This is a genomic window from Acinetobacter johnsonii ANC 3681 (assembly GCF_000368805.1).
GTDB lineage: Bacteria > Pseudomonadota > Gammaproteobacteria > Pseudomonadales > Moraxellaceae > Acinetobacter > Acinetobacter johnsonii.
This window is the reverse complement of sequence record NZ_KB849705.1, coordinates 287,078-344,748: the sequence shown is the minus strand read 5'-3', so window position 1 is coordinate 344,748 and position 57,671 is coordinate 287,078. Positions and strand designations below refer to the sequence as shown.

Genomic DNA, 57,671 nt, shown 5'->3' with positions numbered 1-57,671 from the left:
ATGAAACTAAAGGCTTTGGTTTCATTCAACAAGAATCTGGTCCAGATGTTTTTGCTCACTTTCGCGAAATCGCTAGTTCAGGCTTCAAAACATTGCATGAAGGCCAAAAAGTGTCATTCAGTATAGAGCAAGGTCAAAAAGGCCCAAATGCTGTAAATATTGTTGCTTTATAAGAAGCATTAAATATAAAAAAGCACTGAACAGTGCTTTTTTAATGACTAAAGATTATTAATTAAATATTTATTCCTTGTTGGGATATATGAAAAAAACTGGTGAAAATTGAAAAAACTTAATACCTTAATTGCTAAATCTTCAAATGGTACTGAAATTATAGTCTCGTTAATTCCTCTAAATAAAATGCAAAATACCCGTGATGGCTTGAAATCTATTGAAGTGGGTAAGCGTGTGTTGCTTCAGTCTGGAATCGAAGTGGATTTAAATTTAGATGGTAGAACATTTTATACCGCTTTAAATCAATTATTTAAATTTAACTATAAAGTTGCCTAACTAAATATTTGATTATATTGTTTTTAAATGAATTAATATTATAGGTATAGAAGAAATGTTAAAGAAAAATGTTACTGTCAAAGATCAATTCGGTACTGAATACTCTATTCAGGCAACTGTAGATAAAAACTCTTGCAGCACAATGTTGCATTCAAATTTAAGATATATCACTGTTGATGGCGAAGATATTCGTCCTGGTTTTGAAATGTTCTTCCAAAGTCTAAATAGCAGTAAAATTTTCAAGTTGATCTGAACGTTATTAGTTTTAATTTGGTCGTGATGACTAATACTACAATTATCTTAACCAACCCCAATGATTCCTCCTCAAATCTATTTAAATTATAGAACAGTTATTTTAGATAATTTGAAGAGGGCCATGTCGGGCAGAACACTTTTGTTAATAAGTAGTTTAATGACATCGCTAAAAAGTATTCCTAGCAAAAAATCTTTTGTGAATGGATAGGTTGAGTGATTTTTGTACTATAAATGGATTTTAGCTTAAGGTACTGAGTCTGGAAATATACAGTTACGTCCATTTGCTTTAGCAAGATATAATTGCTCGTCTGCTCTTCGTAGAACACTTGTTTTAAGCTCTTTCTTTTTCCAAGTCACTACTCCAAATGACATAGTAACTTCTTCAATCCTCTGAAACTTACAAGATTCAATGACTGTGCGTAGTCGATCAGCCATTTTCAAAGCCGAATCTAGTTTGATACTTGGTAATACGATTAATATTTCGTCTCCTCCCCAACGAATGAGAGTGTCCTTGCTCCGTAAATTTTTGGAGAGCTCACGCATCACTTGTTGTAAGACCTTATCTCCTAATGCATGACCATGAGTATCATTAATGGTTTTAAAGTAATCGATATCAGCCAATAACACGCAGCAAGAGTTATCTTCATTGCACATGTCTTTTTGAATGGTATCTAGAAGATGTTCACCATAGCGACGATTAAAAATGCTCGTCAAACTGTCGTAATTGGCCCACTCTTCAAGTTGACTCTTGATCTCGATATGATGATTAATATTTCTACCGATACTCACATTATGTGTAATTGTGCCATTACGGTCTTTTAGAGGGGATGAAACGAGCTCTAAGAAATGCTTTTCATATACGTGGTCTTTATTTTCAGTATCCTGATTTTTTACTCTCTGTAGTTCTATCAGCTTTTGATCATGTGGATATAATTTTGTGATAGGTTCATCTTTTAAATCTGCTAGGGTGTAGCCAGAGATTTCCTCTGCGGCATGATTCATAAATTTAATTCTAGCTTGATCATCCGTGATCACTATCGTATCGGGTGTTGTATTTATCGCTGCAACCAACATCGCTTGATATTTAAGACTTTCGTTTTTTTCCGTGATATCTCGTTGAACGGATACAAAATGGGTGATTTCACCTGTTTCAGTTTTAATCGGGGAGATGTTCCATTCTACAGCGTACGGTGTTTTATCTTTGCGATAATTAATCGTATTGTTATGGAAAAATAGTCCATTAGATATGCAATCTTTTAACTCCTGAATCACGGTTAGATCTGTCTCAGGCCCTTGTAAGATACGGGGCGATTGTCCAATTAACTCTTCTTCGCTATAACCTGTCATTTCACAAAATGCTGGATTGCAGAAAAGGATGTGTGGGCCATTATTCTCAAAGCAGGCATTTGTAATGACGATCGCATTAAATGATTGTTGAATGGCCATAGTCATTAAACTATTGAATTCAGTCGCTGTTAATTTTTTGTGTTCAGAATATTGAGGCATATTGGAGTGAATCACTATGTTTCTTTATTGTTTTCCCTGTTCTTATTAATATCATAAATTAGACTTTAAATTAATGAATAATGCTGGTTTATGATTTATACAATATAATCAACAACCTATAAAATCACTTATATTGTGACGTTTGTCATGTACTGGAAGATTCAATTATCGATGAATTTATGAACGCTCTAAAAGATATTAGGGCTATTGCTACGGATATAATAATAAATTCAAGATAGCAGAGTATTGTGATCAGAAAAGATGAGGTAGCACAAATATTCAACTAGAAATTTACAAAGGATGTAAGGAATACTTGAAGCGATGAAGGATGTTGTACTTAAAAGTACTTTAATCTACAAGATGTTGGAAATGATGGATAGGCAGGTAATTGATTTTTAAGGTTTAAGTAAGGCTTAGCCTGAATGAAAAGCTGAGCATTCTATTTTTCTTTACATTTTTCGTTTAAGCTGTTTTTAACAGCTCCGTTTTATAAAAATATTTAAAACTTAGGAAAAGCGATGAAGAATAACTATCCAAAACCTATAATAATCATGCATTGGATTACCTTTGCTTTAGTTGCACTGGTGTATCTGACTGCAGGTGATCCCACAATAACAGACTGGAAAGGTCAGATTCATGTTGTAGGTGGGATTTTAATATTTATTTTATTTTTCTTGAGATTGAGTTTTGTTTTTCTGTATAGAAAAAGTATTCCTAAAACTGAAATAATTAATTCTTACCAAATAGTGTTATTTAAAATGGTCAGATTTTTCCTTTACTTAAGCCTATGTATTGTTCCAATTGCGGGTTGGATGACATTATCGAGTTTTACTGATAATTTCCAAGTTTTATCGTTAAGTTTACCGCTTTTGAGCACTGTTTGGGGGAGTGACTATATTGCAGATGCGCATCAATTTTTAGGGAATCTTTTTATTGCACTCGTGGGTTTACATGCCTGTGCGGCATTGATTCACCACTTCATTTTCAAAGATAATGTCCTAAAAAGCATGCTTTTTAAAAAATGGTGTGATTTAGAGGTTATCTGATGGTTGCCTTTTAGATTCGTCTGGCATTTTATATTATGAGTATTTCATAGTCACAGAACACATGATAAAAGATGAGCCGAAAGTGTAGATGCAGTATACTGTGCTGGTCGAAAAAGTGATGAATTCATATGTATATTGGTCCGTATCAACTGTCAAATAATTTGATTGTGGCTCCTATGGCAGGCGTAACTGACCGTCCATTTAGGTCTCTGTGCAAATACTTTGGTGCAGGGCATGCTGTCAGTGAAATGATGACATCAGACCAAACGTTACGGATGAGCAAAAAAAGCTTATATCGTGCTAATTTTGATGGTGAATTGGCGCCTATTTCAGCACAAATTGCAGGATCAGATCCCAAAGAGTTAGCGGAAGCTGCACGATATCAGGTTTCAAATGGTGCTCAAATTGTGGACATCAATATGGGGTGCCCTGCCAAGAAAGTCTGTAATAAGCTGGCGGGTTCTGCACTTTTAAAAGACGAAGACTTAGTGGCTCGAATTTTGGATGAAGTTGTTGCTGCAGTTGATGTACCTGTAACACTTAAAACGCGTTTGGGTTTTTTGAATGGCCATGAAAATATCTTGCGTGTAGCGAAACGAGCGGAAGAGGCGGGTATTGCTGCGTTAGCATTGCATGGGCGGACCCGTGAAGACATGTATTTGAATACGGCTCGTTATGATTTGATTAAAGAAGTAAAACAGCTGATTCGTATACCAGTGGTTGCCAATGGGGATATTGATAGTCCAGAAAAAGCCAAATATGTACTCGATTATACTGGTGCAGATGCAATTATGATTGGTCGCGCTGCGCAAGGGCGTCCATGGATTTTTCGTGAAATCGCGCATTATCTGGAGACGGGTGAACATTTGGCTGCACCAAGTATTCAAGAAGTAAAAGAAGTTCTACTTGGACATCTTGCCGAACTGTATGCATTTTATGGGGAATATTCTGGCTGCCGAATTGCACGTAAACATATTGCTTGGTACACCAAAGGTTTACGTTCAAGTAATGAGTTTCGCCAGAACATGTACAAAGTGGAAAGTACAACTGAACAATTTAAAGTAGTCGCAGACTACTTTGACCAACTACTCATTCATGGTGAAACCATGAATGACGTACAAGTTGAACAGGTCAATTTATTGGAAACCAAATAAACAAAGCTCCACGTATGGAGCTTTGAGTGAATAATGAGACTTAATAACTGACTTGTTGCATTTCAACCAACAATTGGTTAATTAAGTCCGGTGCTTCCATGGCACGAATTTGCGAAACGTTCGTACCTGCCCAAAATGCGCCAAAACCTTGATCGCCTTGTTTGGTCGCTGCGGCATGTAATTGTTTCCCTAGATCATAACAGTAGGGATATGCAGCAACAGCAGGGCGGTTCGGTAGATCAATCTGGGTATGCCAGTGACCCAGTAAGCCGCGAGCTGGGCGACCTGAAATACTGGCACTTATCTGTGTGATGTGCTCATGGAAAAGTGCATGACGGTAGGCATCATTGGCATTCGACGTTTTGCATTGTACGAAAGCTGTTCCCAACTGTACCGCACTCGCGCCGAGGCTTAACATCTGCTGAGCCTGTGTACCATTCATAATGCCACCTGCTGCAATAATAGGGCACCGACAGTGCTGCGTCAGAAGTTGTACGAGGTCGATCGTACGTATTGCACTATCAAAATGTTCATTAAAAATCCCGCGGTGTCCACCTGCTTCTATGCCTTGAGCAATAATAAAATCAATCCCTGCTGCTTCAATGGCCCGTGCTTCCGCTAAGTTGGTTGCAGAAACCATGGTTAAAATGCCAGCGTCTTTTAGCGCCTGTATTTGGTGCGGATGCGGAACACCGAAGTGAAAACTGACGGCTTTAGGGCGAGTTTCAAGTACGACATTTAAAAAGTCATCATTGTCCAAAAAGCTAGGATAAATACAGTGCAGTTGCGTGGGTGGTTCTGCATCGTATTGTTCAAAATTAGGTCTTACAAAATCAATCCATGTTTGTGCGATAGCTGGATCAAGTTCGACACTTTGATGACAGAAAAAATTAACTTGAAAAGGTTGTTCGGTCAGTGCTTGGGTTTTTAAAATTTGGCTACGTGCGGTTTCTGCGGTGTTTGCACCTAATCCAAGTGAGCCTAGCCCGCCTTGATTTGAAACCTCCGCCGCAAGCTCTGGTGTAGAAACACCAGCCATCGGTGCAAGGAAGATAGGATGTTTAATTTCAAGACGTTCTAATAATAAAGACATGTACTTGCTCCTTTTACATATAGACACTTTGCCCAAGCACTGCAAAATTGGCAAATAATATTCAGTATTTTCTCGAAAAATATCTAAAGCAATCACGTTTATTTCTCGGTTTTTAGCGACAAGCCATGTCGTTGGGTATGTGTATTGGCAATGCTTTTAGTCTGAAATTTTTTATACTTTTATTTTAGATTTTACCGAGGACCGTCATGACCGATCGTATCCGTGAAAAGCTACAGATTTTAGCTGATGCAGCTAAATATGACGTGTCCTGTTCGTCCAGTGGTAGCAATCGTAAAAACAAAAAACAAGGTTTGGGAAATACAGGGAACGGTATCTGTCATAGTTATACAGAAGATGGTCGTTGTGTTTCATTACTTAAAATTCTATTTTCAAATGTCTGTATTTTTGATTGTTCCTACTGTGTTTCTAGACGCTCTAACGATGTCAAGCGAGCCGCTTTTACTGTACAAGAAGTGGTGGATTTAACCATCAACTTTTACCGCCGCAATTATATTGAAGGTTTATTTCTCAGTTCAGGTATTTTTAAATCAGCTGATTTCACTATGGAGCGAATGCTACAAGTGGTGAAAAAGTTACGCCTTGAAGAAAATTTTAATGGTTATATTCACCTAAAAACGATACCAGGTGCCTCCCAAGAAATTATTACCGAGGCGGGCTTATATGTAGACCGCATGAGTATTAACTTGGAAATGCCAACGGAAGTTGGTTTAAAACAGTTTGCACCTGAGAAATCACATGCAGAAGTACAAAAGGACTTAGGCATTGTACGCGATCGCTTAATTCAGTTGACGGATGAGCGGCGTGTGATTCAGCATGTACCGAAGTTTGTACCAGCGGGACAAACCACTCAGATGGTGGTGGGCGCACATCAAGAAACAGACAAAGATATTATTTTAATGGCAGATCATCATTACAAAGTGTATCAGCTCAAACGGGTGTATTTTTCAGGCTATATCCCAATCAATGAACAGGAAAAAATGCTTCCTGTTGTGGGTTCTGCTCCGCCATTATTAAGAGAAAATCGGCTGTACCAGTCGGATTGGCTCATGCGTTTCTATGGTTTTGATGCGCAGGAAATCGTGAATGATCAGCATCCGAATTTAGATTTGGACATCGACCCGAAGCTAAGTTGGGCATTACGTAACCCTGAGCATTTTCCTGTTGATATTCAACATGCAGATTATCGTATGATTTTACGTGTCCCGGGTATAGGTGTTCAATCGGCTAAAAAAATTGTGCAAGCTCGTCGTTTTGGGCAGATTCATATCGATCAACTAAAGCATATGGGCATTGCTTACAATCGGGCACAGTATTTTATTCGCTGTGCAGATACGCCAAAGTTTAAAAAAGAACAACAAGCGAACCAGATTCGGCAGCACATTTTGCAATCGGGGCAATCCAAATATCAAAAACAGCTTTCGCCTCAACTGGGCTTCGGTTTTTAGTATGTCGATATATCGCTTTGATCGAACCATGACTGGACTACTGAGTTGTGTATATAGAAGCTTTCAGTTTAAAGATTTTGACGTCAAGCTTTCATCTAACAATTCCCAAGCCAGCTTGTTTGATGAGTGTATTGAGGTTGCTTCAAATGACGAACACGCAGAGCGAGTTTGGCGCGGGTTAAAGCAAAAAATTACGGCTGAGAGTCTACGATCTTTTTATTATTGTTTTCTGTCTGAGCAGGAACAGGTACATCAACATCTTTTTAATTTCTGTAGCTATGTATTTAAAAATACACATGCGGTAGATCGTAACTATGCGCATGCGGATGTATTGGCTGTTTCGCAGTGGGCCAAACAAGTGGGCAGGGAAAAGCATCGTATGGAAGCTTTTGTCCGCTTTAAAAAATGTCAGGATGGATTGTTTTTAAGTCTGGTACAGCCGGATTTTAATGTTTTACCGCTGATAGAACGGCATTTTAGAAACCGATATCAAGATCAAAGATGGTTGATTTATGATGAAAAAAGGAATTTCGGAATTTATTATGATTTGACAGCTGTGCATCAGGTGAAGATGGATGTGAATCAAATTGATCATGCACACAAAGTCGGACACAGTCAGTCCTTTAGTGTTGAATTAGATGATGATGAGCTGCTGTATGACCAGTTATGGAAAGATTATTTTAAAAGTATCAACATCGAGGCAAGAGCAAATATCAAACTACATGTGCAATATGTTCCTAAACGCTACTGGCGTTATATGAATGAAAAAACAATCTAGCGAGATGTAAGTAAGGCGTTGACTCATCATTTTCTATGATGTTTTGGGCTGTTATGGGAAGGGGAATAGACGTTAAGCAATTCATGCTAATTAAAAAATAAGCTGTTGCACCTGTAGAATTGAACTTCAATCATTAGTAATAGTGCATCTGAGTAGTGCAGAGAAAAATGTGCAAGCTTAAAGTTGATGGTAAATGATGCTGTAAATAGTAAAAAGCCCATTCAATCCATGGACTTTTTACATTTTAAATAGGTAGTCTGCTATCGCTTTTCGTGTTGTTGACGTTAAACATGCACATTAAATAGGGAGCCAATCCAACTGGCAAACAGCATCGCAAAAATTCCCCATAGTGTCACACGAAATGCACCTGTCCACATAGAAGTCCCAGAAAAGTAGCTCGATAAAGCCCCTAAACCGAATAACGATAGTACCCCTGTGAGTGCAACTGACTGAGTCAGATAACCTTGAGGGCTTAAGAGAATGGCCAACATAGGAAACAGAGCACCTAGTGAAAAGGCTAGGGCAGAAGAACCCGCGGCTTCAAGCGGCTTGGCACTGGTATTTTCATGGATGCCTATTTCATCACGAGCATGTGCAGACAGTGCATCATGTGCGCTGAGTTGTACTGCGACTTCATGTGCCAGTTTGGGTTCTAGTCCACGTTGTATATAAATTTGGGTCAGTTCTTTAAGTTCTAAGTGCGGGTTCTTATCTAATTCTCGGGCTTCATGTTTTAAATCGGCTTCTTCAATATCCGATTGAGACTTCACCGAAATATACTCACCCGCAGCCATAGAGCTTGCACCTGAAATGAGCCCGGCAATACACGTGATGAGTAAGGTATGGCTGGTTGCACCACTGGCTGCCATCCCCATAATCAAACTGGTCACTGAAATGATGCCGTCATTGGCACCCAATACCGCTGCACGTAGCCAACCAGTACGATGAATTAAATGAGGTTCAACATGGTGAGAGTAGGACATGACGATAGATCATCCTCAAATTTTAAAGTTATGATTTATTTAATAATGCATGTTTCCTCTACTATAGCACAGCCCATAAAAAAGCCTCCGAGTGGGAGGCTTTTTTAAGCTTAGAAATATTATTGTGCTTTTTCTTTCACATCAGCAGCGCCTTGTTCTACTGCACCAGCAACATGAGCTGTTGCTTCTTTAGAGGCATTTTTAACATCTTCAGCAGCAGCTTCAGTTTTCGCAGCAGCTTCGTCAGCGGCAGCACCAATTTTTGCAGCTGCTTCATCCGCTGCTTTTTGAGTGTCAGATACTGCTTCACTAGTCGCGCTATTAATATCATGACCTGCTTGTTCAGCAGCATTTTCAAGGTGTTCACCTGTCGTTGCACCTGTTTCAGGTGCTTTTTCTTTTGAACAACCCACTAAAGCAACAACAGCAGCAAGACCTAAGGCAATAAGTAATTTATTCATTTTCATATCCTTTTCGTTTTATACCCAAAAGTAGGGGTTGGGCAAAATATAATCTACTTTGAGTGTAAAGCAGACTGCATTATTGTTAAAAAAATGTAATTTTTTATAAAAAACAGCGTGATAAAAAGGCTTATAAGCTGAGTTGCCTATAAGCCTATAGCAGGGAGGCGTCTGAAAGGATTACACGCCAGAACGAATAATGTAATCAAAAGCAGACAGAGATGCTTTCGCGCCTTCACCTGTAGCAATGATGATTTGCTTGTATGGCACAGTCGTACAGTCACCTGCGGCAAATACACCTTTGACATTGGTTTCGTTACGATCGTTAATCACAATCTCACCACGGTTTGAAAGCTCAACAGCAGTCTCTTTTAAGAAATCAGTGTTTGGTAATAAACCAATTTGCACAAAGATTCCTGCAAGCTCAACCGTATGTTCTACATCAGTTGCACGATCTTTATATTTCAATGCTGTCACTTGCTTACCATCACCGACTACTTCAGTCGATAGTGCATTCAGGATCACTGTGGTATTAGGCAAACTATGCAATTTGTCTTGCAACACTTGGTCCGCACGTAATTTGGTATCAAACTCAACCAAAGTCACATGTTCTACAATCCCAGCAAGATCAATCGCAGCTTCGACACCTGAGTTCCCCCCGCCAATTACTGCTACACGTTTGCCTTTAAACAGTGGACCATCACAGTGTGGGCAGTAGGCAACACCGCGGGTACGGTATTCTGCTTCGCCCGGCACATTCATTTCTCTCCAACGTGCACCTGTTGAAAGAATCACAGTTTTAGATTCAAGCTTCGCACCATTTTCTAAAGTGACTTCAACCAAGCCATTCGCGGTCTCATCTGCACCTTTGATGTTAGAAACACGCTGTAAGTTCATGATGTCCACACCATACTCACGTACATGTGCTTCCATTTCAGCAGCAAACTTAGGCCCTTGGGTCTTTTGAATCGAGGTATAGTTTTCAATGTCCATGGTGTCCATGACTTGACCACCCATCCGTTCAGCCACGATCCCTGTTTTAATACCTTTACGTGCTGCGTAGATGGCAGAAGTATTTCCCGCAGGGCCACCACCAATCACTAAAACATCAAAAGCATCTTTGGCATTGAGTTTTTCAGCTTCTTTGACTGCTGAATTGGTATCCAGTTTGGCAATAATTTCTTCCAAGGTCATACGGCCTTGACCGATATGGTTATTGTCTTGGAAGACCATCGGTACAGCCATGATTTTGCGTTCTTCAACTTCGTCTTGGAAGAATGCCCCATCAATCATAGTTGCTGTCGTGCCTGGATTGTAAATGGCAATCAGATTTAAGGCTTGCACCACGTCTGGACAGTTATGACAGCTTAAAGAGACAAATACGTCAAAGTCAGACTGAATACCCAAAGCTTTGATTGAAGCCAAAACTTCATCCGATACTTTGGGTGCATAACCAGAGGTTTGTAACAATGCCAAGATCAAAGAGGTAAACTCATGCCCCATTGGTAAACCAGCAAAGAAGACACGCGGTTGTTCACCGGCTTTTGCCACACCAAAGCTGGGTGCACGTGAGTTTTGACCATCAAAACGTGCAGTCACCAGTGGAGACAGTGCTGCAACTTCTTCAACCAATTCTTTGATTTTGTCTGATTTCTCAGAACCGTTCAAAGTCGCAACCAATTCAATCGGACCTTCTAGGCGTTCAAGAAGTGTTTTTAATTGAGCTAAAGTATTTTGATCTAACATTGTTAAGCTCTCCAAAGCAGTCTATAAAATTATTTGATAGAAGAATCATAGAGTAAATCTGAAAATAGATAAAACAGTTTGTTTTTATTTTTGTAATCGATTTTATAGATTTAAAGATATTTTCTTCAATCATTTCATAAAGCTATATGGGGGATTTAAATGATTTTTCAAGTGATTTGCAGTTTAAGCATTATAAATTAGGTATGATCAAGACAGTTAAAAAATAGGGAAGCAAGCGATGCAATTACAGCGCGGTATCTATCAGCATTATAAAGGGCAACTGTATCAAGTTTTACATGTAGCGACGCATAGTGAAACCGAAGAAAAACTGGTGGTTTATCAGTGTTTATATGGTGATTATTCGATTTGGGTACGTCCACTTGCCATGTTTACTGAAACGGTAATGCTAGAAGATGACCGTGAGGTTGAGCGCTTTAAACTGATTCAAGAAGTATAAACGAAGCTAAGTAAAGTAGAGGGGATTTGATTATGCGTGCAGAATTTTTGAGTAAAGTATCGGCCTTATATCAACGCTTTCAAGAACATGACAGTACGCAAGCAGATCGAATTGCGCGCTTTCGCAATATTGAGCCTGAGTCTGCACAATTTTTGGCGCAACTGGTTCATATTCAGCAGCCTCAGCAGATATTAGAAATAGGAACATCAACAGGTTACTCAACCTTATGGTTGGCTTATGCAGTGCAACAAGTAAATGCTCGATTAACCACTTTGGAAATTGATGCTGACAGAAGTCAACAAGCCGCTGCTCATCTTGCGGATTTCAATTTATCCAATGGCGTTGAGTTTTGGGTGGGTGATGCAGCTGAATATTTGAAGCAGTCGCAAGCCATCTTTGATTTTATATTGCTAGATGCTGAACGTGATGCTTATGTCGACTATTGGCCAGATTTGAAACGACTAATGTGTGTTTCACGCGGAGTTTTGGTGGTTGATAATGTTTTATCTCATGCTGATCAAGTCACGGACTTCATCGCGCGTATTCAGCAGGACGAGCAGTTTAACCTGTCTACATTAGCGATTGGTGCGGGCTTGTTGGTGGTGACGTGCGATCATGAAAAACAATCAGGATAAATCCTGATTGTTTGAGATTCAAAAATTAATGAATACTTAAGCGCGTAAAGTGCAAATCATATTCTAAATATTTATGAACAAAGGCTGTTTTATTATTACATCGAACTAAGTTGTTATAAATAAATTCAGGCACAGGGTGGTACAGCTCGCCTGAACCATCGGCATAGAAAATTTTTAAATAGCGTGTGGAAGCATTGTATTTCCAAGATGTTACCGCAATTGTCCCCATAAGCGACTCCCCATTATTTACATGGAATCACAGCAATGTGGCTGCTTAATTTAAACTTATGCCAAACTTAAAAAGTGAAGTATTACAGTTTTGTAAATAAAAAAAACCGTACATAAAGTACGGTTTTTTTAAGTGATCAATTAACGCATTTTCGCAAGGAAACGGCCTACTCGGGTAATGGCTTCACGTAGTTCATTTTCAGCAGGTAAGAACACTACGCGGAAATGATCTGGTGTTGGCCAGTTAAAGCCTGTGCCTTGAACCAGAAGTACTTTTTCCGCACGAAGTAGATCAAGCATCAGTTTTTCATCATCTTGAATTGGATAGATTTCTGGGTCCAATTTCGGGAAGCAATACATTGCACCTTCAGGCTTAACACACGATACGCCTGGAATGTCATTCAACATTTGCCAAGCAATATTACGCTGTTCGTATAAACGACCGCCTGGACGAATTAAATCATTGATTGACTGGTAGCCGCCTAAAGCAGTTTGAATGGCATACTGTGCTTGGTGGTTGGCACACAAACGCATAGAAGCGAGCATATCTAAACCTTCAATATAGTCGACTGCACGCGACTTATCGCCTGTGATGGCCATCCAGCCTGAACGGTAACCCGCAATACGGTATGCTTTAGATAAGCCATTGAAAGAGATACAGAGTTGGTCACCCGCTAATGCTGCTACAGAAACATGTTCAATACCGTCATAAACAATTTTGTCGTAAATTTCATCTGCAAACAAAATCAAATCATGCTTTTTAGCCAATGCGACGATTTGCTCAAGTACATGGCGTGGATAAACTGCACCTGTTGGGTTGTTTGGATTGATAATCACGATACCGCGGGTACGTGGTGTGATTTTACTCTCCATATCCGCAATATCGGGATACCAAAAGTTTTCTTCATCACATTTATAATGAATAGCTGTACCGCCTGAAAGATTTACCGCAGCCGTCCAAAGGGGGTAGTCAGGCATTGGCACGAGCATCTCGTCACCATCATCTAGCAAGCCTTGCATGGCCATCACGATCAATTCAGAGACACCATTTCCGATATACACGTCATTAACGTGCATATCTAAAATGCCTTTTTGCTGATAGTACTGACAGATGGCTTTACGCGCAGGGAAAATCCCTTTTGAGTCGGTATAGCCCACTGCATTTGGCAGGTTTAAAGCTACATCATTAATAATCTCTTGAGGAGCCTCAAAACCAAACGGTGCAGGGTTACCAATATTGAGTTTGATAATCTTATGGCCGGCTTCTTCCATTTCATTGGCCGCTCGTAACACTGGTCCACGGATGTCGTAGCATACATGCTCGAGCTTAGACGATTTTTTTATTTCGCGTGGGGTTTGGAGAGTGTTCGGCATTTTGATGTTCTCGGAAAGAGTGGAGGTCACTTTTGCATAACGGTATAAATAGCTTTTAAATGTTTCAGTTGTCACTAGATCGAGATCATGTTCATCTCTGAGTAAAGCAACAATTTTTTCATGCGTAAAACCCACCTGTTGATATTGTTTAATCACAGGTAGTAGATGTTTAAAAATAACGCTCTTTTTTTGCGACATTTTTTAATCCTGAGCAAGAATGTCAATAAGACTAACATTAAATTTGCTCACAAAAAAGCATTTAAGAAAATAAATTGCTTACCGTTTTTATTAATTGCTTTCTTTTTGCTTTTATTGGAATTATAGGTCTTTTGTAAATTGTGAACTAAACACTAGAAATTTTAAGTTGAATCACGTAAATATAGGATTATCCTATTTTAAATAGCAAGATAGAAAGGGACGTGATCATGGGAAAACTCAATAAAACAGACCGAGAATGGCAAAGAGAGTTATCACCTGACGAATTTCGCATTACGCGACAAAAGGGGACGGAACCAGCCTTTACGGGGAAATATTGGAATACTAAACAAGCCGGCACTTATGTATGCCGTTGCTGTGGTACGCCATTATTTAATTCTGAAAATAAATATGACAGTGGTTGCGGCTGGCCAAGTTTTTATAAGCCACTCAATACGACTGTGATAGAAGAGCAGCAAGATACAACACATGGCATGGTGCGTACAGAAATTGTATGTCATCACTGTGATGCTCATTTAGGCCATGTTTTTACAGATGGACCTGAGCCTACAGGTTTACGTTACTGTGTAAACTCGGCTTCATTAGAACTAGAAACACAAGAAAAAAGTGATGAGGATACTTATCCATGACCAACATTTATCAGTTTGAAGCGGAATTGTTAGATGGAAAAAATAAATCCTTTGCTGACTATGAGGGCGAAGTGCTGCTCATCGTCAATACGGCCAGTAAATGTGGTTTTACACCACAATTTGCTGGACTAGAAAAAATTTATGAGCAATATCATGCACAAGGGTTTGAGGTGTTAGGCTTCCCTTGTAATCAGTTTGGGGGGCAAGATCCGGGTAGCAATGAGCAAATAGGAACGTATTGTCAGAAAAACTATGGGGTGACTTTTCCCATGTTTTCCAAAGTTGATGTTAAAGGTCCTGAAGCCCACGCCATATTCCGGTATTTAACCAATAACAGCAAAGGGATTCTCGGCAGCGGCATTAAGTGGAATTTTACAAAATTCTTGATTGGTAAGGATGGCAAAGTAATTAATCGTTATGCGCCAACCACCAAGCCTGAAGCGATTCAGGCAGATATTGAAAAAGCATTACAACAATAATCTGTTGATGTGTTGTCAGTGATGAAAGAGCAAGGCGCTTCAGTTGAATTTTGGAGTGATCCGCGCATGCCTTATGTGGAAACACGTCGGGCATGTGCAAGTCGTGCTTGTTATAAAGCTCATAGTCATCCGACATTTTCAATTGGAGCAGTGGATCAAGGCAACAGTATTTTCACTAGCCACTTCGGTGGAACGCAACAAATAGACGCTGGTACTTTGGTATTGGTTCCTGCACATGTTGAACATGCGTGTAATCCTGTTCCAGATCAAGCTTGGAGCTACCAAATGATGCATTTAGATGCACGTTGGTTGAACCAGTTATTACAAGAAACTGCACATAAAGATGCTTATCAAGACATACCGCAGTTCAAACCCGTGCTGTATAAACAGCCTAAGATGTATCATGACTTCAGTTGTCTTAACAGTCAATTATTTGATACTGCACTGTCTTATTGGGAAAAAGAACAAACCTTAATCACAACACTTACTGAGCTTTTATTTCCATATATTCAGCTAGAATTTCTTGCTCCTCAACACTATGCACAGCAAGAGTTTAAGCAGCTTTTATCGATGATTCAGGATGCTGATGTGTTTTTATCATTAGAGCAAATGTCGCAAGAAGTCCAGTTGAGTCGGTATGCCATTATTCGGCTATTTAAATCGTCTTTAGGTATGACGCCGCACGCTTATCAATTGAATCATAAAATTAATGATGCACGTACCTTTTTAAAACAAGGTATGGATATAGCGCAACTGAGTTATACGCTGGGCTTTAGTGACCAAAGTCATTTTCATCGTGTTTTTAAAAATTTAACGGGCACTACGCCTAAGCTCTATCAAAAGCAACATCGCGCAATTTTATCCAAGAGTTGATCTTCATCCATCGTTAGGCTTGTCTCACTTTTAAAGAGAGATTAGTGATGGAGCTTTTTATTGTTATTGCTGTGACGCATTTTGTGGCTTTGCTTTCTCCTGGCCCTGATTTTTTCCTGATTCTGATGACGGCATTAAACAGTGGTCAAAGAAGGGCTCGATATACAGTTTTCGGTATAGTGGCTGGGAATGCTTTTATTCTAGCGCTGATTTTTACTTTACTGGGGTGGCTTGGGCATATTCATGCTTTTGTTCTGATGTTGCTACACGGATTAGGTGTTGCGTATTTGTTGTATTTGTCTATGCAGTGTTTCCGCTATAAGCATCATGAAAATGTTGAAGTTCAAGCGCATGACTCCACGCCTCATCAAAATAGAATTCTATGTTTTACTCAAGGTTTACAGTCAAGTTTGCTGAATCCTAAAAATATGATGTTCTATAGTAGTTTGATATTGCTGGTTTATGCAAAATTTGATTTTTATACTTTGCTTTTAATGAGTCTCTGGATGGTGGCTGTGGTTCTGATGTGGAATTTGCTGTTGCTTAAGTTATTGAGTTGGAAGCGCTGGAATCATTTTTTAACCCAACGACTCAACTGGCTTTATAAGATGTCAGGGTGCTGCTTTGCATTTTTTGCACTGGTTTTGCTATTAGATGGACTTGTAATATGAAAATCTTAAAGTAAAAGTCAATCAGTTGTCTGATGTCATAAGTTATAACAATGGAATAATTAATTCTCATTTAAATTTACAATTTAAATGAGAATTAAATCAGTTTGATTAAGACCAATTCTCATCTACTATCAGGCTCGAATTTTAGATTGATGAAAAAGGGTAGGAAATGGTTAAGCTGAAACCATTGGTGTTAATGATGGCATGTGTATCTGGGTACAGTATTTCACATGCTGCCGAAGCTCCAGTAGTCGTTGAATCTGACTCATCATCTCAGGAGAGTAATGTCACTGCTTTGGAAACAATCCGTATAGTTGCAAGTGCCGATGCTTCTGCAAATGGTTTAATGGAGGCTTTCGCTGGTGGACAGGTCGCGACTGGCGGGCGAGTAGGTGTCTTTGGTAACCAGAAAAATTTAGATAACCCATTTAGCTTAACTAGCTATACCAACCAATACATTCAAGAACGTCAAGCAAAGAGTGTTGGGGATGTTTTACAAGCTGATCCATCCGTTCGTTTAGCGAAAGGTTTTGGTAACTTTCAAGAAACTTATTTTATTCGTGGTTTCGTTTTGGCCTCTGATGATACAAGTTATAATGGCTTGTATGGGATTTTGCCGCGTCAATACATTCCTACAGAATTATTTGAGCGAGTTGAAGTTTTCAAAGGTGCTTCAGCATTTTTAAATGGTGCAATGCCGGGAGGTTCTGGTATTGGTGGTTCTGTTAACTTGGTGCCTAAACGCGCAGCCAATGAACCGCTTAAACGTGTAACAGCAGGTACAGATTTTAATGGTGGTTACTTATCGAGTGATGTATCCGAACGTTTTGGTGAAAATGATCAATATGGTGTACGTGTAAATACGGCATACCATGGCGGTGGTACAGAAGTTGATAAAGAAGATAATTCGCTTGGGTTGGCTTCGATTGCGCTTGATTATCGTGGTGATCAACTGCGTATATCAGGTGATTTAGGATACAACAACAACCGTCTTAAAGAAAACCGTCCAAGTTTGCGTTTGACCAATGCAGTAACTTCGGTTCCAAGTGCATCACAATATGCGGATTATCATGGACAATCATGGACATATTCTAATGAGGAGGATGTCTTTGGTAGTTATCGTGCAGAATATGACTTTAATGATGCAGTGACTGCATATGCTGCTTATGGTTTCCGTGTTAGTGAAGAAGCGGGCGTATATTCTAGTCAGCAACTCAGCAATACTGAAACGGGCGCTGCCTCTTTATCTGCCTCAACAATTTTACGAAAAGATAAAAACCATACGGGTGAAGTGGGTGTTAAAACCAAATTTAATACTGGTGCGTTAAGCCATAATGTCGTTTTGTCTGGTTCGATGTACCGAGCAGATAAGCGCTATAGTTATGGTTATGCTACAGGAGTGGCTGATAACTTCTATAACCCTATTTATACAAATGCCTCAAATATTAATCAATGGCGAGGTTCTAAAGGAACTTATCCGAAAGCGAATGTGGCGACTTTAAGAAGTGTAGCTTTAGGGGATAATATTTCCGCTTTAGATGATCGTTTGACCGTAATGCTAGGTGCACGTTATCAAGAAGTTGATCAAGATGTCTATTCTTATGGTACATATCTATATAATATCAATAAAGATAAAGTGACACCTGCATTAGGCATCAGTTATAAAATCACGCCTGAATTGGCGGTTTATGGCAACTATGTCGAAGCTTTGGTACAAGGTGATGGTCTGTTAGACAGCAGTACTGGTAACTATTATGTTGCTGATCCTTTTGTGTCAAAACAAAAAGAAATTGGTTTGAAATATGAAAATGGTGCAATTGGTGGTGGTTTAAATTACTTCAACACTGAGCGTCGTAAAGCTGCTGTAAATACAGCAGGTTCAGCTCAACTCACTGATGCGAAAAATATTCATCAGGGTATTGAATTTAATGCCTATGGTCAATTAACCGATGCAGTTCGTATCTTAGGTGGTGCTACATGGATTGATACAGAGCAAAAAGAAACGTATCAAGGTTTGTTTGATGGCAACCAAGTGATTGGTGTGCCGGAGTTTCAGGCGAATGTTGAAGCAGATTGGAAATTACCTGTACCACAAGATGTTTCAATTAATGGTCGTGTCGTTTATACAGGTACTCAGTACGCAAATAATGCGAATACATTAAAATTAAACGATTGGACGCGTGTAGATGTGGGGGCGAATTATAAAACCCAGATCAATCAAGTTCCAACAGTGATTAATTTTGGTATTACCAACTTATTTGATAAAGAGTATTGGGCTTCAGCAAGTACCAATGATTATACTTACTTAACACTGGCACAACCTCGAACATTTACTTTAAGTGCATCATTTGATTTTTAATAGAATGAAAAAAAAAGAAAGCCTCCTTTATAGGAGGTTTTCTTATTTAGATGAGCTGATTTATAAAATCGCTTTTAAGCGTTTAATCACCTGCTCACACTGTGCAAGATCTGCAACTAGCGCAAGACGCACATGGTTTTCGCCTGGGTTACCTTGCTCAGTATCGCGTGACAAATAACGTCCAGGAAGTACTTTGACATGTGCTTTTTCCATGAGCATTTTTGCAAAAGTTTCGTCATTATCTACTTTTAACCAGTAGTAAAAGCCTGCATCTGGTTTTTGTAGGGGCAGTATATGGCCTAATTCCTTTTGAAATAAATCAAATTTTGCACGATATTGCACACGGTTTTCTTCAACATGCGCTTCGTCATCCCATGCTGCAATCGAAGCCAATTGGTGCTGTACAGGCATCGCCGCACCATGATACGTACGGTATTGTAAATAAGGTTTGAGCAATGCTGCATCACCCGAGACAAAGCCAGAGCGCATACCCGGTAAGTTTGAGCGCTTAGACAGTGAGTGGAATACGACACAGTTTTTGTAGTCATCTCGGCCTATTTCAGCACAAACTTCGAGTAGGCCCACAGGTGCAGTATCAAACCAAAGCTCTGAATAGCATTCATCCGATGCAATCACAAAACCATATTGGTCTGACAGTGCGATTAATTTTTTGAATTGTTCTTTTGATAACACCGCACCAGTTGGGTTTCCCGGTGTACAGACAAATAACAAGGCTGTTTTCTCCCAGACTTCAGCAGGCACAGCATCAAAGTCACCGAGATAACCATTTTCTTCGGTGCAATTTACAAAGTACGGTTTTGCTCCAGCAAGTAAAGCGGCACCTTCATAAATTTGGTAGAACGGGTTAGGCATAACCACATAAGGCGCATCTTCACGATTTACCAATGCCTGCACAAAAGAGAAAATTGCTTCACGTGTGCCCGAAACAGGCAATATATTGTTTTCTGCACTAATCTGATTGAGTTGAAAACGACGGGTTAGCCAGTTTGCAATACTGGTGCGTAATTCGGGTATACCTTTACTGTTTGGGTAGGTCGATAAATGCTGAAAATTAGAGATAATGGCTTGTTTCACAAACTCGGGTGCAGGATGCTTAGGCTCACCAATCGAGAGTGGAATGAGGGGTAAGTCTGCGGGAGTAATATCCTGAAATAGTTTATTCAACTTTTCAAAAGGATAAGGGTGTAAAAGGGATAAACTCGAGTTCATGAAACAAAATACCAGTGTGTATTGTTAATGTTGACCACAGACCTGACTAGAGGCTTCATCTAAGGCTGATTTTAGTTGTGCAGCAAAAGTTTCAGCTTCAGTTTCAGTCATGGGTTGACCATCTTTTTTGGTGACAAAGAAAATATCTTCGGCACGCTCACCTAGGGTGGCAATTTTAGCAGAGTGAATATCTAATCCTTGCATCATAAACAGCCCGCCTACTTTGGCAAGTAAGCCGGGATGGTCGAGTGTTGCAATTTCGACCATGTTTTGTTGCAGTGCTTCATTCAACGTAATATCAACGGTGTTTTCAATGTCGAAATGGCGCAGCTGACGTGGGATGCGACGTTGCATGAGCCCAGGGTATTTATCTGAATTGGCTAATGCATCTTTTAACGCTGACAGCACTTTGGCTTCACGTTCAGGGTCGGTTAGCAGCGTACCAAAACGGTCAAGAACGACATAAGTGTCTAAGCTAAATGCTTTGGTTGCCGTAATAATACGCGCATCTTGTACGTCCAAATTCATACGATCGAGAATAGCAACCGTTGTTGCAAACAGGTTGGGCTGATCTTGGGTGTAAATAAAGATTTGTACTGCATCTTGAGCAAATTTACGCTGTGCACGCATCAAAACAAGCGGTTCAGGGTTGTCACCGTGCTGTAAAATAGCACGTGTGTGCCAAGCAATTTCATCAGCAGATTCTTTGAGGAAATATTCATCCCCCAGTTCTTGCCAGACTTTTTCGACATCATCTAGAGCAAACTCTTCGACCAGTTGTTCGCTGGCAGAAAACTTGGTGTCCTCGATGAGCATTTGATAGTCAACAGGACGGCCTAAACCTGAGCGAATCACGTCACGTGCATGGGTATAGAGCTGACGCATGAGAGAAGCACGCCACGTATTCCAAAGTGAAGGATTGGTTGCATTGATATCTGAAACAGTCAACGTATATAGGTAGTCGAGATGTTCCATATCGCCCATTTTCTCAGCAAACGCTTTAACCACATCGGGGTCAGAAATATCTTTCTTTTGAGAAGTGACAGACATGAGCAAATGGTTTTGAATGAGCCATGCGACAAGGTTGCATTCACGTTCGGTAAAACCATGACTACGACAGAATTCGATCGCATCGGTTGCACCTAGCTCACTGTGGTCACCACCACGGCCTTTGGCGATATCATGGAAAATGGCAGCCAAATAGACAATGTCACGACGTGCCAGACGTTGGAACACCGAACTCACGACAGGGAAGTCTTTAGCAAACTCAGGTTCTTTGAAACGGTTTAAGTTGCGCAGTAACAATAAAGTATGTGCATCTACGGTATAGATATGGAACAAGTCATATTGCATCAACCCCATAATCTGCCCAAATGCAGGAATATAGTTACCTAAAACGCCATAACGTTTCATTGCCACCATGGTTTCGTATAAACGATGAGGTGAGCGAATGATGGCCATAAACAGGGCTTGATGCGCTGGATTATCTCTGTATTTGTGGTCAATGCGTTTAGCTGCCAAAATTAACAGTCGTAGCGTACGTGCTCGGATGCCAGTAATTTCAGGTCGATTGGCCAATATATAGAAAATTTCTAAAATAGCACTTGGATTTTCAGAGAAAATTTTATGGTGTTGAACGGCTAGTTTGCCGTCGACCAGTTTAAAATTTTCATTGATTTCTTCAATGTTACGCTCATAGTTCGGCAGGCGTGGGGTAATCACAGATTCATTGAAATAAGCCAACAGCATTTCATTCAGCGTGGTGACTTGTTGTGCGCTTCGATAATAACGCTTCATGAATTGTTCAATCGGATAATTCGGTGATTTACCTTCTTCACGCACATAGCCAAACTTTGCGGCAATGTCACGTTGATAGTCGAACAGTAAACGGTTTTCATCACGTTTAGTGAGGCGGTGTAGGTGATGACGAATTTCCCAGAGGAAGCTTTCGGCTTCTTCTAATACACCTAACTCAAACTCCGAAATAAAGCCTAAATGCACCAAGTCATAAATACGGTTGACACGGAAATGCCGCTTAGCAATCCAACCAATTTGGTTAATGTCCCGAATGCCACCCGGCGCATTTTTAATATCGGGCTCTAGATTACTTTCCGTAAAGTTATGCTGTGCATAACGCTTAGCCTGTTCTTCCATTTTTGCATCATAGAAGGTTTTGTCTGTCCATGTTTGTGAAACAATGCGTCGTGGCCATTTGGCTAAGTGTTCATTGCCTGTAATTAGACGAGATTCGATGAGGGCTGTGGCAACTGTTAAGTCGGAGGTTGCTTGTTCAACACAGTTGGCAATGGTACGTACACTAATGCCGGGCTTGAAATTGCCGACATCCCAAAGTGAGGAAATAAAGACAGAAATGAGTTTCTCTTGTTCTTCGCTAAACTCATCCTCAGACAAGATCATGATGTCTACATCTGAGTAAGGCAGCATCTCTCGGCGACCGTAACCACCGACAGCAAATAAACTTAAGTCTGTCTGATCGAGTTTTGCATATTTCCATAGGAAAATAAGCGCTTCATCGGTCATATTTGAACGCGTTAAAATGACATCGCGGATGGATTGGCCATGATCAAAACTTTCTTGTAATTGATTTTCGACATCACTACGCCATTGATTAATCGCTTTGATGTCGTGATTGCTGCTGACATAGTTAAGCAGTGGAGAAGTATTGATCATGAACCGTATCCGTATATTTTAACAACGCTTAATTTTGATGAACGCTAACCAGTCCAGCAGCCTGTACTGCTAGTTCACGCGCTTGGTCAGTTGTTTCAGCACGTGCTGTCGCAACGCCCATACGGCGACGTGTAAAGCCTTCTGGTTTTCCAAAAATGCGCAAATCAGTATTTGGGTTTGCCAAAGCAAGATTTAAGCCAGAAAAAGATAAGTTATTATCATCTACGCCTGCATAGATCACGGCACTCGCAGCAACGCTATGACGTGCTGTATTGACAGGTAGACCCAAAATCGCACGTGCATGTAGTTCAAATTCACTTTGGAACTGAGAGGCAAGCGTCACAAGACCTGTGTCATGTGGGCGTGGTGATACTTCACTAAACCACACTTTATCGCCTTTGACAAAGAGTTCTACACCGAAAATACCACAGCCACCCAATGCGATGGTGACTTTATTGGCAATACGCTTTGCTTCGTCGAGGGCCACTGGCGACATGGCTTGAGGCTGCCAGCTTTCAACATAGTCGCCCGCGTCTTGGCGGTGACCAATTGGGTCGCAGTACGAAGTTTCAATTTCACCTGTTTCTGGGTTTTTTGAACGTACTGTTAATAGCGTAATTTCAAAATCAAAATCAATTTGAGATTCTACAATGACAGTCCCTTGATTTACACGACCACCTGTTTGTGCATATTTCCACGCAGCATCCACTTCTGAAAATTCTTTTACGCGGGATTGGCCTTTACCAGAAGAGGACATGACTGGTTTAACAAAGTTTGGATAACCAATGTCATCACATGCAGCACGGAAAGATTCTAAAGTATCTGCAAAACGGTAAGCCGATGTCGGTAAGCCCAGTTCTTCGGCAGCTAAACGACGGATGCCTTCACGGTTCATGGTTAAATTGACCGCTTTTGCAGAGGGGATGACTGTGGCAATATTTTCTTGTTCGATTTCAACCAATACTTGTGTCGCAATGGCTTCAATTTCAGGGACAATTAAATTCGGCTTAACGTCCTGAATGAGTTGTTTAAGCGCTGTCGCATCTGCCATATTTAAGGTATAGGCATAGTGTGCCACTTGCATTGCAGGAGCATGATCGTAACGGTCAGCAGCATGAACTTCTACACCTAAACGTTGTAAAGAAATCACAACTTCTTTCCCAAGCTCTCCAGAACCCAATAGCAGGACTTTAAATGCTGAAGGCTGAAGTGGAGTACCAATAGTAACGCTCATGTAAATCATCCATGCTTGATTTTATGGGCTTTTAGCATAGCAGAACTCTGAAAAGTGTTCAGGGTTCATTCACATAAATTAATGATATTGTCCAACAATTTTTTTTATAAAGCTGCGCATTCCAAAGTCAAAATTTTCATGCAAAAGGATGCTCAATAAACTTTTCCAATCAAGCTGGAAATGACTTGCACAGCTGAGCGCTTCAAATAGTAAATCAGGTTTTGATGGATGCAAGATATGGGTTAAAAAGGCATAGGAATATAGGTATAAACCAAACCATAGCTCAGTGCTGCGGTGAGTGTAGCGGGGACAATTTGCTTAAACTTGAAATAAAGTCCGGCTAATACGATGAAGCCGACTAACATGGCAAAGCTTTTATTGGGTGTATCTAACAGTGGTGGCAAAGTTGCAACCACAAGCATTGAACTAATCGCCGCAATACCAATCGAACCCAATGCAATTTTTAACCATAGAGCACCGCGCTTTTGTGAACCTTGCTGGAACTTTTGAATGACGAAGAATGGGCCAAAGCGTGAAGCAAAATTTGCAATACCCACTACAATGCCGACCAAAATAATTTCGATATTCATGCTTGATCTCCCATATGTTCAGGGTCTGGTTTTTTCAGTACATAGTGCTTAAACAAGCCTGCAAAAATACCCGAACTGATACCAATAAAAATTGCAGCAGATAAGTCAATAAAATAGCAAGCAATGGCAGATACAAGAATGGTCACAGCCACCACAAAAGTGTGTTTCTTTTCAAATGCTGCCAATAAGAAACTTAAGAACAGTGCAGGTAATAAAAAGTCTAGAGCGGCTTGTAAAAACTGGGGTAAATGACTGACTTGGTCTGCAAACATTCCACCTAGAAAAGAACCGGTAGCCCATGCGAGCCAACTAAACAGGCTTAGCCCTAGCATCCAAGACTCAGACCACTCTTGACGGCGTTGTGACAGTTTAATCATACCTGAGGCAAAGACTTCGTCGGTTAGCCCCCATGACCAAATAGCGGTTTTCTTTAGGTTCAGTTTATCTTGAATTAAGTTTTGTAGTGCAGGGCCATAGAGTAAGTGACGAATATCTAAGGCAATCACAGTGAGGGCAGTCATCCAAATAGATGTTCCACTACCCAATAGGGCAACCACTAAAAACTGACTGGCCCCTGCATACATTGAGCAGGATAAAAATAAAGCCTCCCATGCATTAAAGCCAAACTGGGTTGCAGATACACCAAAGGCAAAAGAAACAGGCAGATAGGTAAAGATAATCGCTTGGCTATCCTTAGCCCCTTGCCAAAAGCCAGCAGCTTGTGCAGGAGTGGGATTAAGTTCGGACACAACACACCTTGAAGAAGACTTTATCAATAGGTCAAAATTGATTGTGTATTGTAACTGAATTCACTAGCATAGTGCCCAATTGTTTGTTGAGGCGTTTAACCATGTTGAAGCTCGAATTACGTACTTTAGGGCTGGCTGCTATAATTGTAAGCAGTTTACTTTTGCAAGCTTGTGGGCAGTCAGAGCAAGCTCCTGAACAAAAAGTAGAAATTAAGGCTGCGCCAAAAATTACCAATGACGCGACGGAATATGCCCAGCGTGCTTGGGTGTTTATTAATGAAGTAGATGGCTTGGTATATAACAAGCAACTGGATCAGATTGAAGCTAAAGTCCGTCATCCTGCACGTAAACTCAGTACGGACTGGCGTATTAATGTCAAAATGACAGACTCAGTGACCGAAGGAAAATACGCACTGTGTCGTAAAGCCTTGACCAGCTTAGAAGTGTGGGCACGTGAGACCTTAGACGGTTCTTCGAGTGTTGCACAGAAACAGAGCGATTATGAGCGTGATAAAGCACAATGTCGGGGCGCAATTGATAACCCCAGTTTAGGCAATACTGACCCTAAAAAAGTGGGTGTCTAAGACCGATATAGCATGATTAAAAGCGAGTTTTAAAACTCGCTTTTTTATGGTTGTAGCTTTAATAACATAATAAAAATAGTAAAAACTTCCTATACAGTAAAATATAGGAATTGAGTCGAATTTTAAGGGTTAATTTAAAAAAATTAGTTGTTTTGATGTTTACATTAATTATTGGTCAAATGCTGCCACAGAGTCCAATGTCGTTGAGAAAAATAGTCAAGACATTAGGCCGTGTAGCAATATTTTTATACATCTTTTTTATATGAATTGCGCTCTTAAGGCGCACGCTTGATTGTCTATTCTGAGCTATGTGCCATTTTATGCAGCATTGCAGGATCTAAAATCTTAATCTTTTTAAAAGCAATTGCCAGTATTCCTTGTTTTTCTAAGTTTTGAAGTTCTTGGTTGATGGTTTGGCGTGAACACATCAGCATTTGAGCCAGTTGCTCCTGTGACAAATGGATTTCATCATTGGTAATCGACAGATGGTTGCCATAACCGCTTAAAATAAACAGTAAGCGTTGAGCCAGTCGTTGACTGATATTTTGACTTTGGATTGCGATTAGTTCTAAAAAGGCGAGACGTAACTTCTGTGAAGCAAGCTGTGCAATATGAAACCAAAATTCTGGGGTAGCTTGGATAAACGCCTCAACATCGCGTTTAGGCAGATGGAGCAGGGTGCTTTTTTGAATAGCAATCGCATCGTGCGAACGCGGTTGCTGATCTATTAATGAAATTTCTCCAAACCACATAATCGGTTCTGCGATTGCTGCAACTGCTTCTTTACCTTCAATGTCGACATGACCTAAGCGAATTGCGCCGTTCAAGACTGCATAGATGCCATCAAATAAATCTCCAGAGTGAAAAACAGCTTGGTCTTTTGCAACCTCAATATATTTGGCATGTTGCACAATATACTGTTGATAGGCGTGTGGTAGTTTGGCGAACCAATTGTTATTGAGTAATTGTTGTTGATGTTGAACTTCCAGCATTCCGCGTCCTTTCGTGATTGATCGAGCAACTTGTCAGGTCGACGACAACTTGATGGGCTGTTTTCCTTTAAAGTTATTCTATATCGTGATCAATATCATGCAATAAGGAAATACAGTATGAGTAAATTAGAAAAATTATTAAGTCAGTATGCAGCTTATCATCTTGATCATAAAAATATCGTGACCCACTTTGTGGGTATTCCGTTGATTGTATTTTCAATTATGTGCTTAACCGCAAGAGCTGGCATGACTATTGGCAGTTTTGAAATTACTTTGGCGATGGTTTTGATCTTAGCGAGTATTGTTTACTATCTGAGCTTAGATCGAATTTTTGGTGTGATCATGCTAGTGATCTATGCCATGGCTTATCCATTGGCGTATAAAATCGCACAGTTTGATTTGGGTCTTTGGTTAAGTCTCAGTGTTGGTATTTTTGTCGTCGGCTGGGCGTTCCAATTTGTGGGGCATTTCTATGAGAAGAAAAAACCGGCCTTTATGGATGATGTGATTGGCCTAGCTATCGGACCATTATTTGTTTTGGCGGAAATGGTGTTTATGCTTGGTTTTAGAAAAGGCATTGAACAACGAATGCTGGATGAAGCGCGTAAACAGCGTGCTGCAATGGATAATAAGAATGTCTCTGTGACATCACATTAACTGAATTATTTTATCGATAAAAAAGCCAGTGAATTTCACTGGCTTTTTTTATGCTGTTTTAAGATGTCTTCACGACTTTATGTGTATCTGGTTCAGCTTTGGGTATATTCGGGTTTGGAGCATGAGCATCTTTATGGGATTTATGGGGCATTTCATTGGCTTTCATTGAATCATGTTTCACCATTTTGTATTGTTTCATGGCTGGATCATGTTTGGTCATTTTATCCTGTTTCATGGCTTGATCGTGTTTGGCCGTTTTGTCTTGTTTCATTACCTGATCATGTTTCGTCACGTTCATGGTTGCGACGCACTTACCACCTTTATGATTTGCACCTGTACCACCCGACAGTGTTGTTCCTTGTGGGCATGCAAATGCTGTAGCGCTAAGCGTTGTGAATAAACCTGCTGCAATAAATGTGCTGATCTTTTTCATTTTCGTTTGTTCAATGAAGGCATTAGTGCCTGTGATTAAATTAGCGATAATACGAAAGAATAGAAGTGATAATATTGTGTGAGATCCAAACGGATCAGGTTTTTATATGTTATTTAATGCTGTTTTTAAGTTTGGTTTAAGCTTATAAAAAAACCCGATTGGTATCGGGTTTTTTTATATTCGGAACGACTTATACGTTAAAGCGGAAGTGTAGAACATCACCGTCTTGAACGATGTACGTTTTACCTTCTAAACGCCATTTACCTGCTTCTTTCGCGCCTGCTTCACCGTTGTATTGAACGAAATCGTTATAAGCAACACATTCAGCACGGATAAAGCCTTTTTCGAAGTCAGTGTGGATCACACCCGCCGCTTGTGGTGCAGTTGCACCGACTTTAACGGTCCAAGCGCGAACTTCTTGTACACCCGCCGTGAAGTAAGTCTGTAAACCTAAGAGACCGTAGCCTGCGCGAATTACCACGTTTAGACCCGGTTCTTCCATGCCTAAAGCTTCAAGGAACTCAGCACGGTCTTCGTCTTCAAGCAGTGAAATTTCAGCTTCGATTTGGTTACAAAGCGGAACGACGATTGCATTTTCTTCAGCTGCAAGTTTTTTCACAGCATCTAAATGCGGGTTGTTTTCAAAACCATCTTCTGCAACGTTCGCAATATACATGGTTGGTTTTAAAGTCATTAAACCAAAACCACGAACCAGTTTACGTTCGTCGTCGTCTAGGTCAGCTGCGCGAGCAGGTTTGCCTTCATCAAGCAAAGGTAAAATTTTGTCTAAAACCGCTTTGGTTGCTAGCGCTTCTTTGTCGCCACCTTTTGCAGATTTTGCTAAACGAGTCACTGCTTTTGTCACAGTTTCTAAGTCAGCAAGTGCAAGTTCCGTGTTGATGGTTGCGATGTCATCAAGCGGGTCAATTTTACCGTTAACGTGAATGACGTTTTCATCTTCAAAACAACGTACAACGTGAGCAATCGCATCCGTTTCACGGATGTTTGCAAGGAATTGGTTCCCCAAGCCTTCACCTTTAGATGCACCCGCAACTAAACCTGCAATGTCCACAAATTCCATCGTCGTTGGAATCACACGTTGAGGTTTTACAATCGCTGTTAATTTGTCTAAACGTGGATCTGGCACAGGAACGATGCCTGTGTTTGGTTCAATGGTACAGAATGGGAAGTTTTCAGCAGCAATAGCAGCTTTAGTCAATGCATTGAAAAGTGTAGATTTACCAACGTTCGGCAAGCCGACAATACCGCAATTAAAACCCATGAAATAACTCACAACGTGTTATATAAAAATTGCCAGTGATTTTACATGAAAGCCATGACAAAGTCAGGTCTCAGGGGAGAAGAATCAAAGTTGTAAATCATGTTGTGGGCAGAACTTCCTCATTTAAGCCCTGTGTACAAGCCTTTTAGGTCTTTTCCTTTAATAAAGAAATCAGATTTAAGAGGTCAGTTGCATGTAGATCATTGTCTATGTAAGGACTGGAGTCTTTCATGAAAATGGCGTGAACTTCATATTGAAACGCCCTCCTCAGAAAAAGGAGGGCTAAAAAACTTAAGTGGAAAGTATAGTCTCTGCTTTATTTGGGAAATGGGATTAAACCTTCCTTTTATCGAGTTGATTTGCCAGATTGTCTCCAATTGCTTGCACACACATCACCAAAATTACAAGCACGACAATCACGGCCAACATGATCTGCATATCAAAACGTTGATAACCATAGCGATAGGCAATATCGCCTAAACCACCTGCACCAATGGCGCCTGCAATGGCAGAGGAGTTAATCATGGTCACAATGGTCACGGTAAAACCCGCGACAATTCCTGGTAGAGCTTCAGGTAACAACACATGCCAAATGATTTGAGTACGGTTACAGCCGATGGCTTGCGCAGCCTCAATCAACCCTTGATCCACTTCGCGTAAACTGACTTCTGCAATTCGTGCAAAAAAGGGTGTTGCTGCTAAGGTTAAAGGGACAACTGCTGCCCAAACACCATAACTGGTGCCTACAATCCAACGTGTGAGTGGAATCAGGGCCACCATCAAAATCAGGAAGGGAACGGAACGAGTGATATTTACCAACCAGCCTAAGCTATGGTTAATACTTTTGGAAGGATAAATGCCATGCTCAGAGGTGCTGACTAGAACCACTGCCATTGGCAGACCAATGAGTAAGGCAAAAAACGCAGATGCACCGACCATGGTTAAGGTATCGATGGTGCCTGTCAGTAATAAATCAATGAGTTGGTCGTGCATAGCCCAGTACCTCTACATGTGTCACATGCGCTTTTAGTTTTTGTAGTAGTGATTGAATTTCTAAGTCCTGTATAGGAACAGCAATAATTAAGATTCCAATTAAATGGTTTTGGATGGTGTCGACCTGACTTTGATATAAATGCACAGTTTGTGGAAAGTGCTCCAAAATCTTTTTTAAGTCAGGGGGATGATGCGCATCTGAAGTCGAGCTAATTTTGAAAATGGCATGTGTATCGAGCTGCGTAGGTTCCGCATTTAAGCGAAAGGGCAAATCGAGTTGTTCTAGATTCAGTAGTTCTTGGGTAATGCTTTGTTGGGGTTGAGAAAACACCGACCAAACTTCGCCTGATTCCACAATTTCACCAGCATCGATGACCACGACCTGATCGCAGATTTCCCGAATCACCTGCATTTCATGGGTAATCAAGACAATGGTGATACCCAGCTTTTGATTAATCTCTTTGAGCAAGGACAACACCACAGAGGTACTTTCTGGATCGAGAGCAGATGTCGCTTCATCACAGAGTAAAATTTCAGGATGGTGAACCAATGCACGGGCAATGCCGACACGCTGCTTTTGACCACCAGACAGTTGTGATGGGTAATGCTGTAGCTTATCGCTTAGCCCAACCAACTGTAAAACCTCATTGACACGTTGTTCGATGTTTTGTTTAGGATAATTGGCCACTTTGAGGGGCAGTGCGACATTTTCATAGACTGTTTTGGCAGACATTAAATTAAAATGCTGGAAAATCATGCCAATGCGTTGGCGGAGCTGAATCAGCTCAGCGTGGTTCAATGCGGCCAAGTCTTGCTGATGAATATGAATATGACCTTCACTGATACGTTCTAAACCATTTAAAGTGCGGAGCAGAGACGATTTACCTGCACCACTTTTGCCAATAATGCCAAACACTTTACCTGTCGGGATGTCGAGGTCAATATTTTTGAGTGCATGTACAGTATGCCCTTGTACTGCATAGTGTTTGTTTAAGTTACGAATTTTGATATGTGGAATTGAAAAATCCACATGAGAACCAAAGCTGACCATTCTTTTTCTCCTTATTTCCAGCCTTCAAGCCACAGACCTTGGCCAAAATCACGGTCTAAAATTTCTTGAACATGTTTTGAGTTTTGGAATGCTTGCACAAAAGTCACAAGCTTTTGGTTTTGATCTGGATAGTCTTTACGTGTCACAAATAAAATGGCGTATTTCTTGTCTATCGGGTCAAGAAAAAGGGCATGATGCGGATCTGTGACTTTGGCCATTTTTAAATAATGCGGGAAGCCAAAAATTAAATCAGCATCATTAAACGCATGGGCAGTTTGTGGGCCTTCTACTTCAATAAACTGAAGCTGTTTAGGATTGCTCACAATATCTTTTACGGTAGACAGTTCATTGTTAATGTCTTTGAGCTGAATCAAACCCGCACGATGCAGTAAAATTAAGGCACGCGCCGAATTCACTGGGTCATTGGGGATGACCACACGTGCTTGAGTTGGTAGTGCATCTAAGGACTTATATTTTTTTGAATACAGTCCGACATGACTCCCTGTTCCAGTAGCGAATGCATGCAGATCATAATTTGTTTCGCGAATGGCATTACGTAGAAAGACGCTTTGTTGAAAAAAGTTGGCATCAATGTCACCATTTTGTACAGCAACATTTGGCGCATGCCAGTCAGAGAATTCAACCAGTTTGACTTGAATGCCTTGCTTTTTTACATCGTCTGCCACGCTTTGCAGCAGTTCGGCATAAGGTGGGCTAATACCAATTGTTAAGACATCATCTTGTGCATGGCTTTTGCTATAGCGGTAACCCGCTAGAGCAAAAATTGCCACGATGACGCTTAAGCCAATCAGCCATTTTTTTCGATTTTGAGTGAAAGATTGCGTCATGGCTTATACTCACTTCCAACCTGGGAACCAAAGTTTTTCACCAATTTCACTATTCAAAGTCTGTTTAACTTTGTCTGATGTTTGATAAATCTTGATAAATTTTTCAAGTTGCGCTGCTTTCTCTGGATGTTGCTGTTGGTAGTCGTCACGCACCGCAAATAAAATCGAATACAGGGTGTTGGTGTTGTCATCTAAGATCAGTGCATCATTTGGGTCGATGGTTTTTGCAAGACGTAAATAATGTGGATAGCTAAAGACCAAGTCAGCATCATCAACGGCACGTGCAGTTTGTGGACCTTCAACTTCAATAAACTGCAGCTTTTTAGGGTTGCTGACAATATCTTGCAGGTTCGATAGATGATTGTTCGGATCTTTTAAGCTAATCAATTTGGCCTGTTGTAACAGTAAAAGCGCACGACCTCGGTTTACTGGATCATTTGGAATAACTGTACGTGCATTTTCAGGAATCGCAGCAATCGAGTCATACTTTTTTGAATATAAACCGACGTGTGTGGTGACGCCTTTATCCAGTGCTTTCAGTTTAAATTGAGTTTCTTTGATAGCGTTATCTAAGAAGGGCTGATGCTGAAAATAGTTAGCATCAATATCACCATGGTTGAGCGTGATATTGGGGGTATTCCAATCCGAAAACTCGACCAGTTTGACGTTGATGCCTTGCTGTTTTGCTTCTTCCACAGCCACCTTTAATGGACTGGCAAAGGGTGGGCTGATCCCAATCACCAGTTCAGAGTTACTCGATTTTTTATGATAAGACCACGCCACCAGTGCAATGACGATGGCAGCGACAATTACCCCAATAACGGTAAATTTTGTTTTTGCAGTTTGAGCCATGATATTTCTCGTATTTTAAAATTTATGCGGTTTGTTTTTGCGGTGTTTTAGGATGAGAGCACGAGCTTTGACATCGATACTGCTGTACAGGGTGGTTTGCGGCCAGTCGGTCACCTTGAGCGAATAATTTGTGGCGTAAACTACCTGTTTCATAGGCGGTTTTATAACGGCTACGCTCTTGTAACTCTGGGATGACCCAACGAATAAAGTCTTGATGTGACTCTGGGGCAACGGTTCGTGTGAGATTAAAGCCATCTACGCCAGTTTCATCTAAGAGCTGAATGAGTTTTTCTGCTACAGTTTTTCCACTCCCGACAATCAGTGGATAGCGTCCACCGAGTACATGCTGGGCTTTTAAATCCGCTCGCGTAACTTTTTGCTCTTTAAATTTGTTATTGACCGAGGCAATGCTATTGGTTTGTTTATAAGGAATCGCTTCATCATCTGCAAACTGTGATAAATCTATTCCAACTGAACTTGAAAAATGTGCCAAACCTGCTTCTGGACTGGCATAGCGAATATATTCGGCGAGTTTTTCTTGTGCGAGTTCATCCGTTTCTGCAGTCACTACACTAATGCCAACAAAGAGTTTAATGGCTTGTTCATCACGCCCATGGCTTAATGCAAGCGCACGAATCTTATCGACTTGCTGTTTCAGTTTTTCAGGCGTGTCAGCACCAATAAACATGGCTTCAGCATGTTGAGTTGCGAAGGCTAAGCCTTTACTTGAAGCGCCCGCTTGATAAAGTACAGGTGTCCGCTGTATAGATGGGGAAACCTGAAAAATGCCCTGACTTTGGAAGAATTTGCCTTGATGCTGTATGGCATGAACTTTTGAAGGATCGGTAAAGACACGGTTTAATTTATCTTTTTGTATGGCATCGTCTTCCCAAGAACCTTCCCAAAATTTATAGCAAAGTTCGATAAACTCTTCAGCTTGTTCATAACGCAAGTCGTGATCTTTTAAACCTTTTTGACCAATTAACCGTTCTGCGCTGTCTAAGTAACCCGTGACAATGTTCCACCCAATACGACCGTTTGTTAGATGGTCGAGGCTCGCAAAGCGTCGTGCAAATTGGTAAGGCGACTCATAGCTCAAATTTACAGTGACACCAAACCCTAAGTGCTGTGTAACGGCAGCCATGGCAGAAACGAGGGTACTTGGGTCGTGGCTTGGAAGCTGAATCGACTCTTTCAGGGTTAAATCCAGACCATTTTGATAAACATCGTAGACACCTGTAATGTCGGCGATAAATAAACCATCAAATAAACCTTGCTCTAAAGTTTGCGCCAAATCGGTCCAATAGCTGAGCTCATTAAAACGATGCGACTCATCGCGTGGGTGTGTCCACAAACCATGATTGATATGACCTACGCTATTCATATCAAAGGCATTCAGAATGATTTGTTTCGGGTTTTTATTTTGAGATGATAGTGTCATTACAATGTCCCTCTGCGTGGCGGAAGTACACCGTTAAGAAGATAATTGGCAATGAAGTAATATTTCCAACGTGACGCATCATGTAGCGTGTGAACACGTGCATTACGCCAAAAGCGGTCTAGGCCATCTTCACGCTGACTACCACGACTGCCTGCCAGTTCAATCAATTTCGAAGCGGCTTTTAATGCGGTTTCTGTGCTATGTGTACGAACTTTCGCTACATCGAGAGAAGCTTTTGCAATGTTCTCTATGGTTGGATTAGGACGTGCTGCATCGATTGAGCGAGCCGCTTGTTTGAGTAGGACTTCACTGGCACGTACATCGGCAACTACTCGTCCCAGTTCAAACTGTGTTAGAGGATCATTGGTTGCCTGTTCAACAGCAGAGTCAATCCATGGACGAGCCTGACGCACACGAACCAGTGTTTCCTCAAAAGCAGCACGCGCGATGCCTGTTTCAATGGCAGCATGCATAATTTGAGCAAAAGGCCCAACTAGAGTTGGTCTAGAAAAAGCGGTATCGAAAGGAACAATATCTTCAGCATCTACAGCGACATGATTGAATTTGACTGTACCGCTGCCTGTGGTACGTTGACCAAAACCCGACCAATCATCAATCAATTCTAGCCCTGTACTACTACGCGGGATAAAGACCAGAAACTCTTTGTCATCGGCATCTTTGACTAAGGTGGGGATGCGGTCTGCAAACAGACTGCCTGTGCAATAAAACTTTTCACCATTGACCACATAGCCTTGTTCAGTTTGGCTGAGTGCAGTTTGTTTTTGCGTTGCATTTTTAGTTTTGAACTCAGCCAAGGCATTACCAAAGCGTGCACCTTTTAGCACTTCTGTGTAGAGTTTACGCTTTTGTTGTTCAGTACCGTTGTTACGTAAAACCTCTAAGGCATAGAAATGGTTTTGGGGAATTTGTCCAATCGAACCATCTACACCACTCATCAGTGCGATAATTTGCGCGACCGTATAGCTTGAAACATCTGCCCCTCCGAATTCCTTCGGTACAGTAATGGCCCAAAGGCCAGATTGGCTATAGGTTTCGATTTCCTCAAAAGGCAAAATTCGTTCAGCATCACGTTGGATTGCCTGTTGTTTAAACTGCTCAGCTAAATTTTTGGCAATCTCTAAGGCTTCAACATCGCTTTGAATAATATGTGCATACGCCGTGTCTTTGGATTGAAGTGGAAGAATAGGTTGAAATGAAGTCATGGCGTTCTCCTTAAATCCAAGCGTGGCGAGCAGGAAAAGTGTTGTTTAAATAGTAGTTACCCAGTGCATGCAGCTTCCAGCGGATCGGGTCGTGTAAGGTATGCACACGTGCATTGCGCCAATGTTGATCTAAATTATGTTGGCTTAGACTTGAACGACTGCCGCCAAGCTCTAGGAGTTTTTCAGAAATTTGTAGTGCAGCATCATTGGCATAGACCTTTGCTTCAGCGACTAAAATAGAGGCTTTAGCTGCTTGTTCGGCACTGACAACGCTCAGTCGGTCGAGCTCATCTAAATATTCAGCAGCTTCATCGAGCAGTAAAATAGCGGCATCCAACAGGACAGCGGATTTGCCGACTTCTTGTAAGGTGTAATGTTCAAAACTGGCTTTCTCAACTTGTGCATCGACAATTGGTCGGGCTTTTTTCACTGCTGATAAAGTGTCTTCAAATGCGGCTTCTGCAATACCGACATCAATCGCAACTTGCATTAACTGCGAGAAAGCACCGCGATAATTGACGTCTTCAGCCAGTTTCCGCTCATCAAAAATAAGTAGTGGATCGACTTCAACCCGTTGTAATTTTACTGTGCCGCTTGAAGTTGTACGCTGACCAAAACCGTTCCAGTTATCGATAACTTCCACACCTTGTGCTGTGGCATCAACAATAGTCAGTACCACATACCCTTCAGGGTGAAGGGCTTTAATGGCTAACCAATGGGCAAAGCTACTGCCTGTAGAGTAGAACTTTTCACCATTGACATAGTAACGACCATTTTCAATGCTTAATGTCGTACTCAGAGTTTTAGTGTCTTTGGTATTTCGTTCGGGGCCGCCATTGGCCAAGCGTTTGCCGTTTAATATTTCATTAAAAATAAACTGTTTTTGTTGTTCGTTGCCCAAGATATCAATCATGTTGAGTAGCGCAATTTGGTTTTGTGGAATTTGGCCAACACTTGAGTCGGCTTTATTAATAATGCGAAAAACCTGAGCTAAGGTTTTGTTGGAAACAAATGCGCCTCCAAAAGTTTGAGGAATACGAATACCGCCTAAGCCTTTTTTGCTGAATAATTCGATTTCAGCAAATGGAAGCTGACGGTTCTGATCACGTTGATCCCGACCTTCTAAGGCAAAGTCAGCGACATGATAGGCTGCATTAATCGCATCCTGATCATTTTGTATCACGTGAATATTTTTAGAGAGTGTATGAGACATAAAAGCACCTTTACTTAATGCCTATACGCTACTTGGGATTGCTTGAATGATTAAATGAAGGATCTTGAATTACTTAGCAGCTAAAAAGTTAAAAATAAAATATGCTAAGTTTAATCATTTAGAAGATATGTTAAGAATTTGAAAAATAAGGAATAACTAATTTAACGGTGGGGTAAATAGTCTGATTAAAGTCTTACTTATCAAGATTTGAGATATTGTAGAGAAAAAAACGTATAAATTTGATAAAGGCTATTGAACATTTGCTAGGCAGTTTTGAGTAAAAAGTACATTGTAAATCCTAAATACAGTGACTAAAGTATCCAACTGAAATAGATGGCTTTTCTGAAAAGCCAAAATAGAAAAATAAATGTGGAGCATTTATGAGAACTTTATACCAGTTTCCTTTATCTCATTTTTGTGAGAAAGCTCGCTGGTTGCTCGATCATAAAGAGCTAGATTTTGTCGCACAAAATGTGGTGCCTGGGGTTCATCGGGCTTTTGCACAGTTAAAGACCGGTCAAAATAAACTGCCTATTTTGCGTGATCAGGACAAATGGGTCGCTGATACCACCGAGATTGCGCTATATCTTGATGAGCGTTATCCAGAACATCGACTGTTACGTAATGAAGCACAGCTTCGTAAAGAGGCTTTAGATGTTAATGCGTTAGCCAACGACTTGGGATTGCATGTGCGTCGTTGGGGGTTGGCCCATGCATTGTCCGATAACGATCAATCGTTACAGATTATGTTGGGCGAAAAGGGGTATTTACGTAAATTTGAAAAATACACCAAACCTTTAATGAAAACGTTGATGTCGAAAGGCTATGAGTTGAATGCAGAAAAAATAGAGCATTCCAAAGCCGAAATGCAGCGGTTAATTGAAGTATTGAATGAGAAGTTAATTGCTAATCATGGACGTTACTTTGTCGGGGATCGTTTAGGTTTGGCGGATATTGCTGTGTGTTCGATGTTAGCACCTGTGCTGGAGATTAAAGGGACACCTTGGGAAAAAGACCATGAGGAAGGTCTATCTGAAGAATTTAGTGCTTATAAAACCTATTTAACCAATTTACCCTTGGGGCAGTATGTTTTAAGAGTCTATCAAACCGAGCGCAATGCTCGAGTCGATTGGCGCGGCGTTTAAGATAAGCTCAATCAAAACTAGGCAAAGGTGATGTGTGATACAGACAGCCTTTGCCTTTCTTGTATTTTCAATATCATGATTTATAGAAGCTGAATAGAAAGTTTCTCAGTCTATTTATAACTTTGTAAAAGATCATGGCACTCTTTGTCTAAAAAAGCTGATATCTTTTTATTAATCTGAAAATATATGAAAAAAACTGCAAATAAGCTTTATCTTTCATTTGAAATGCTTAATATGAAATAAACACCTATAAACATAAGTTGTCATGAGAGTTAAATAATGGAATTAGATCGTTTTGATAAGCAAATTTTAGAAATTTTAAGTAATGAAGATATCAATCTAAACGAATTATCAGAGCGTATTAATCTATCGGTCAGTTCAGTACATCGTCGTATTAAGCACCTCATTGATAACGATATTATGACCAAAGTTAAGCGTGATATTAACTATCAAAAGCTCGGTTTTAGTCTACATGTTTTGCTACAAGTATCTTTGAGCAAGCACGATACCGATACTTTTTCCAAGTTTTTAGAAGAGCTAGAAAATATTCCTGAAGTGACCAATGCCTTTTTAGTGACAGGGCAGTCGGCAGACTTTATTGTTGAAGTTGTGGCAAGAGATATGGAAAACTATAGTGATATTTTACTCAAACGCATTGGTAAAATCGAACATGTGGTGGCACTGCACTCAAGCTTTGTGATTAAAGAGTATAACGTTTTTAACTGTAGTGGTTTGTTGAGCAAAGTCTAAGTCACGCTGAACTTGTATGAGTCTAATGAGTATTAGGCTTCCTACTTTCAAAAGTTTGCATAATATCAGCGACAATAAGAGCACATGAGCTGTGTATGTTAGAGGTGCTACAGCAGGATGATGTTACTATTCAATTGGTCGTGAAAAACGCTCGGTGGTAAAGTTTTCTGATCTTTCGTGATCGCTTGTTGAAAAATCAGAATTTAGTTATGGCTTAAAATCAATTAAAACACGACAGCCAGCATTTAAGCATGGATAAATATCATTGTAAAAAAGCAAAATTTATTGAAAGGGTATTCAATCAGACATAAAAAATGCGCTCCCAAAACTATATTCGAGAACGCATTTTTTAAAGCAGTAGACTAGGCGTCTAATTCTGCCAATACCGCGTCAGAGAATTCAACATTGGTATATACGTTTTGTACATCATCTAAATCTTCAAGCATATCAATCATTTTCATAATCTTTTTCGCTTGATCGATATCGGTGATTTCGGCTTTAGTTGAAGGGCTCATGACCACTTCAGCATTGTCCGATTTTAAACCTGCAGCAGTCAAAGCATCTTGTACATCACCAAAAGATTCAGGTGTAGTAATGACTAAGATTTCATCTTCATCGACTTCGATATCTTCAGCACCTGCTTCAAGTGCCACGTCCATGATTTTATCTTCTAAAGATACATCTTCAAAAGTGATCTCACCACGTTTTGTGAACAAGAAAGCAACTGAACCGTTTGTGCCTAAGTTACCATCTGTTTTTGAGAAACAGTGACGGACATCCGGTACAGTACGGTTTAAGTTGTCAGTCATGGTTTCCACAATAACTGCAACACCACCAACACCATAACCTTCGTAAGTAATTTCTTTTAAATCATCGTTATCTTCGCCACCAGCACCACGTTGGATTGCACGGTTGATGACGTCACGTGTCATATTTACAGAAAGTGCTTTTTCTACAACTGCACGAAGACGTGGGTTGCTTGCAGCATCACCACCGCCAAGCTTTGCAGCAGTTGTTAATTCACGAATAAATTTGGTAAAAAGTTTACCACGGCTAGCATCTTGTTTTGCTTTACGATGCTTAATATTGGCCCACTTGGAATGACCCGCCATGCGAAATATGCTCCTTGTAGATTGGCTTTGTGCCTATCAAATTGTGCAAATTCTACCATAAGCACTTTTTTATGCGAAAGTAGGTGTTTTTCTGAAAATCGCCTGAACAAACAAAAAAAGAATTAAAATTGTTTGAAATAAAGCCAGTTATTTAAAATTTACCCTGTGAGGCAGTTCACTTTAAAAATTAACTGTTGGAAAACTCTCACAGAGACCTAAAAGAATAGCGTCTTCACATTCTTTTAGGTTAATTAAACGATCTTATTGTGCAGCAGTTTTAGGTTCTGGAATCTCAATATCTAAACCAACATGCTCTTTATAAAGTGCTTTAATAAGCGCTAAGTCATGATCTAGGTCTGTTGGGTAGATTTTTCCAAAAATACCACCTTGCTTGGTTTTTGAGTTCGCGTACATCAGCACAATAGGCACATTTGCTGCTTTAGCAATATGCCAAAACCCAGTACGAATAGGTTTACGTACTTCACCTGATTTGGCACGTGTCGCTTCAGGTGCAATGACTAAATTGAATTTTTCATTTTGGCTAAAGTGTTCAACCATTTGAGACACAATGTCTTTATTTGACTTACGATCGACCGCGATACCACCAATGGCTTCGAGTATGGGCTTCATTGGCCCTTTGAATAATTCTTTTTTAATCAGGGTATGGATTTTCATATCGTAGATTTGAAAAATTGCCAGTGACAAGACAGCATCCAACATAGAAGTATGTTCAAATCCAATAATGACTTGCTTGTCTTCCAAAACGTTTGGTTCTACATGATATTTCCAGCCTGCGAGTTTAAACGCAGACTCACCAATGAGTTTTTTTAACATGAGCATAAAAATACAAGTGTTTTTTAAAGAGGCTAATGTCTGCTTGTTTACGGTTTGAGTCAAGTCCTACTTGATTGCACTTGCCACTTTTATGAATGGGCTTGAATCCTCATCAGTTGAACAAGGAGGGGGCAAGAATTGAACACTAAGATGTTTTAAATCTAATCAAACAGAAAATAAATATGCTGAAAATGAAAATACCACTATTCATAAACGAAATGACAGATTAGACTTTGGTCTAAGACTAAAGTGTGCACTTTCACACTTTAACTTTGGTTTAACAAAGCTCAGGATTGTTAAAATGACTTATCTTTCGACTTTTGTATGTGCAATAGTTCTCTTTGCTTTGGTTGTTTTATGGTCAATTGTTGAGTTTTTCATTGAGTCACGAAAAAAAGAAAAAGCCGGTATTTAGTTTTATCCAATTTAATTAAATTTTATTATTCTAGTATTTATAAGTGCTTTTGAGTCTTAGTATGTAACTCAAAGATCGTGAAAGACCTGATGTGTCAGTTTGATGATCTAAATTTTCTTGATTGTTTGGATAGTGTACAACTATGTATGAAAAAGCTTGTCTTTTGAAAAAATCTTCGCTAGTATTCATTTCGCCTGAACTTGTTGATATATAACAAATTCAGCATATTAGGGCCTATAGCTCAGTTGGTTAGAGCAGCGGACTCATAATCCGTTGGTCGACAGTTCAAGTCTGTCTGGGCCCACCAGTTATTAAACCCCGTAAACCTTTGGTTTATGGGGTTTTTCTATACCTGAAATTAACTTTGCTCACGAATTTTCATGGACCGTATGAGGTCCATTTTGCATGATAGTCCGATGGTCTGAGATTTAGAAATGAGAAAATCTCCAACAAAACCATTTCACTGACACTCAATTCGATGTGAATAGCTTAATTGATCATCCATAGTGAGTTGTTATCAAATGAGCTATGAGCAGAGAAATGAGATGCTGTGGGGGATTCTTAGAGAATACAGATTCTACTGTTTCGTCCTAAAGGTCTAGGGCTTTTCCTGATTCTTCTTGGGGAGTTGTGTCAATAAATTATTATCATGCAGGATAGCTATAAACTACCATCTGTATAGAGTTTCTTGATTGCCTGCCTAGCCTTCATCATCAGATTGGTGAATACGTTTTCATATTCACCTTGACCTTAGAGTTTGGTAACCTTTTTCAATTCTAAGTTATGTGACAACTACTGAGGGAAGTTATCCTTGTCTAGTGCATTTCTCATGATTTCACGTTTGAGATTTTCTTTCTGGCACAGAGGTTGATAGATATTCAGCATCCAAGAAATCAGAAAATTTATGCTCAACGTTTAGATAGCCATTCTACTGTTTAAAAAACTTATTATCATTAGAGAGTTCTAAGATAATAAAGTCTTTATACTTTAGATAATCTTCTGTCGATAGCTTATCTGACAGCATTGAGACGATATGTTGTCCAGGTAGATTAATTGATGCATTAAATATTTTTCTGATGTATTGAATATCAATTTCATCAATAGAATCATGAAGTACAAAATTTGGTCGCTGAACTTGGCTGTCATAAACGGTTTTAATGTAACTAAGATCGAAAGCGATTACTTCGAGTCTTTTTAATCCACCTTCATTATTTGACTGTATCTCATCTACATCAGGTGCACATTCACCTTTTTCTTTGTTTAAGTGCAAGCTAAAGTGGTATTTTACTCCGTAAAAATCATTAGTGTATTTTTTGAAATTCTCAATAAATTTATCTTCAAAAGAAATTACATTATCAAGCTCACTTTCAAGTTTACTTGTTAATTCTGCTAATTCGAGAGTTTCCACTTTTAGTTTGGTGTCTATATCATCTCTTTTCTCGACGATAGCGGTCAAACTAGCTAGCTCTTTGTCCAATCTACCAATTTCTTTCACTGAGTCAGAAATTTCTTCTATTTTCTTTTTAGACTTCAACTCATTGAAGAGATGATGTTTTTGCATATTTAGCTTAGCAAATGTGCTGTTTGCTTGCTCATATTTCTCTTGTAGCTTATTGAGACCATCAGAAACAAACTGCTTTTTTGTCTCAAGAAGATGCTCATGGAAAGTAAGGGCTTGTTGGTAATCATTGAGTGTTGATTCAATTTTAACTGATGCGTATTCATATATTGCACGTAGTTCATCCAACAAATGATCTCTTTCTTTTGTTCCTAAGATATCATTGGTTCTGAATACATTTTTTATCTTAAGTTCTAGAGCCAGTATTTCATTTGATAGAATGTTTTGCGCATCATCAATTTGGTTAATCTTTCCAACAATCTCTAGTTTATCGATACCTTTCTCAGAGGATAAAAGAGACTTTTCTAGCTTTGCAATTTCAGCTTTAAGCTTAGAAATAGAACCAATAATTTTATCTTGACTAATAATGCCATTAAACAGACTAAGGCTCTTCTCATAACGTCGGATAGTTGTTTTTAATTTATGAATTTTGCTAAGAATTTCAGTGTCATCAAAATTAAAGAGATAGAGAAAGACCGTATTTATATCAGAATTAGATACGTTCCTTCCGTTATCAAATTTAACCGTTTTGGTCATACGGTGATGGTTTGTTCTAAAAAACTTTGGAGCCAGTTTTCTTATAGTTGGTTTGGCTGAATGGACGTTAAAAATACTTTTCATGAGGTGAGAAATGTATTCTTTGTCAGTCACCGAATGACCATTCAAAATGTAATCTTGTAGGTTCTTATCAGTAGACAGCCTCCGTTTAATCACTGTGGGTTGATTATCTAAGCCAATATACTCAAGCGATACATAGACTTCATTTTGAGTGAAGAGTTGCTCGATTTCCTGCTTTGGGGTTTGGAATTCATCATCAATATAAATCGGGCCAATCGAACCATCAAATAAGTAGTCTAGTATTCTACCTAGAGTCGACTTACCAACACTGTTACCAGGTGCATCCGATTTCTTTTTACTCGTAATTATATTTAGGTTATTGAAAAAAGGTATATTTCTTACTTCTTCATCATTAATCTCTAAAATAAACCTAACCAATTTCATTGATAAAAACCTCTTTGCTATTATAGCTAATAGCAGAAATGATATATAACCAGTCTAGAGCAAGTATTATGTAGTCAACCGTGATAGAAAGTTCTCTAGTTCCCATTTTCATTAATTGGGATATAGGCATGCGTTTATTTTTGCGTTCATAAAGTTTCTTGAGAATATATCCGCCAATGTAGAGGACATTTAATTCTGGATGACATCCTTTAGTTGGTAGCATTAGGATTCTCCAAAATAAAGCATTCAACAAAAGCATGTGCGACAACTACATTGATTCCAATTTCGACTTGTTCTTTGAATTGAGTAACGTTTGCAGATTTATAAACAAATGTTCTAAGCTGCTTAATTACATCGTCAATAATGTCATCAGCATATTTTCTCACTTGAATAATGTCAGGCTCGAATGAGTCTATGTCATATTTTTCTAGTGAATTACAGTACATGCCATTTAATAAGCACATAGCTGTTTGCTTTCCATTGATTATATTCTGCTCAGCCAAAGCGTAAGCTGCTTCGATGTGAGATGAATACGATTTATATTGTAATACGATGCGACGCTTACTCTTGAGTAAATTATAGTTGATTTTCTTATCGACAATAGCGGGGAAAGCACGATCAGTGAGGTCTATTTTTACATCAGCCAAAGCAATGTCACTAATAATTACATTGATGATCGAATCAACATTAATTTCTGGAGACTCAATATTGTAGAAGTCCCCTTCAATTTTTTGAATATCAATTTTAGTTTCGCACATAGATAACCCTAGGTTTTATCTTTGGGTAAAGTGAAAGTCACCTTTAATTACGCCCTGATTAATATTCGTTTTACCCTTCTGATTCACTTTCTGATAGTTGTCGTGAATATTATTATTTTCGATATCAATTATTTTTTGTTCGAGTGAACTATTTTGGATCTTGAGATTTTCGTGTGTGATGTTTAGTGAGTTGTATTTTTGTTCAATTTTGACTGCCTTGTTTTTCTGTATAAAAGCATAAATACAACTTACAACTGTGCAGATCCAAGCTATTGCTACAGCAGGCGGACTGCTAAAAATTTTATAAAATTCTTCCATAATGAGTTAAAGCCTTAATATATTTATTCTTTGTATTGTATATCTTTTTTATATTTCATATATCTGATTTTTTTGAAAAGTTGCTGATATACCCAGTAGAGTAAAGATGTTTGCTTCAAGGATATATTATTTTTATGGTCTTGTAAGAGGAGTGACCATGAAAAAACATTATCCTGAATTAGAGAAGGTTTCAGACGTATTGGAGTGTATTCCACATAGTCAGAGCCAAGCCGTAGCGAAAGCTATTCGTGTTTGCAATGATATTGAAACTGATAATGTGAGCAAGGTTTGTGCAGTTCTGAAAGTAATACTTTAGTAAGTTATTTCAAAAATTTTATATGTCCCGATGTGCCTTGAGCTCATCGGGATTTTTTACGTTTATAGGAATCAAAATTATGCAACCACGTATCAATGACAAAGTTGGGTATAGCCTTATTCATACATTCATTTGCAATAAGCTGTCTGATCGAGCAAAAGGCAAATTGTATTATCAGTTATGGCAGAACAACGAAGATCAGTCTTTTGGTGTTGCGCTAAGCAAGAATGAATCTTCAGGTGGCTTTAGTGCAGAAATGATTAAAGTTGAAGATATTATTGAGCTACTGGGTAAATTGTATCGAGATGGAAAGCCTTTTCATGCAACTGCATTAAAAGAGCTATTCATTGGTAAGTCAGTGAATAATCCAAGCTTCCTCGCGGCTATATTGTTTGATCAGCAATTATTGAGATTGCATCCAAATGTCGCACGTTTGTTGGAAGTGGAAGAGGATTTTGAACTATGGCCAATCGGTTTAGAAAGTCATCTGAAAAGTGAAGCTAGTACAGAGTCATCAACAGTTGAAGCAACGACAGCGACCAAGTCTCAAAAGAAACGTCAAAACAAGACTGTGGATAAAATTTCAATGGAAAACGTAGCCGAGGATGATGGTCATGAAATTCATCCAGAGTAAAGCTGAAATCCAGCAGATACAGGAGCAACTTATTGCTCAAGCGATCCTTGAGACCATACAGATGCTTGAGGAACAATATGAAGAACCCTATCAAGCCACCCAACATGGGTGGTTTGTTCTTTGTGAAAACGATCAAGACCTGATTCAGCCATTCCAAAATTTAACTTTTAGCCTTGCTGAAAAGCTTAATGCAGGAGAGGTGGAATTCGTGGAAAAGAAAAAGGACTGGTACGAAGTCTATATCTTACTCAACGACAACGAAGGCATCTTGGTCTATGTTCCGAAAGCCATTTTTGAGCAGCATAAACTCAAAGTGATCTGACCTTGTTACGGCAGACCTGTCGTGACCAGACCATTATCGTTTTTAATCTGAGACTCTTTTATGACAAAGCGAACCCTATTTGCTTTGGGTCAAGTCGTGTCTACACCAAATGCCTTACGATTTGCCGAAGCTGAATATATTGATTTACTCGCGTTACTGGTACGACATCAAAGTGGTGACTGGGGAGATGTAAGTGAGGAAGATCGAGAATCGAATGAAGAAGCCCTGCTGATGCCATTACGTATCATGTCGAGCTACATTCTCCAATGATAAAATCTGGATCATTACTGAAGCTGATCGATCAGTGACCACGATATTACTGCCTAGTGACTATTGACCACAGTTAGTACCGCAAAATGAACCGTAAAGCTTTTGGGCTTTACGGTAATTTTTTGCTTTTTTTAGTGAGGACAAGGCATGATGCTTTTCCCTGATAGGCTGTTGTAGGGTCTACTAGTCCTAGGGTCTTTATTATTCATAATCTAAAACTTTACGTTTACGTCTTACAGTAAAGAAACCTGTCAAAGGTTTATTTTTACTTCTAGTAATTCTAAGAATCCTTTTCTTTAATTTCAGTCTTTGTCTTTCTCTTGATTCTGCAAAAAGCTTGTTAAAAGTACGGCGTGAGATATTTCTATTAGGAAACTCCTTTAAACACGCTTGATATAATTGATTTGTGCTTTTAAACCCACCTGAATTGAGAATATTGAAAATAAACTTATCAAAATCATCACTGTTAATAACTCTATTATTTCTATTTGTTAGGTGGTCTTTATCAAATTTAGACAAGTCATCAAGTTTTTTAAAAATTTGAATATATCTGTAGGCTGTACTTTTAGGCTTATCAAACATATAAGCAATTCTGTTAGCAGTACACTTTTTGTTCTTTTTTAATTCTTCGAGAATCTCGGCTGGAATATACATTTTAAATACTTATAAAAATAACAAAAAAAAAAGAGTTTAAGATTTTAAGTTTCCCCCCCTTTTTTGTCCACGATTTATAGTAAGAAAACCATATTCACTGTTTTATATTGGATTAAATATGGGAATAAAAACCTTTATGTTTTAATGGTTTATATTGCATTTGTGATTATTTGACACTCTTAAGATGACATGACAACATCCCCTTGTTAATCAGTCTGTTTAGTAATTGATTAAATTTTTATTAACTTATAGGAGCGCAAATTATGTCAACATTTAATGAAAATACTGTACTAGAGAATCTAAAAGGCATTTCCTTTAAAAGATTTAATCTAGGAATGAAAGAAAGCGTCAAAGAATTGAAAACTAAGATTCAAGATTATTCAATGGTAATGCAGTCCTTCTTAAAGAAATCAGATACAGAGTTATGTGATTTCCCTATATCTCGTCTTGAGAAAAAAGATCAGTTTTTTAAGAAAAAAGCATTAATTAAGGTCATTAACCAGAAAATCTGTGAAATTAATGACGCTATTGGAGATGATACTTTCCGGGATGAAGCCTACTCCGAGGAAAATTGTATTTTTCATTATAGTAATTTACAGGAATTCATGGAAAATTTTAGCCTCAATTTAAAATATAAAAGTATTTCAAATAAGGGGGTCAGCCTCAAATTTAAAACGAATATGAAGGAAATGTTAAATCAAAACTACATTCAATTATTGTCAGATGTTTGTTATTTAAAATTTATTAATTATCTCGAATATGAGGATACAAAACTTCATATCATAAAGAGTGGTATTCATGGTGATTGGCCGAAGGCAAAATGTATTCATCATGAAAAAAAGAATTCTTACATAGAAATGTTACAGGATTATCAACCTGCTCATATTCTATTTTACCCAGTAAATTCTGAAGATGTATTGGAAGGACATTGTGCTTTTGGGATTTATTTGATTGATGAGGACAATAATTTTCTATGTAAGAAAATTATAGAAATCTTTGATGAAAAAAATGCACCAGCAGACTGTAAGGAGCTAAGAATTCCTAAACGTGCCAGTGAATTATTGAGAGAAGATTGAATTATTTAGAGGCGATCTTTTGATATGGACTCGCATGATTATTTAAATACTTCACCGTTACAGAGACTTCATTAGGCGAATAACTAATCAATGTACTCTGAATAAACAACCTGAGTTAAAAGAAAACTTAGGCAAATATTATATCTAAGAAATAGTTAATCGGCACAAATTATTGAATTCTAAATGATTTATTTATTTGGGGTGGATTTGTGCGCCCAAAATTTTATAGAGGATTATCCAAATGGTAATTTCTAAAAGCAAAAGTGCTACAAATTCAGACGATCATTTATATGATTCCAAAAAGCCTATTGAAAAATCAGTAGAGGGGGTGCCTGGACTACGAATAGTTTACAGATCAACTACTACAGCTTTCATGTTACGTCATACCTATCTTTCAAAGAAGATATCAAAGGCTTTAGGTAAAGAGCCTGAGATGTCTTTGGAGCAAGCTAAAGCTATAGCTTTAAAGTGTAATGAGGCGAAATCTGCTGGCTTACATCCATACTCAATATTTGAGTCTGATAAGCAGCCAATGAATTTCCGAGATTTTGTATTGAATGTATATTTACCTGCCATTCGGCCTCATAAAAAATCTTATAACGATGATGAGTCGCGTTTAAGAAACCATCTAATCCCTGTGTTAGGTCATTATCTTGTAACTGAGATTACTGCTCCAATGCTTGGTAAATTACTTGCAGATTTGAGTGCTAAAGGCTTAAGCAATGCAACAATTAATCGTGTTCGAGCTTTACTATCCAGTATTCTCAATATGATTATTGATCATGGGTTAATTGAGGTTAACCCAATCGTACGTGTCAAAAAATATAAGGAGAATAACCAAATAGAACGTTACCTTTCAGACGATGAACTAAAACGTTTGATGGTAGTACTTCAAGATCCTGAACACTACGGTATTCATAATAAGACTATCGTAGGAATTATAAAGTTTCTGCTGCTTACAGGTGTACGTAAACGAGAGGCTATGGATATGAAATGGTCGGATGTTGACTTTGCCAAGTTAACTTGGCTTCTTAAGTTTAATAAATCAGGTAAAGCACGACACATTGCTCTGAATAAAGATGCATTGGCTATTTTGGATAACATGCCAAAAATTTCAGACTATATCTTTGCTAATCCTGAAACTAATAAACCTTACAATGATATTCGTAAAACTTTTGACAAAGTTATGCAATCTGCGGATATCAAAAATATGAGGATTCATGATTTACGTCATAACTTTGCTAGTTTGGCAGTCAACAGTGGTGAATCCTTATTTGTCGTACAGAAATTACTGGGTCATGCATCTCCTCAAACAACTCAGCGTTATGCGCACTTACAACAGAGCACTTTACAAAATGCCTCTGAAAAAATTGCAGCAGTGATCCGTGAGGTTCAAACAGCTGCTGTAGTTTAATCCCTAGATAACCACTCATTAATTAAATTTCGGGTATGCCTTTGGGCATACCCTAGGAGAACTCATGACTAATTTACCGAAAAAACAAATTAAGCACCTTCTTTCCAATCAAAATTTGGCTGATGTATTAGATATTCAAACCGGAAATACTTTGATAAGAGCTAATACGGGTACTGGCAAAACTTGGTATGTCATCAATAAATTAATGCCTTTATGTCATGTAGTTTTTCTTTGTCCTACAGTTGGACAAGTCAAGCAATGTGAGGAAATATATGGAGATAGAAGTGACATAGCATTTATTTATGGAGACAAACGTATTCCTAAGGATTCTCTTAAGTCACTTGCTAAGAAGAATTTAGTGATGACTTATGATCAATTTACTAGATTTGAAACTTTTCTTTCCCAGGAAAGTATTTTAGTCATTGATGAATGTCAGAAATTATACGGTGCAGGTTATCGAGATAAAGCTATTCAACCAATCCTTAAAGCAATTAAATCTCAAAAGTTCGATCGATGCCTTTTTTTAACTGCTACATTGACAGAACCATTATTTGAAAAACTTGGTCTTCATGTAAGTCAATACTATGATATTCAAAAGAAAACTGAGTTAGAGCGTAATATCACACTTATTAAATACACTAAACCACATATATTAAATGTATATGAAAATGTATTAGAGAGAGTACTTGAGAATAGGAAACTTAATAAAAACAAAGTAGTTATTATTAGGCTAAACAATATTTCTATTTCAAAACAACTTAAAGTCATGTTTGAAAAGCATGGTTGTAAGGTCATGCTCATTAATCGTGAAGAGATGGCGAACCAAAAATGTCATGATATGTTGAGCTTAGAAAAAATAGACTGTGATTATGAGGTGGTTTTATGTACTTCTATTATGGATGAAGCGATTAATCTTCATAATGCAGATGAAGAGATCGATAGTAATCATATTATTGGCCAACATGCACATCCAGAAGAAGTTACACAATTCATTGGACGTATGCGTAAAGCAAGTCCTCCAGTATTCATTCATTTATTAGATCCTATAGATTCAAAGATAATCAAACCTATAAAGCATCATGAGCAGATAGTACGAAAAATGAGCATGACTTTTAGCAAACTAACGCATTTTTTGGAAAATGATGTAAGTCGCTTTGCAAGTAAGGATTGCTTTGATGGCCTTGAAGATTTAGTTGTAAGTAAATTAGATAAGGCCAAGGTACTAAATGGACTGACTAATGAAATGGTTGGCTGCAAAGGATTTTGGATTGAAAATAATCAATTTAGCTTAAATCTAGCTAGTATCTTGGGCAGATTTTATCAACTTGATCAACAGAAATGTTATGAGAATGTACTTTACCTTAAGTATCGCTTACAGCAATTAATGCCTCATGCCAATATTACTATATCGAACTCGAAGAGCGTTGTTACAGAGGACATTGTTAACGAATTCGAAGCTAGTAAGGATGAAATTAAGCTTAGTAGAAAGCAGGTTATACCTCAAGTGGCCAAAAGGGTAGTGAATATGTTGCAACCGAAGACAACCAAACTAAAGCAGTTGTTTACGGAATGTGAAGTAGATAGGCTTAATCCATTCAAAAAAGCAGAGCAACCACTTCATTTTGAAATATTTCAAGAAATGGTGATATTAAGTTCGAGATTAAATAACCTTGCCGATATTGTAGATACAATTCAGACAGATCGTACAAATAAGGTCTTAAAATTAGGTTATCAATATCAGAGCCATCCTATTGTGAATATCATAATGGGAGAGCTGTCAAAACGTATCAGAAAGACTGATTTTATGAATGTATTACATTCTTATGAAAGCATAACCACGCTCATGAATAAGTGGATTATGAAAATCTCACGTAGTCAGTCCATCATAGCCTTATTGAAAGAGCATCCTTTGGCCTATCTTTCAGTAAATCAAGAAGGAAAAGTTGCTTTTGTAGAAGGAGGCTCGATTAATTTTCTAAAGCGTTATAGTCGAGTAAAAGTTTTAAATGACAAAAAGGCACATTCAGCTAAGAAAGTACGCTTCATAGGCTTGTGTGCATTTGGATATAGTTTTAATGATGTTCCCGCATCAATTACACAGAAAAGTATTACTATCGATAGTGATGAATATGATGCAGTTACTGGAAGAAGCATTAAAGTTCAAAAAAGAATAAAGGAATCTTTTGATGAATTATTCGAAGATATAGCATAGGTTTGGATAAAATTATGGGAGTCTACGTACTCCCATATTTATTATCAGACTTTAAGAAATAACTTATTTTTTCTTTTTATACGGTATATCCCAAACACGCCATTCATTAGCATCTAGAACTCGTTCTGTTGTTTGTTCTAGCTCACAAAAGAAGCCATCATCATTTTTAAACTTACCAGTGAGACAACCTGAGGTAAACATATGGCAATTATTGCTTGCAACACTATATTTAAGCCGACGACCTATTTTTTTTCTTGCTCTTTCTGCAACAACTCTAGATCCAACGGGTTTGCCATCCTTACATGAAACATAAATACTTATAGCCCAATTTAAGCCATTTAAACGGTCTAAAAATACTTCTGGAGATACAGCCTCAATTTTTCCAGAACCATCTAAATGAGCGATTTTATTGTAGCCAATATAAATGCCTGAATGTTCTACCTGATTAGCCAGTAAGCCACAATAGATCACACTTCCAACTTTAGGTTTAACTTTGTCTTTGAATACGTTATCAAGGAAAGAAATATTTAGATCATCTCCTAATCTCTTTTGATTTTTAGATAGAGGATCTTCAAATATATCTTCTACATATTCTTTGGCAAATTCTTTAAGAGATTTTTCACCTTTCACGACTTTATAAGCTTTTTGCGTTGTTCTAACAGCTTTTGCTATGTCTTTAGTGGAGGGATATTGTTTGTGTGGATAAATAGGATTAGAAACAATAAGCTCAAATAGTTTTTTGATCATGGCAAAGTTGTTAATTTTTTGTAAGTTATTAAAAATAGTAAATTAAAAAATATAAAATTCAAGTTTTAGAAGGAGATTTAGATGAGTTTTTTGGTGCCATTTTTGCATTTGTATTTTCTGAACGAAGAAGTACTACAGAGATTGTTTTTTGAGTGAAGAAAATACAAATGCGGAGGGATAAATCCGCATTTGAATTTGGCCGTTTCTTCTAGAAGTCCTGGCCAAAATAGAAAAAATAGGGGGAGTTTTCGTATAGAAAAGAAAAATAACCTGAGCTTTCCCCCCCCCAATGCGATCCTAATACCAGTGTAGTTACTGATTTTCTGGTTGAGGCGTATGTTTTAAACTTTTTACGAAAGCATCGTAATCTCGTTTAGCTGATTTTCTCATTTTTTCTTCAGCTTCAGAGCTAGGACAAAAGTGGACTTTAGTATGGCAATTTGGACATAATCCTACTGTATTTTCTATAGAATCATCTCCTTGTTTGGATAGCCATTTAATATGGTGTACTTCCAGGAAAGCGTAACCTAGAGAAGGATCAATAAACGGACCAGGTTGATCACATAATCCACATATTCCTTTAGACATTCTTAATCGTAAAGTTACTATTGCTGGATTACGTGAATATTCATAGCGTATTATTTTCTTGATACGAGAAGGTTGTTTGTACTTCGATGTTGTAGAGTTATTCTTTAACTGTGTTGCTAAATTGAACAAATCCAAATCTGAATGGTTATTAAATTTTTTTTCAGCCTCAACTTGGAGTTTAGCGTCGTATTCTCCAGCTTTAATAACATTCTTATTATCTTCATTGACTTGTTTTAGTAGAAGAGGTTTTAGATATTTTTGGGCTTGGTCTATAGAAGTATAAATTTTTTCTCCTGATAATAATTGTGTATATTCAGGACTATTAATAAACTCATTCCAGCTATTTTCATTGGAGCAAAGGATAAATTTGAAAGCAAAATAGCCATCATAGAATCCAGGTATAAAACCTTTTACTTTAAATAATCCTTTATAGGTTCGGGAGTTGAGGCGAGAATCTTCTTTAGTTATTACACGAATATCTGAGTTTTGTTCACAAGCCAACAGTAGACCACGGTTTGCAGCAGTCAAAGTCTGGTGACAATAATGCACTTTATCGTCTGTACCCCCTTCACCAATATAAATATAAATATCAGGATAATTAGCAAAACGACAGTTTGCATATTTGCCTTTTTTTTGAGTATTAGGGTCAAATGCAGAATATTCTTTATCAAATGCAGAAATATCTACTGAATATGCTGGGCCTCCTTGGTAAGTCACGATTCCTTTAGTGCGGTCTTTATGGATTCCTTTTTCATGTGCTTCGGCTCGGTCTGTAAAAACATGACCTATTTTAATATTAGGAATAGCCCCGTAAACATGTTCTTGATTTGTATTCTGCATTGATATCAAACTTCGCTAAGTCTTAATTTTATTGATTTTATATTAATCAACTTACGGCCAAAATAAAGAATTAGTTGTAGAAAAAGTAGATTCATTTATGGTCCAAATTGAGAAATTTTTTCTCTCAATATGGTTCGATAGCCTACTTCTTGATGTTAAGGTCCTAGAGTGGTCCTAAAAAAGTATTAAAAATCAGTGGTCTATTCTTCCAATCCTTCAACGGTCTGTGGTCAATTTGCGGTCTTTGTCCAAAAAACTCACAGGTTCGGTTGTTATTTATCTTGCACTTACTGAATTAGTATTTATTATTCAATACATAGTCATCAAGTGTGTTTTGTTGTTTTTCAAGGACTTGTGAGAAATAGTCAGGTGCTATTGATTTTATTTATTTTTTGCATCTGATCATTATTGATCTCATTGTTTTTATTTAAGAAAAAATGAAGATTTGTTCTTACTCATAATCCGTTGGTCCACAGTTCAAGTCTGTGTGGGCCCACCAGTTATTAAACCCCATAAACCAAAGGTTTATGGGGTTTTTCTATGCCTATAATGAACTTTGCTTCTAAATTTTTATGGACCGTATGTGGTCCATTTTGCATGATAGTCCGATGATCTGAGGTTTAGAAATGAGAAAATCACCAACCAAAACCATTTCACTGCCACTCAATTCGATGTGAATAGCTTAATTGATCATCCATAGTGAGTTGTTATCAAATGAGCTATGAGCAGAGAAATGAGATGCTGTGGGGAATTCTTAGAGAATCCAGATTCTACTGTTTCGTCCTAAAGGTCTAGGACTTTTCCAGATTCTTCTTGGGGAGTTGTGTTAAAGGAATTATTTACAGTAAGGATAATTAGATAGTGAAAATAATAGCCTGTAGATGCTCTAAATCCACTATCTAGTAATAAACTGCTTCATGAACAGCTGTACAATACGTCGTATGCTCTAAATACTACTATAAAGAAAATTCAGTTGAACTAATTTTGCTAACACAACTTGCTTTTGGCATTAAGTTTTTCAAGAAGGTAATTGCTTGGATATTAGCTTGTAAAGCAGTATAAAATGCTGTTTCCCAATCTCGGTTGTTTTGCGCACTAATGGTTAGTTTACCATTAATAAATACATCGAGATCAAAAGAGTTTTTCTTTGATTCTTTTCTTAGGATACCAAATTGTTTAACACAATATTCTTGTAACCTATTTTTGAAATCTAAAGCATTCAAATACTTTTTTACTCTTTCATTTTCCATTGTATGACCATTTTCAAGTTTAATTATAATATTTGATATGTTTATATTATTTATTGCTGTTAAAAAAACAATATCAAAGTTAATTTTTATTCTCGATAAAATATCCGAATAAAATGGGTGTATGAAAATACAACCAAAACTAGCGTCATAATATTTTTCTCCTTTTATACTTGCACATTTTAAACATTGAGGTACTAAATTATTTTGAAAAATCGAAAAATGGGGGTAATCATTTTTAGGAATAAAATGATCTAAAGTATTTGGATGTAAGGGATTGGCACAATACGGGCATTTTTTTAAGTTATTATTTCTTCTGTTTTTAAATAATTCTGCTAATTTTTTTGGAGGTGCTTCATAATAATCAATAAGAGTTTTTTTCTGATCATCACCAATAAAAGTAACCGTAGGTACAGAATCAGTATAAAGATTAATTATACTTTCATATTTTAAATATTCAGCTTGAAGATCACTTTTTATATCTTGAATTACTTGTTTATTTTTTTTTATAGATCTTTTGTGTAAAGCTGCATCTAGCCATCCATTGGTATTATCAATTAATGAGTTTAAATAATCCATATTAATTCTCTACTTGAAAATCATCATCCGATGATTTATTTAATAAATATATTAAACCAGAATTACCAACTTCTGAGTTCACTTCTATAAAATCAATTTCATCCTCATCATCTGGAATAATTTGGTCAAGAGAGTCTTCATAAACTTTTCTTTCTAAATCATCTTCAAATACCTCACTTATAATGCTTTCTAAATCTGCTCCATAAGTTTGTATACTTGGCTTTGTAATACTAGTAAAATTATTAATTCTTCTTAATACATTTACAGCTTCTCTATCTACTTCTCGTGTTATAATGCTGGAGTGTGTAGCAATAATAGCAAAAGAATTTAGGTCTTTTAACAAATGCTTGAGCATTTTTATTAACCCTAGCTCTAATCCAGGATGAAGATATAATTCAGGCTCATCAATTATGACTAATGTCTCTTCCTCAATTTCATCAATTAAAGTTGGTATTAGATATGAGTATATTTGTTGACCTGAACTCAATTGAATTAATTTATTGTTTTTGCTAAAAAATATTCCTTCACCTGTTTTAATATTCTTTCTATCAGAAACTGAAATATTTTCAATAGAAATGTAATCGTTATCTTTTTTAATTAAAATATCATCAAAATCGATTGATAGACTTAATGTGTCTCTTAAAAGCTTTGTTTTCGGTAAACTATCCCACCAATAGTTCCTTGAGTCATATTCTAAAATATTTAATACACTATCTGAGCTCTTTTTGATAGGATATTTAATGTCAAATTCACCTTCAGTATTTCTGAATCCAATATAACTATATTTGTTAATTGGAAGTCTATTAAATTTAAATTTTGTTTTTAATTTTTTATTTTTTATTTTTTATTTCGTTAATATATATATTACTTATATCATGTTGAGTTAAGAATTTTTCAAATGGAGAAAAGGCAGCAATTATTATTTTATTGAAATAAGGGTATGAAATTTTACTGTTGTTAATATTTAGTATGCTATTGATTATATTATTAAGAATATAGGTTTTTCCTGAGCCATTTCTACCAATTAATAAATTTATATTTCTTTCACCATATTTTCTATTTTTATCAAAGTTTAAGTTAAAAGTATCAAATTTTTCATGATTTATATTAATATCAAGACTTATGGTTTTTATATCTGCATATCGTCCTAATGCTACTTGATACCCTTTTTTTAAAATAGCTTCAGATGTTGATCCTTCGCGAAGTAGAGTATCATTATAACCACTAAATTTAGAAAATATATTTTCTTCACTAATAAAAGTACTACCATCACGAATTGAGGTTAAAAAGTCTATAATATTTTCATCTTCACTATTAAAGATAGATTTTAACTTTTTATAAAATGATAAATTAAGAGGAAGGCTTATAATTTCATTATCATTAAATAAATCAGTAATTTCATAATTCTTATTATCGATTTTTGTACCTTTTTCCTTGAAAAAGTTTGCAGTATTCTTTTGATGGTTTTTTAGAATTCTTATATGACCTAGCAAAATTTCAGTCTTTTCATCTTTGAAATAGATTTTAAATTTTACTTTATAGTCAAAGTCATCCCAAGGAGAACTGTGTCCTGTTCTATAATTGTCCTTCGCAACAATTATTCCTCTCAAAGCACTTGAAATATCTTCTGAATAAAACACATTCATTTTTAGACGCACATCAATTATTTTAAATTAAAAAAATATAACATATTGAATTTAAAAATAAAATATGAAGATATTATTTTATGGTATATAAATAGGAGTTACCATGAAAAAACATTATCCTGAATTAGAGAAGGTTTCAGACGTATTGGAGTGTATTCCACATAGTCAGAGCCAAGCCGTAGCGAAAGCTATTCG

58 protein-coding genes, 1 tRNA gene and 1 pseudogene (1 of these 60 cut by a window edge) are annotated in these 57,671 nt (G+C 38.1%); 26 read left to right on the top strand and 34 right to left on the bottom strand.

Features of this window, described 5'->3' with window-relative positions:
- The 3 genes from F946_RS05915 to F946_RS05905 all read left to right on the top strand — a co-directional run.
- Positions 1-173: the 3' portion of a cold-shock protein gene (locus tag F946_RS05915; RefSeq protein WP_004980161.1), read on the top strand. The gene continues 37 nt to the left of window position 1, outside the view; the window shows 173 of its 210 coding nt (coding positions 38-210); the start codon falls outside the window, past its left edge; its stop codon occupies positions 171-173.
- A 106-nt stretch (positions 174-279) separates the two neighbouring features.
- A complete protein-coding gene (locus tag F946_RS05910) occupies positions 280-507 on the top strand; it encodes a hypothetical protein (protein ID WP_004980159.1) in 228 nt (75 codons plus the stop codon).
- A 55-nt stretch (positions 508-562) separates the two neighbouring features.
- Entirely contained in the window at positions 563-760 is a 198-nt protein-coding gene (locus F946_RS05905; protein WP_004980157.1) for a hypothetical protein, read from the top strand.
- 245 nt (positions 761-1,005) lie between these two features.
- On the opposite strand, the gene F946_RS05900 is transcribed toward F946_RS05905, so the two are convergent.
- Positions 1,006-2,268, bottom strand: a complete 1,263-nt coding sequence (locus F946_RS05900; protein ID WP_004980156.1) for a sensor domain-containing diguanylate cyclase — start codon at positions 2,266-2,268, stop codon at positions 1,006-1,008.
- 518 nt (positions 2,269-2,786) lie between these two features.
- On the opposite strand from F946_RS05900, the gene F946_RS05895 reads away from it, so the two are divergent.
- Positions 2,787-3,314, top strand: coding sequence for a cytochrome b (locus F946_RS05895; protein WP_004980154.1), 528 nt, complete (start codon positions 2,787-2,789; stop codon positions 3,312-3,314).
- A gap of 128 nt (positions 3,315-3,442) precedes the next feature.
- Positions 3,443-4,468, top strand: coding sequence for a tRNA dihydrouridine synthase DusB (gene dusB / locus F946_RS05890; RefSeq protein WP_004980152.1), 1,026 nt, complete (start codon positions 3,443-3,445; stop codon positions 4,466-4,468).
- Between the two features lie 40 nt (positions 4,469-4,508).
- Here dusB and F946_RS05885 read toward each other — a convergent pair whose 3' ends face one another.
- Entirely contained in the window at positions 4,509-5,561 is a 1,053-nt protein-coding gene (locus F946_RS05885) for an NAD(P)H-dependent flavin oxidoreductase (protein ID WP_004980149.1), read from the bottom strand.
- Between the two features lie 206 nt (positions 5,562-5,767).
- Here F946_RS05885 and F946_RS05880 point away from each other — a divergent pair, with 206 nt between their 5' ends.
- Positions 5,768-7,027, top strand: coding sequence for a putative DNA modification/repair radical SAM protein (locus tag F946_RS05880; protein ID WP_004980147.1), 1,260 nt, complete (start codon positions 5,768-5,770; stop codon positions 7,025-7,027).
- A 1-nt stretch (position 7,028) separates the two neighbouring features.
- Positions 7,029-7,805, top strand: a complete 777-nt coding sequence (locus F946_RS05875) for a TIGR03915 family putative DNA repair protein (RefSeq protein WP_035326474.1) — start codon at positions 7,029-7,031, stop codon at positions 7,803-7,805.
- A 284-nt stretch (positions 7,806-8,089) separates the two neighbouring features.
- On the opposite strand, the gene F946_RS05870 is transcribed toward F946_RS05875, so the two are convergent.
- From F946_RS05870 to ahpF, 3 genes are all read right to left on the bottom strand, one after another.
- A complete protein-coding gene (locus F946_RS05870) occupies positions 8,090-8,788 on the bottom strand; it encodes a VIT1/CCC1 transporter family protein (RefSeq protein WP_004693487.1) in 699 nt (232 codons plus the stop codon).
- A 119-nt stretch (positions 8,789-8,907) separates the two neighbouring features.
- Entirely contained in the window at positions 8,908-9,249 is a 342-nt protein-coding gene (locus F946_RS05865; protein ID WP_004980136.1) for a hypothetical protein, read from the bottom strand.
- Positions 9,250-9,429: 180 nt separating this feature from the next.
- A complete protein-coding gene (ahpF, locus tag F946_RS05860; RefSeq protein WP_004980133.1) occupies positions 9,430-10,995 on the bottom strand; it encodes an alkyl hydroperoxide reductase subunit F in 1,566 nt (521 codons plus the stop codon).
- 238 nt (positions 10,996-11,233) lie between these two features.
- Between ahpF and F946_RS05855 the strand changes: the two genes are divergently transcribed.
- Positions 11,234-11,452: a DUF1653 domain-containing protein gene (locus F946_RS05855; protein ID WP_004693482.1), complete on the top strand. Its 219-nt coding sequence runs from the start codon at positions 11,234-11,236 to the stop codon at positions 11,450-11,452.
- A 32-nt stretch (positions 11,453-11,484) separates the two neighbouring features.
- Complete coding sequence (locus F946_RS05850; RefSeq protein ID WP_004980131.1) at positions 11,485-12,087, top strand: O-methyltransferase; 603 nt, start codon at positions 11,485-11,487, stop codon at positions 12,085-12,087.
- Between the two features lie 25 nt (positions 12,088-12,112).
- Here the strand turns inward: F946_RS05850 and F946_RS05845 are convergent, their stop codons facing one another.
- Positions 12,113-12,316, bottom strand: coding sequence for a KTSC domain-containing protein (locus tag F946_RS05845; RefSeq protein WP_004980128.1), 204 nt, complete (start codon positions 12,314-12,316; stop codon positions 12,113-12,115).
- 140 nt (positions 12,317-12,456) lie between these two features.
- Positions 12,457-13,887 (bottom strand): pyridoxal phosphate-dependent aminotransferase, encoded by a 1,431-nt coding sequence (locus tag F946_RS05840; protein ID WP_004980127.1) that lies wholly within the window; start codon positions 13,885-13,887, stop codon positions 12,457-12,459.
- Positions 13,888-14,114: 227 nt separating this feature from the next.
- Between F946_RS05840 and msrB the strand changes: the two genes are divergently transcribed.
- From msrB to F946_RS05815, 5 genes are all read left to right on the top strand, one after another.
- Positions 14,115-14,534 carry a peptide-methionine (R)-S-oxide reductase MsrB gene (gene msrB, locus F946_RS05835; RefSeq protein ID WP_004980125.1) on the top strand — a complete coding sequence of 140 codons (420 nt, stop codon included), beginning with the start codon at positions 14,115-14,117 and terminating at the stop codon, positions 14,532-14,534.
- The gene (locus F946_RS05830; RefSeq protein ID WP_004980122.1) at positions 14,531-15,013 is read left to right on the top strand and encodes a glutathione peroxidase; all 483 of its coding nucleotides are present in this window, start codon (positions 14,531-14,533) and stop codon (positions 15,011-15,013) included. The genes msrB and F946_RS05830 overlap by 4 nt, the downstream gene beginning before the upstream one ends.
- A 21-nt stretch (positions 15,014-15,034) precedes the next feature.
- Entirely contained in the window at positions 15,035-15,886 is an 852-nt protein-coding gene (locus F946_RS05825; protein ID WP_035326472.1) for an AraC family transcriptional regulator, read from the top strand.
- A 47-nt stretch (positions 15,887-15,933) separates the two neighbouring features.
- Positions 15,934-16,557, top strand: a complete 624-nt coding sequence (locus F946_RS05820; protein ID WP_004980119.1) for a LysE family translocator — start codon at positions 15,934-15,936, stop codon at positions 16,555-16,557.
- A gap of 169 nt (positions 16,558-16,726) precedes the next feature.
- Positions 16,727-18,916: a TonB-dependent receptor gene (locus F946_RS05815; protein ID WP_004980116.1), complete on the top strand. Its 2,190-nt coding sequence runs from the start codon at positions 16,727-16,729 to the stop codon at positions 18,914-18,916.
- 60 nt (positions 18,917-18,976) lie between these two features.
- On the opposite strand, the gene dapC is transcribed toward F946_RS05815, so the two are convergent.
- The 5 genes from dapC to F946_RS05790 form a co-directional block, all read right to left on the bottom strand.
- A complete protein-coding gene (gene dapC / locus F946_RS05810; RefSeq protein WP_004980113.1) occupies positions 18,977-20,146 on the bottom strand; it encodes a succinyldiaminopimelate transaminase in 1,170 nt (389 codons plus the stop codon).
- A gap of 24 nt (positions 20,147-20,170) precedes the next feature.
- Positions 20,171-22,837, bottom strand: a complete 2,667-nt coding sequence (gene glnD, locus F946_RS05805) for a [protein-PII] uridylyltransferase (RefSeq protein WP_004980110.1) — start codon at positions 22,835-22,837, stop codon at positions 20,171-20,173.
- Positions 22,838-22,865: 28 nt separating this feature from the next.
- Entirely contained in the window at positions 22,866-24,080 is a 1,215-nt protein-coding gene (gene purT / locus F946_RS05800; protein ID WP_171054205.1) for a formate-dependent phosphoribosylglycinamide formyltransferase, read from the bottom strand.
- A gap of 233 nt (positions 24,081-24,313) precedes the next feature.
- The gene (gene ygaH / locus F946_RS05795; protein WP_004980107.1) at positions 24,314-24,661 is read right to left on the bottom strand and encodes an L-valine transporter subunit YgaH; all 348 of its coding nucleotides are present in this window, start codon (positions 24,659-24,661) and stop codon (positions 24,314-24,316) included.
- On the bottom strand, positions 24,658-25,410 hold the full coding sequence (locus F946_RS05790; RefSeq protein WP_004980104.1) for an AzlC family ABC transporter permease: 753 nt from the start codon (positions 25,408-25,410) through the stop codon (positions 24,658-24,660). The genes ygaH and F946_RS05790 overlap by 4 nt, the downstream gene beginning before the upstream one ends.
- Positions 25,411-25,511: 101 nt before the next feature.
- Between F946_RS05790 and F946_RS05785 the strand changes: the two genes are divergently transcribed.
- Complete coding sequence (locus F946_RS05785; protein WP_004980102.1) at positions 25,512-25,994, top strand: hypothetical protein; 483 nt, start codon at positions 25,512-25,514, stop codon at positions 25,992-25,994.
- A gap of 296 nt (positions 25,995-26,290) precedes the next feature.
- On the opposite strand, the gene F946_RS05780 is transcribed toward F946_RS05785, so the two are convergent.
- A complete protein-coding gene (locus F946_RS05780) occupies positions 26,291-26,986 on the bottom strand; it encodes a Crp/Fnr family transcriptional regulator (RefSeq protein WP_004980100.1) in 696 nt (231 codons plus the stop codon).
- A 117-nt stretch (positions 26,987-27,103) separates the two neighbouring features.
- Here F946_RS05780 and F946_RS05775 point away from each other — a divergent pair, with 117 nt between their 5' ends.
- Complete coding sequence (locus tag F946_RS05775; protein WP_004980098.1) at positions 27,104-27,643, top strand: Mpo1 family 2-hydroxy fatty acid dioxygenase; 540 nt, start codon at positions 27,104-27,106, stop codon at positions 27,641-27,643.
- 58 nt (positions 27,644-27,701) lie between these two features.
- On the opposite strand, the gene F946_RS05770 is transcribed toward F946_RS05775, so the two are convergent.
- From F946_RS05770 to F946_RS05730, 9 genes are all read right to left on the bottom strand, one after another.
- Complete coding sequence (locus tag F946_RS05770) at positions 27,702-28,076, bottom strand: hypothetical protein (RefSeq protein ID WP_004980095.1); 375 nt, start codon at positions 28,074-28,076, stop codon at positions 27,702-27,704.
- A gap of 190 nt (positions 28,077-28,266) precedes the next feature.
- A complete protein-coding gene (gene ychF / locus F946_RS05765; RefSeq protein WP_004693442.1) occupies positions 28,267-29,358 on the bottom strand; it encodes a redox-regulated ATPase YchF in 1,092 nt (363 codons plus the stop codon).
- Positions 29,359-29,691: 333 nt separating this feature from the next.
- Positions 29,692-30,351: a methionine ABC transporter permease gene (locus tag F946_RS05760; protein WP_004980092.1), complete on the bottom strand. Its 660-nt coding sequence runs from the start codon at positions 30,349-30,351 to the stop codon at positions 29,692-29,694.
- Positions 30,332-31,402 (bottom strand): methionine ABC transporter ATP-binding protein, encoded by a 1,071-nt coding sequence (locus tag F946_RS05755; protein ID WP_004980089.1) that lies wholly within the window; start codon positions 31,400-31,402, stop codon positions 30,332-30,334. Before F946_RS05755 ends, F946_RS05760 begins: the two co-directional genes overlap by 20 nt.
- A gap of 11 nt (positions 31,403-31,413) precedes the next feature.
- On the bottom strand, positions 31,414-32,250 hold the full coding sequence (locus F946_RS05750) for a MetQ/NlpA family ABC transporter substrate-binding protein (RefSeq protein WP_004980088.1): 837 nt from the start codon (positions 32,248-32,250) through the stop codon (positions 31,414-31,416).
- Between the two features lie 9 nt (positions 32,251-32,259).
- Entirely contained in the window at positions 32,260-33,102 is an 843-nt protein-coding gene (locus tag F946_RS05745; protein WP_004980086.1) for a MetQ/NlpA family ABC transporter substrate-binding protein, read from the bottom strand.
- A 22-nt stretch (positions 33,103-33,124) separates the two neighbouring features.
- A complete protein-coding gene (locus tag F946_RS05740; protein ID WP_004980084.1) occupies positions 33,125-34,543 on the bottom strand; it encodes an LLM class flavin-dependent oxidoreductase in 1,419 nt (472 codons plus the stop codon).
- Positions 34,543-35,766, bottom strand: coding sequence for an SfnB family sulfur acquisition oxidoreductase (locus tag F946_RS05735; protein WP_004980082.1), 1,224 nt, complete (start codon positions 35,764-35,766; stop codon positions 34,543-34,545). The genes F946_RS05740 and F946_RS05735 overlap by 1 nt, the downstream gene beginning before the upstream one ends.
- Positions 35,767-35,776: 10 nt before the next feature.
- Positions 35,777-36,979, bottom strand: coding sequence for an SfnB family sulfur acquisition oxidoreductase (locus F946_RS05730; RefSeq protein ID WP_004980081.1), 1,203 nt, complete (start codon positions 36,977-36,979; stop codon positions 35,777-35,779).
- Between the two features lie 380 nt (positions 36,980-37,359).
- On the opposite strand from F946_RS05730, the gene F946_RS05725 reads away from it, so the two are divergent.
- Together F946_RS05725 and F946_RS05720 are read left to right on the top strand one after the other, a co-directional pair.
- Positions 37,360-38,124, top strand: coding sequence for a glutathione S-transferase family protein (locus F946_RS05725; RefSeq protein ID WP_004693425.1), 765 nt, complete (start codon positions 37,360-37,362; stop codon positions 38,122-38,124).
- Positions 38,125-38,403: 279 nt separating this feature from the next.
- Positions 38,404-38,874 (top strand): Lrp/AsnC family transcriptional regulator, encoded by a 471-nt coding sequence (locus F946_RS05720; RefSeq protein ID WP_004693423.1) that lies wholly within the window; start codon positions 38,404-38,406, stop codon positions 38,872-38,874.
- Between the two features lie 362 nt (positions 38,875-39,236).
- On the opposite strand, the gene F946_RS05715 is transcribed toward F946_RS05720, so the two are convergent.
- Complete coding sequence (locus tag F946_RS05715) at positions 39,237-39,986, bottom strand: YebC/PmpR family DNA-binding transcriptional regulator (protein ID WP_004980080.1); 750 nt, start codon at positions 39,984-39,986, stop codon at positions 39,237-39,239.
- A 261-nt stretch (positions 39,987-40,247) separates the two neighbouring features.
- The gene (locus tag F946_RS05710; protein ID WP_035326843.1) at positions 40,248-40,820 is read right to left on the bottom strand and encodes a 1-acyl-sn-glycerol-3-phosphate acyltransferase; all 573 of its coding nucleotides are present in this window, start codon (positions 40,818-40,820) and stop codon (positions 40,248-40,250) included.
- Positions 40,821-41,465: 645 nt separating this feature from the next.
- Here F946_RS05710 and F946_RS05705 point away from each other — a divergent pair.
- Positions 41,466-41,542, top strand: a tRNA-Ile gene (locus F946_RS05705).
- A gap of 621 nt (positions 41,543-42,163) precedes the next feature.
- On the opposite strand, the gene F946_RS05700 is transcribed toward F946_RS05705, so the two are convergent.
- From F946_RS05700 to F946_RS05685, 4 genes are read right to left on the bottom strand one after another with little or no spacing between them, the layout of a single operon-like run.
- Positions 42,164-43,855: a DUF2326 domain-containing protein gene (locus F946_RS05700; protein WP_004980076.1), complete on the bottom strand. Its 1,692-nt coding sequence runs from the start codon at positions 43,853-43,855 to the stop codon at positions 42,164-42,166.
- A complete protein-coding gene (locus tag F946_RS05695; protein WP_004980074.1) occupies positions 43,842-44,078 on the bottom strand; it encodes an ABC-three component system middle component 6 in 237 nt (78 codons plus the stop codon). Before F946_RS05695 ends, F946_RS05700 begins: the two co-directional genes overlap by 14 nt.
- Entirely contained in the window at positions 44,065-44,613 is a 549-nt protein-coding gene (locus F946_RS05690; RefSeq protein ID WP_004980071.1) for a hypothetical protein, read from the bottom strand. The genes F946_RS05695 and F946_RS05690 overlap by 14 nt, the downstream gene beginning before the upstream one ends.
- Before the next feature lie 15 nt (positions 44,614-44,628).
- Complete coding sequence (locus F946_RS05685; RefSeq protein ID WP_004980069.1) at positions 44,629-44,931, bottom strand: hypothetical protein; 303 nt, start codon at positions 44,929-44,931, stop codon at positions 44,629-44,631.
- Between the two features lie 157 nt (positions 44,932-45,088).
- Here F946_RS05685 and F946_RS17245 point away from each other — a divergent pair, with 157 nt between their 5' ends.
- The 4 genes and pseudogenes from F946_RS17245 (at position 45,089) to F946_RS05670 (ending at position 46,540) form a co-directional block, all read left to right on the top strand.
- The gene (locus tag F946_RS17245; RefSeq protein ID WP_004980067.1) at positions 45,089-45,247 is read left to right on the top strand and encodes a hypothetical protein; all 159 of its coding nucleotides are present in this window, start codon (positions 45,089-45,091) and stop codon (positions 45,245-45,247) included.
- Between the two features lie 79 nt (positions 45,248-45,326).
- The gene (locus tag F946_RS05680) at positions 45,327-45,881 is read left to right on the top strand and encodes a hypothetical protein (RefSeq protein ID WP_004980066.1); all 555 of its coding nucleotides are present in this window, start codon (positions 45,327-45,329) and stop codon (positions 45,879-45,881) included.
- The gene (locus F946_RS05675) at positions 45,862-46,203 is read left to right on the top strand and encodes a hypothetical protein (protein ID WP_004980062.1); all 342 of its coding nucleotides are present in this window, start codon (positions 45,862-45,864) and stop codon (positions 46,201-46,203) included. The genes F946_RS05680 and F946_RS05675 overlap by 20 nt, the downstream gene beginning before the upstream one ends.
- Positions 46,204-46,263: 60 nt before the next feature.
- A pseudogene (locus F946_RS05670) lies at positions 46,264-46,540 on the top strand (hypothetical protein).
- A gap of 134 nt (positions 46,541-46,674) precedes the next feature.
- Here the strand turns inward: F946_RS05670 and F946_RS05665 are convergent.
- Positions 46,675-47,127 (bottom strand): hypothetical protein, encoded by a 453-nt coding sequence (locus tag F946_RS05665; protein ID WP_004980056.1) that lies wholly within the window; start codon positions 47,125-47,127, stop codon positions 46,675-46,677.
- A 263-nt stretch (positions 47,128-47,390) separates the two neighbouring features.
- Between F946_RS05665 and F946_RS05660 the strand changes: the two genes are divergently transcribed.
- From F946_RS05660 to F946_RS05650, 3 genes are all read left to right on the top strand, one after another.
- Positions 47,391-48,203, top strand: a complete 813-nt coding sequence (locus tag F946_RS05660; protein ID WP_004980053.1) for a hypothetical protein — start codon at positions 47,391-47,393, stop codon at positions 48,201-48,203.
- A gap of 241 nt (positions 48,204-48,444) precedes the next feature.
- Positions 48,445-49,617, top strand: coding sequence for a site-specific integrase (locus tag F946_RS05655; RefSeq protein WP_004980051.1), 1,173 nt, complete (start codon positions 48,445-48,447; stop codon positions 49,615-49,617).
- Between the two features lie 64 nt (positions 49,618-49,681).
- Entirely contained in the window at positions 49,682-51,829 is a 2,148-nt protein-coding gene (locus F946_RS05650; protein WP_004980050.1) for a DEAD/DEAH box helicase, read from the top strand.
- A gap of 63 nt (positions 51,830-51,892) precedes the next feature.
- Here F946_RS05650 and F946_RS05645 read toward each other — a convergent pair whose 3' ends face one another.
- The 5 genes from F946_RS05645 to F946_RS05625 all read right to left on the bottom strand — a co-directional run bounded on the left by F946_RS05645 (position 51,893) and on the right by F946_RS05625 (position 57,476).
- Entirely contained in the window at positions 51,893-52,576 is a 684-nt protein-coding gene (locus F946_RS05645; protein ID WP_004980049.1) for a lecithin retinol acyltransferase family protein, read from the bottom strand.
- Between the two features lie 312 nt (positions 52,577-52,888).
- Positions 52,889-54,004, bottom strand: a complete 1,116-nt coding sequence (locus F946_RS16880) for an HNH endonuclease (protein ID WP_004980048.1) — start codon at positions 54,002-54,004, stop codon at positions 52,889-52,891.
- 956 nt (positions 54,005-54,960) lie between these two features.
- A complete protein-coding gene (locus F946_RS05635) occupies positions 54,961-55,830 on the bottom strand; it encodes an HNH endonuclease (RefSeq protein ID WP_004980047.1) in 870 nt (289 codons plus the stop codon).
- A 1-nt stretch (position 55,831) separates the two neighbouring features.
- Positions 55,832-56,317 carry an AAA family ATPase gene (locus F946_RS17370; protein WP_035326469.1) on the bottom strand — a complete coding sequence of 162 codons (486 nt, stop codon included), beginning with the start codon at positions 56,315-56,317 and terminating at the stop codon, positions 55,832-55,834.
- A gap of 343 nt (positions 56,318-56,660) precedes the next feature.
- Positions 56,661-57,476, bottom strand: coding sequence for a hypothetical protein (locus F946_RS05625; RefSeq protein ID WP_004980043.1), 816 nt, complete (start codon positions 57,474-57,476; stop codon positions 56,661-56,663).
- Positions 57,477-57,671 lie beyond the last annotated feature (195 nt).

Excerpts from the sequence above, each read along its gene's own strand:
- F946_RS16880 (WP_004980048.1), bottom strand. The coding sequence starts at position 54,004 with ATGCAGAATACAAATCAAGAACATGTTTACGGGGCTATTCCTAATATT.
- F946_RS05900 (WP_004980156.1), bottom strand. The coding sequence starts at position 2,268 with ATGCCTCAATATTCTGAACACAAAAAATTAACAGCGACTGAATTCAAT.
- F946_RS05845 (WP_004980128.1), bottom strand. The coding sequence starts at position 12,316 with ATGGGGACAATTGCGGTAACATCTTGGAAATACAATGCTTCCACACGC.
- F946_RS05745 (WP_004980086.1), bottom strand. The coding sequence starts at position 33,102 with ATGGCTCAAACTGCAAAAACAAAATTTACCGTTATTGGGGTAATTGTC.
- F946_RS05785 (WP_004980102.1), top strand. The coding sequence starts at position 25,512 with ATGTTGAAGCTCGAATTACGTACTTTAGGGCTGGCTGCTATAATTGTA.
- F946_RS05645 (WP_004980049.1), bottom strand. The coding sequence starts at position 52,576 with ATGATCAAAAAACTATTTGAGCTTATTGTTTCTAATCCTATTTATCCA.
- F946_RS05710 (WP_035326843.1), bottom strand. The coding sequence starts at position 40,820 with ATGTTAAAAAAACTCATTGGTGAGTCTGCGTTTAAACTCGCAGGCTGG.
- F946_RS05885 (WP_004980149.1), bottom strand. The coding sequence starts at position 5,561 with ATGTCTTTATTATTAGAACGTCTTGAAATTAAACATCCTATCTTCCTT.
- F946_RS05750 (WP_004980088.1), bottom strand. The coding sequence starts at position 32,250 with ATGACGCAATCTTTCACTCAAAATCGAAAAAAATGGCTGATTGGCTTA.
- F946_RS05680 (WP_004980066.1), top strand. The coding sequence starts at position 45,327 with ATGCAACCACGTATCAATGACAAAGTTGGGTATAGCCTTATTCATACA.
- F946_RS05775 (WP_004980098.1), top strand. The coding sequence starts at position 27,104 with ATGAGTAAATTAGAAAAATTATTAAGTCAGTATGCAGCTTATCATCTT.
- F946_RS05625 (WP_004980043.1), bottom strand. The coding sequence starts at position 57,476 with ATGAATGTGTTTTATTCAGAAGATATTTCAAGTGCTTTGAGAGGAATA.
- glnD (WP_004980110.1), bottom strand. The coding sequence starts at position 22,837 with ATGATCAATACTTCTCCACTGCTTAACTATGTCAGCAGCAATCACGAC.
- F946_RS05730 (WP_004980081.1), bottom strand. The coding sequence starts at position 36,979 with ATGTCTCATACACTCTCTAAAAATATTCACGTGATACAAAATGATCAG.
- F946_RS05855 (WP_004693482.1), top strand. The coding sequence starts at position 11,234 with ATGCAATTACAGCGCGGTATCTATCAGCATTATAAAGGGCAACTGTAT.
- F946_RS05720 (WP_004693423.1), top strand. The coding sequence starts at position 38,404 with ATGGAATTAGATCGTTTTGATAAGCAAATTTTAGAAATTTTAAGTAAT.
- F946_RS05760 (WP_004980092.1), bottom strand. The coding sequence starts at position 30,351 with ATGCACGACCAACTCATTGATTTATTACTGACAGGCACCATCGATACC.
- F946_RS05740 (WP_004980084.1), bottom strand. The coding sequence starts at position 34,543 with ATGACACTATCATCTCAAAATAAAAACCCGAAACAAATCATTCTGAAT.
- dapC (WP_004980113.1), bottom strand. The coding sequence starts at position 20,146 with ATGAACTCGAGTTTATCCCTTTTACACCCTTATCCTTTTGAAAAGTTG.
- F946_RS05865 (WP_004980136.1), bottom strand. The coding sequence starts at position 9,249 with ATGAATAAATTACTTATTGCCTTAGGTCTTGCTGCTGTTGTTGCTTTA.
- F946_RS05650 (WP_004980050.1), top strand. The coding sequence starts at position 49,682 with ATGACTAATTTACCGAAAAAACAAATTAAGCACCTTCTTTCCAATCAA.
- F946_RS05820 (WP_004980119.1), top strand. The coding sequence starts at position 15,934 with ATGGAGCTTTTTATTGTTATTGCTGTGACGCATTTTGTGGCTTTGCTT.
- F946_RS05675 (WP_004980062.1), top strand. The coding sequence starts at position 45,862 with ATGAAATTCATCCAGAGTAAAGCTGAAATCCAGCAGATACAGGAGCAA.
- F946_RS05815 (WP_004980116.1), top strand. The coding sequence starts at position 16,727 with ATGGTTAAGCTGAAACCATTGGTGTTAATGATGGCATGTGTATCTGGG.
- F946_RS05850 (WP_004980131.1), top strand. The coding sequence starts at position 11,485 with ATGCGTGCAGAATTTTTGAGTAAAGTATCGGCCTTATATCAACGCTTT.
- F946_RS05880 (WP_004980147.1), top strand. The coding sequence starts at position 5,768 with ATGACCGATCGTATCCGTGAAAAGCTACAGATTTTAGCTGATGCAGCT.
- F946_RS05825 (WP_035326472.1), top strand. The coding sequence starts at position 15,035 with ATGAAAGAGCAAGGCGCTTCAGTTGAATTTTGGAGTGATCCGCGCATG.
- F946_RS17245 (WP_004980067.1), top strand. The coding sequence starts at position 45,089 with ATGAAAAAACATTATCCTGAATTAGAGAAGGTTTCAGACGTATTGGAG.
- F946_RS05665 (WP_004980056.1), bottom strand. The coding sequence starts at position 47,127 with ATGTATATTCCAGCCGAGATTCTCGAAGAATTAAAAAAGAACAAAAAG.
- ygaH (WP_004980107.1), bottom strand. The coding sequence starts at position 24,661 with ATGAATATCGAAATTATTTTGGTCGGCATTGTAGTGGGTATTGCAAAT.
- F946_RS05905 (WP_004980157.1), top strand. The coding sequence starts at position 563 with ATGTTAAAGAAAAATGTTACTGTCAAAGATCAATTCGGTACTGAATAC.
- msrB (WP_004980125.1), top strand. The coding sequence starts at position 14,115 with ATGGGAAAACTCAATAAAACAGACCGAGAATGGCAAAGAGAGTTATCA.
- ahpF (WP_004980133.1), bottom strand. The coding sequence starts at position 10,995 with ATGTTAGATCAAAATACTTTAGCTCAATTAAAAACACTTCTTGAACGC.
- ychF (WP_004693442.1), bottom strand. The coding sequence starts at position 29,358 with ATGGGTTTTAATTGCGGTATTGTCGGCTTGCCGAACGTTGGTAAATCT.
- F946_RS05700 (WP_004980076.1), bottom strand. The coding sequence starts at position 43,855 with ATGAAATTGGTTAGGTTTATTTTAGAGATTAATGATGAAGAAGTAAGA.
- F946_RS05875 (WP_035326474.1), top strand. The coding sequence starts at position 7,029 with ATGTCGATATATCGCTTTGATCGAACCATGACTGGACTACTGAGTTGT.
- F946_RS05870 (WP_004693487.1), bottom strand. The coding sequence starts at position 8,788 with ATGTCCTACTCTCACCATGTTGAACCTCATTTAATTCATCGTACTGGT.
- F946_RS05685 (WP_004980069.1), bottom strand. The coding sequence starts at position 44,931 with ATGGAAGAATTTTATAAAATTTTTAGCAGTCCGCCTGCTGTAGCAATA.
- F946_RS05895 (WP_004980154.1), top strand. The coding sequence starts at position 2,787 with ATGAAGAATAACTATCCAAAACCTATAATAATCATGCATTGGATTACC.
- F946_RS05770 (WP_004980095.1), bottom strand. The coding sequence starts at position 28,076 with ATGAAAAAGATCAGCACATTTATTGCAGCAGGTTTATTCACAACGCTT.
- purT (WP_171054205.1), bottom strand. The coding sequence starts at position 24,080 with ATGATTTACATGAGCGTTACTATTGGTACTCCACTTCAGCCTTCAGCA.
- F946_RS05840 (WP_004980127.1), bottom strand. The coding sequence starts at position 13,887 with ATGTCGCAAAAAAAGAGCGTTATTTTTAAACATCTACTACCTGTGATT.
- F946_RS05690 (WP_004980071.1), bottom strand. The coding sequence starts at position 44,613 with ATGTGCGAAACTAAAATTGATATTCAAAAAATTGAAGGGGACTTCTAC.
- F946_RS05635 (WP_004980047.1), bottom strand. The coding sequence starts at position 55,830 with ATGGATTATTTAAACTCATTAATTGATAATACCAATGGATGGCTAGAT.
- F946_RS05830 (WP_004980122.1), top strand. The coding sequence starts at position 14,531 with ATGACCAACATTTATCAGTTTGAAGCGGAATTGTTAGATGGAAAAAAT.
- dusB (WP_004980152.1), top strand. The coding sequence starts at position 3,443 with ATGTATATTGGTCCGTATCAACTGTCAAATAATTTGATTGTGGCTCCT.
- F946_RS05660 (WP_004980053.1), top strand. The coding sequence starts at position 47,391 with ATGTCAACATTTAATGAAAATACTGTACTAGAGAATCTAAAAGGCATT.
- F946_RS05735 (WP_004980082.1), bottom strand. The coding sequence starts at position 35,766 with ATGACTTCATTTCAACCTATTCTTCCACTTCAATCCAAAGACACGGCG.
- F946_RS05715 (WP_004980080.1), bottom strand. The coding sequence starts at position 39,986 with ATGGCGGGTCATTCCAAGTGGGCCAATATTAAGCATCGTAAAGCAAAA.
- F946_RS05755 (WP_004980089.1), bottom strand. The coding sequence starts at position 31,402 with ATGGTCAGCTTTGGTTCTCATGTGGATTTTTCAATTCCACATATCAAA.
- F946_RS05725 (WP_004693425.1), top strand. The coding sequence starts at position 37,360 with ATGAGAACTTTATACCAGTTTCCTTTATCTCATTTTTGTGAGAAAGCT.
- F946_RS05655 (WP_004980051.1), top strand. The coding sequence starts at position 48,445 with ATGGTAATTTCTAAAAGCAAAAGTGCTACAAATTCAGACGATCATTTA.
- F946_RS05695 (WP_004980074.1), bottom strand. The coding sequence starts at position 44,078 with ATGCTACCAACTAAAGGATGTCATCCAGAATTAAATGTCCTCTACATT.
- F946_RS05780 (WP_004980100.1), bottom strand. The coding sequence starts at position 26,986 with ATGCTGGAAGTTCAACATCAACAACAATTACTCAATAACAATTGGTTC.